Origin of the sequence: Blautia caccae (genome assembly GCF_040095955.1) — a bacterium.
Lineage (GTDB): Bacteria > Bacillota > Clostridia > Lachnospirales > Lachnospiraceae > Blautia > Blautia celeris.
The window spans coordinates 230686-288356 of the sequence record NZ_JBBMFP010000005.1 but is presented as its reverse complement, the minus strand read 5'-3'; the positions used below and the strand labels follow the sequence as shown (position 1 = coordinate 288356).

Annotated in this window: 47 protein-coding genes, 3 pseudogenes and 1 riboswitch (2 of these 51 only partly in view); of the genes and pseudogenes, 11 read left to right on the top strand and 39 right to left on the bottom strand. The window is 48.5% G+C overall.

Annotated elements, in window-relative coordinates; all coding sequences use genetic code 11:
* Positions 1-640: pseudogene (locus WMO65_RS07990) on the bottom strand (IS1182 family transposase) (it extends 789 nt beyond the left edge of the window).
* 146 nt (positions 641-786) lie between these two features.
* Positions 787-942, bottom strand: a complete 156-nt coding sequence (locus WMO65_RS07985; protein ID WP_158587307.1) for a hypothetical protein — start codon at positions 940-942, stop codon at positions 787-789.
* A 232-nt stretch (positions 943-1174) separates the two neighbouring features.
* Here WMO65_RS07985 and WMO65_RS07980 point away from each other — a divergent pair.
* Positions 1175-1267, top strand: a pseudogene (locus WMO65_RS07980) (Uma2 family endonuclease); the annotation flags it as partial.
* A 63-nt stretch (positions 1268-1330) separates the two neighbouring features.
* Entirely contained in the window at positions 1331-2824 is a 1494-nt protein-coding gene (locus WMO65_RS07975) for a recombinase family protein (protein WP_103731179.1), read from the top strand.
* Here WMO65_RS07975 and WMO65_RS07970 read toward each other — a convergent pair.
* On the bottom strand, positions 2819-2959 hold the full coding sequence (locus tag WMO65_RS07970; RefSeq protein WP_306800705.1) for a DUF6783 domain-containing protein: 141 nt from the start codon (positions 2957-2959) through the stop codon (positions 2819-2821). The genes WMO65_RS07975 and WMO65_RS07970 overlap by 6 nt on opposite strands.
* Here WMO65_RS07970 and WMO65_RS26530 point away from each other — a divergent pair.
* A complete protein-coding gene (locus WMO65_RS26530) occupies positions 2909-3046 on the top strand; it encodes a DUF6783 domain-containing protein (RefSeq protein WP_317430407.1) in 138 nt (45 codons plus the stop codon). The genes WMO65_RS07970 and WMO65_RS26530 overlap by 51 nt on opposite strands.
* Positions 2991-3380, top strand: a pseudogene (locus tag WMO65_RS07965) (peptidoglycan-binding domain-containing protein); the annotation flags it as partial. The gene WMO65_RS26530 and the pseudogene WMO65_RS07965, both read left to right, overlap by 56 nt.
* 66 nt (positions 3381-3446) lie before the next feature.
* On the opposite strand, the gene rseP reads toward WMO65_RS07965, so the two are convergent.
* The 9 genes from rseP to WMO65_RS07920 all read right to left on the bottom strand — a co-directional run bounded on the left by rseP (position 3447) and on the right by WMO65_RS07920 (position 11773).
* Complete coding sequence (rseP, locus tag WMO65_RS07960) at positions 3447-4763, bottom strand: RIP metalloprotease RseP (RefSeq protein ID WP_305145664.1); 1317 nt, start codon at positions 4761-4763, stop codon at positions 3447-3449.
* The gene (gene dxr / locus WMO65_RS07955; RefSeq protein WP_148392908.1) at positions 4747-5889 is read right to left on the bottom strand and encodes a 1-deoxy-D-xylulose-5-phosphate reductoisomerase; all 1143 of its coding nucleotides are present in this window, start codon (positions 5887-5889) and stop codon (positions 4747-4749) included. The genes rseP and dxr overlap by 17 nt, the downstream gene beginning before the upstream one ends.
* Positions 5890-5905: 16 nt before the next feature.
* A complete protein-coding gene (locus WMO65_RS07950) occupies positions 5906-6715 on the bottom strand; it encodes a phosphatidate cytidylyltransferase (protein WP_033143420.1) in 810 nt (269 codons plus the stop codon).
* Position 6716: 1 nt separating this feature from the next.
* Entirely contained in the window at positions 6717-7424 is a 708-nt protein-coding gene (uppS, locus tag WMO65_RS07945) for an undecaprenyl pyrophosphate synthase (protein WP_103731173.1), read from the bottom strand.
* A gap of 69 nt (positions 7425-7493) precedes the next feature.
* Entirely contained in the window at positions 7494-8051 is a 558-nt protein-coding gene (frr, locus tag WMO65_RS07940; protein WP_033143422.1) for a ribosome recycling factor, read from the bottom strand.
* Between the two features lie 18 nt (positions 8052-8069).
* Positions 8070-8765, bottom strand: a complete 696-nt coding sequence (gene pyrH, locus WMO65_RS07935) for a UMP kinase (protein WP_033143423.1) — start codon at positions 8763-8765, stop codon at positions 8070-8072.
* A 16-nt stretch (positions 8766-8781) separates the two neighbouring features.
* The gene (locus tag WMO65_RS07930; protein WP_033143424.1) at positions 8782-9135 is read right to left on the bottom strand and encodes an Hpt domain-containing protein; all 354 of its coding nucleotides are present in this window, start codon (positions 9133-9135) and stop codon (positions 8782-8784) included.
* A gap of 154 nt (positions 9136-9289) precedes the next feature.
* Positions 9290-10657, bottom strand: a complete 1368-nt coding sequence (locus tag WMO65_RS07925; RefSeq protein ID WP_033143425.1) for a sodium-dependent transporter — start codon at positions 10655-10657, stop codon at positions 9290-9292.
* A gap of 90 nt (positions 10658-10747) precedes the next feature.
* Positions 10748-11773, bottom strand: coding sequence for a nucleoid-associated protein (locus WMO65_RS07920; RefSeq protein ID WP_033143426.1), 1026 nt, complete (start codon positions 11771-11773; stop codon positions 10748-10750).
* A 238-nt stretch (positions 11774-12011) separates the two neighbouring features.
* Between WMO65_RS07920 and carB the strand changes: the two genes are divergently transcribed.
* Together carB and WMO65_RS07910 are read left to right on the top strand one after the other, a co-directional pair.
* Positions 12012-15233, top strand: a complete 3222-nt coding sequence (gene carB / locus WMO65_RS07915; RefSeq protein WP_349063957.1) for a carbamoyl-phosphate synthase large subunit — start codon at positions 12012-12014, stop codon at positions 15231-15233.
* A gap of 15 nt (positions 15234-15248) precedes the next feature.
* Positions 15249-16193 carry a DMT family transporter gene (locus WMO65_RS07910; RefSeq protein WP_103731174.1) on the top strand — a complete coding sequence of 315 codons (945 nt, stop codon included), beginning with the start codon at positions 15249-15251 and terminating at the stop codon, positions 16191-16193.
* 37 nt (positions 16194-16230) lie between these two features.
* On the opposite strand, the gene WMO65_RS07905 is transcribed toward WMO65_RS07910, so the two are convergent.
* Together WMO65_RS07905 and WMO65_RS07900 are read right to left on the bottom strand one after the other, a co-directional pair.
* Positions 16231-16812: a cyclase family protein gene (locus WMO65_RS07905; RefSeq protein ID WP_158587308.1), complete on the bottom strand. Its 582-nt coding sequence runs from the start codon at positions 16810-16812 to the stop codon at positions 16231-16233.
* A 27-nt stretch (positions 16813-16839) separates the two neighbouring features.
* Positions 16840-17493: an HAD-IA family hydrolase gene (locus WMO65_RS07900; RefSeq protein ID WP_103731176.1), complete on the bottom strand. Its 654-nt coding sequence runs from the start codon at positions 17491-17493 to the stop codon at positions 16840-16842.
* Positions 17494-17680: 187 nt separating this feature from the next.
* On the opposite strand from WMO65_RS07900, the gene WMO65_RS07895 reads away from it, so the two are divergent.
* Positions 17681-19039, top strand: coding sequence for an MATE family efflux transporter (locus WMO65_RS07895; RefSeq protein ID WP_033143430.1), 1359 nt, complete (start codon positions 17681-17683; stop codon positions 19037-19039).
* A 55-nt stretch (positions 19040-19094) separates the two neighbouring features.
* On the opposite strand, the gene yaaA is transcribed toward WMO65_RS07895, so the two are convergent.
* Positions 19095-19835 (bottom strand): peroxide stress protein YaaA, encoded by a 741-nt coding sequence (gene yaaA, locus WMO65_RS07890; protein ID WP_054352413.1) that lies wholly within the window; start codon positions 19833-19835, stop codon positions 19095-19097.
* 104 nt (positions 19836-19939) lie between these two features.
* On the opposite strand from yaaA, the gene WMO65_RS07885 reads away from it, so the two are divergent.
* On the top strand, positions 19940-20614 hold the full coding sequence (locus WMO65_RS07885) for an HAD family hydrolase (protein WP_033143432.1): 675 nt from the start codon (positions 19940-19942) through the stop codon (positions 20612-20614).
* Here the strand turns inward: WMO65_RS07885 and WMO65_RS07880 are convergent.
* The 4 genes from WMO65_RS07880 to WMO65_RS07865 form a co-directional block, all read right to left on the bottom strand.
* Positions 20568-20870 (bottom strand): cysteine-rich small domain-containing protein, encoded by a 303-nt coding sequence (locus WMO65_RS07880; protein ID WP_033143504.1) that lies wholly within the window; start codon positions 20868-20870, stop codon positions 20568-20570. The genes WMO65_RS07885 and WMO65_RS07880 overlap by 47 nt on opposite strands.
* 72 nt (positions 20871-20942) lie before the next feature.
* Positions 20943-21365 (bottom strand): bacteriohemerythrin, encoded by a 423-nt coding sequence (locus WMO65_RS07875; RefSeq protein ID WP_033143433.1) that lies wholly within the window; start codon positions 21363-21365, stop codon positions 20943-20945.
* A 72-nt stretch (positions 21366-21437) separates the two neighbouring features.
* Positions 21438-25370, bottom strand: a complete 3933-nt coding sequence (locus WMO65_RS07870) for an ATP-binding protein (RefSeq protein WP_148392909.1) — start codon at positions 25368-25370, stop codon at positions 21438-21440.
* 13 nt (positions 25371-25383) lie between these two features.
* Positions 25384-26952, bottom strand: a complete 1569-nt coding sequence (locus tag WMO65_RS07865; RefSeq protein WP_181014396.1) for an extracellular solute-binding protein — start codon at positions 26950-26952, stop codon at positions 25384-25386.
* A gap of 157 nt (positions 26953-27109) precedes the next feature.
* On the opposite strand from WMO65_RS07865, the gene WMO65_RS07860 reads away from it, so the two are divergent.
* The gene (locus WMO65_RS07860) at positions 27110-28276 is read left to right on the top strand and encodes a cation diffusion facilitator family transporter (protein ID WP_033143436.1); all 1167 of its coding nucleotides are present in this window, start codon (positions 27110-27112) and stop codon (positions 28274-28276) included.
* Between the two features lie 38 nt (positions 28277-28314).
* On the opposite strand, the gene WMO65_RS07855 is transcribed toward WMO65_RS07860, so the two are convergent.
* The 3 genes from WMO65_RS07855 to WMO65_RS07845 all read right to left on the bottom strand — a co-directional run bounded on the left by WMO65_RS07855 (position 28315) and on the right by WMO65_RS07845 (position 30831).
* Complete coding sequence (locus WMO65_RS07855; RefSeq protein WP_033143437.1) at positions 28315-28971, bottom strand: lysoplasmalogenase family protein; 657 nt, start codon at positions 28969-28971, stop codon at positions 28315-28317.
* 92 nt (positions 28972-29063) lie between these two features.
* Positions 29064-30401 (bottom strand): MATE family efflux transporter, encoded by a 1338-nt coding sequence (locus tag WMO65_RS07850; RefSeq protein WP_187370616.1) that lies wholly within the window; start codon positions 30399-30401, stop codon positions 29064-29066.
* Positions 30394-30831 (bottom strand): MarR family winged helix-turn-helix transcriptional regulator, encoded by a 438-nt coding sequence (locus WMO65_RS07845; protein ID WP_033143438.1) that lies wholly within the window; start codon positions 30829-30831, stop codon positions 30394-30396. Before WMO65_RS07845 ends, WMO65_RS07850 begins: the two co-directional genes overlap by 8 nt.
* A 330-nt stretch (positions 30832-31161) precedes the next feature.
* On the opposite strand from WMO65_RS07845, the gene WMO65_RS07840 reads away from it, so the two are divergent.
* Positions 31162-31854: an iron-sulfur cluster assembly scaffold protein gene (locus WMO65_RS07840; RefSeq protein ID WP_033143439.1), complete on the top strand. Its 693-nt coding sequence runs from the start codon at positions 31162-31164 to the stop codon at positions 31852-31854.
* Between the two features lie 50 nt (positions 31855-31904).
* A complete protein-coding gene (locus WMO65_RS07835; protein ID WP_033143440.1) occupies positions 31905-32915 on the top strand; it encodes a GGGtGRT protein in 1011 nt (336 codons plus the stop codon).
* 526 nt (positions 32916-33441) lie between these two features.
* On the opposite strand, the gene WMO65_RS07830 is transcribed toward WMO65_RS07835, so the two are convergent.
* The 17 genes from WMO65_RS07830 to WMO65_RS07750 form a co-directional block, all read right to left on the bottom strand.
* Entirely contained in the window at positions 33442-34179 is a 738-nt protein-coding gene (locus WMO65_RS07830; RefSeq protein ID WP_148392910.1) for an SIR2 family NAD-dependent protein deacylase, read from the bottom strand.
* Between the two features lie 133 nt (positions 34180-34312).
* Positions 34313-34963: an ABC-2 transporter permease gene (locus tag WMO65_RS07825; RefSeq protein WP_148392911.1), complete on the bottom strand. Its 651-nt coding sequence runs from the start codon at positions 34961-34963 to the stop codon at positions 34313-34315.
* Positions 34960-35823, bottom strand: a complete 864-nt coding sequence (locus WMO65_RS07820; RefSeq protein WP_033143443.1) for an ABC transporter ATP-binding protein — start codon at positions 35821-35823, stop codon at positions 34960-34962. The genes WMO65_RS07825 and WMO65_RS07820 overlap by 4 nt, the downstream gene beginning before the upstream one ends.
* Positions 35824-35825: 2 nt before the next feature.
* On the bottom strand, positions 35826-36200 hold the full coding sequence (locus WMO65_RS07815) for a GntR family transcriptional regulator (protein ID WP_033143444.1): 375 nt from the start codon (positions 36198-36200) through the stop codon (positions 35826-35828).
* 161 nt (positions 36201-36361) lie between these two features.
* Positions 36362-37828 (bottom strand): hypothetical protein, encoded by a 1467-nt coding sequence (locus WMO65_RS07810; RefSeq protein WP_187370617.1) that lies wholly within the window; start codon positions 37826-37828, stop codon positions 36362-36364.
* Entirely contained in the window at positions 37825-43377 is a 5553-nt protein-coding gene (locus WMO65_RS07805; RefSeq protein WP_243128830.1) for a fibronectin type III domain-containing protein, read from the bottom strand. Before WMO65_RS07805 ends, WMO65_RS07810 begins: the two co-directional genes overlap by 4 nt.
* 106 nt (positions 43378-43483) lie before the next feature.
* Positions 43484-43561, bottom strand: a riboswitch (cyclic di-GMP riboswitch).
* 90 nt (positions 43562-43651) lie between these two features.
* The gene (gene mobB / locus WMO65_RS07800) at positions 43652-44782 is read right to left on the bottom strand and encodes a molybdopterin-guanine dinucleotide biosynthesis protein B (protein ID WP_052099694.1); all 1131 of its coding nucleotides are present in this window, start codon (positions 44780-44782) and stop codon (positions 43652-43654) included.
* A 3-nt stretch (positions 44783-44785) separates the two neighbouring features.
* Complete coding sequence (locus WMO65_RS07795; protein WP_033143445.1) at positions 44786-45097, bottom strand: hypothetical protein; 312 nt, start codon at positions 45095-45097, stop codon at positions 44786-44788.
* Positions 45094-46368 (bottom strand): NTP transferase domain-containing protein, encoded by a 1275-nt coding sequence (locus tag WMO65_RS07790; RefSeq protein ID WP_148392913.1) that lies wholly within the window; start codon positions 46366-46368, stop codon positions 45094-45096. The genes WMO65_RS07795 and WMO65_RS07790 overlap by 4 nt, the downstream gene beginning before the upstream one ends.
* Positions 46369-46371: 3 nt before the next feature.
* Entirely contained in the window at positions 46372-47607 is a 1236-nt protein-coding gene (locus tag WMO65_RS07785) for a molybdopterin molybdotransferase MoeA (protein ID WP_033143446.1), read from the bottom strand.
* Positions 47608-47779: 172 nt separating this feature from the next.
* Positions 47780-50476, bottom strand: a complete 2697-nt coding sequence (fdhF, locus tag WMO65_RS07780; protein WP_033143447.1) for a formate dehydrogenase subunit alpha — start codon at positions 50474-50476, stop codon at positions 47780-47782.
* 11 nt (positions 50477-50487) lie between these two features.
* Positions 50488-52368, bottom strand: coding sequence for an NADH-ubiquinone oxidoreductase-F iron-sulfur binding region domain-containing protein (locus tag WMO65_RS07775; protein WP_148392915.1), 1881 nt, complete (start codon positions 52366-52368; stop codon positions 50488-50490).
* Positions 52365-52844 carry a complex I 24 kDa subunit family protein gene (locus WMO65_RS07770; RefSeq protein WP_033143449.1) on the bottom strand — a complete coding sequence of 160 codons (480 nt, stop codon included), beginning with the start codon at positions 52842-52844 and terminating at the stop codon, positions 52365-52367. Before WMO65_RS07770 ends, WMO65_RS07775 begins: the two co-directional genes overlap by 4 nt.
* 115 nt (positions 52845-52959) lie before the next feature.
* Complete coding sequence (locus tag WMO65_RS07765) at positions 52960-54132, bottom strand: PP2C family protein-serine/threonine phosphatase (RefSeq protein ID WP_033143450.1); 1173 nt, start codon at positions 54130-54132, stop codon at positions 52960-52962.
* Positions 54129-55856 (bottom strand): [Fe-Fe] hydrogenase large subunit C-terminal domain-containing protein, encoded by a 1728-nt coding sequence (locus WMO65_RS07760; RefSeq protein WP_187370618.1) that lies wholly within the window; start codon positions 55854-55856, stop codon positions 54129-54131. The genes WMO65_RS07765 and WMO65_RS07760 overlap by 4 nt, the downstream gene beginning before the upstream one ends.
* 261 nt (positions 55857-56117) lie before the next feature.
* Positions 56118-56711 (bottom strand): TVP38/TMEM64 family protein, encoded by a 594-nt coding sequence (locus tag WMO65_RS07755; protein ID WP_148392917.1) that lies wholly within the window; start codon positions 56709-56711, stop codon positions 56118-56120.
* Positions 56681-57671: the 3' portion of a glycosyltransferase family 4 protein gene (locus WMO65_RS07750; RefSeq protein ID WP_033143453.1), read on the bottom strand. The gene runs 101 nt beyond the window's last position; 991 of the gene's 1092 nt are visible here — the last part of the coding sequence; its start codon lies beyond the right edge, outside the window; the stop codon is at positions 56681-56683. Before WMO65_RS07750 ends, WMO65_RS07755 begins: the two co-directional genes overlap by 31 nt.

Genomic DNA, 57671 nt, shown 5'->3' with positions numbered 1-57671 from the left:
AGCCGCTGTCAGGGTCAGTGGTGCTGACCTTCTGTGTGATCATTTCCGGTTCCTTTTCTTTTTCTTTCAGTGGCTTCTTTCCGTGTTCCTGACGATCCCTTTTGATTTCTTCCTGCAGTTCCTTCTCATAACTGCGTGCTTCTTTTCGGATAACCTCATTTTGATATTTATGAGAATTGGCACTGGCTTTGATGTGAGTGCCGTCAATAAACAAGCTTTCTGTATCAAGAAAACCATTTGCTGCAACCTCGGACAGTATCTTTGAGAAGATTTTCTCAAACAAATCCGTGTCTTTGAAACGTCTGGAATAGTTTTTGCCAAAGGTGGAGAAATGAGGGATTTCCTCATGCATTCCATAGCCCAGATACCACCTGTAAGCAAAATTTACTTCAATTTCACGAATTGTTTTGCGCATGGAAGGGATTCCGAAAATGTACTGGATCATGGCAATTTTAATCAATACAACCGGATCGATACTTTCACGTCCAAAATCACTGTATAAATCTTTCACTTCCTCATATATAAAACTCATGTCAATAGCTTCATCCAGCTTCCGTACCAGATGGTTTCTAGGTACAAGATCCTCCAGACTTGCGATTTCCATCTGTGTTCTTTCTGCGTTATCTTTTTTCCCCATCATAAAGAAAAACCTGCCTTTCCTGATGATCCTATTATACCATCTGGAAAGGGCAGGTTAAACTGAAAATAGACAACCGCCTCCAAAAAGAGGGTGATTGTCTACAGTCTGAAAGGTGCCAGTAATGGCACCTTTATACAAGAGGGCTCTTAACAAATCTTCTTTGGTGATTTAACCTCCTGATATCCTATTGCATTTGCCGCTCTCCTGTTCCAAAATTCTGCAAGGCATTTCCTCTCTTCTTCCGTAAGTTCTTTTATATCTACTTCTTTGTCGTTAATTATTACAATATTTCTATATGTCATAATCAACACTCCCCTATTTCTTTTATTCAATGGTATGACCTATGGGTTGTACAACTTGCATACCGTTATTCATCATGCCGTTTTAGTATCCTTGATATACAGACAAACAGCTGAAGAATTTTTTATTAAGATATGATATAAATAAAGGTAATAAATAATAATATCTCCTGATATATTTTAAAATGAAAGGAGCTATCTTTATGCCATTATTTAAAGAAAAGAGTTATACTCATTTGCAGTCAATTTGACTGCAGATGATAAAACTTACGTTGAGCCGGATATCAGCATTATCTGTGACAAAAACAGACTCACAGACAAGGGCTGCAGCTACAGTATAAAGTTCGGGGCGTTTTACATAAAACATTGAGGGTGATTACATTTGAAAGAAATGAATGATAAAAAGATAAGCCAGGCAAAATTTGGAGCTGCATATATAAGAGTATCAACACATATGCAGGATGAGCTGTCTCCAGACGCGCAAAAAAGGCTAATTATGGATCATGCAAAAACCGATGGTGTTATAATTTCAAATGACTATGTATTCGTTGAGAAAGGAATCTCTGGAAAAAAGGCGGATAAACGGCCGGAATTTTTACGAATGATTTCTTTGGCTAAGCAAAAGCCTGCACCTTTCAAAGTGATTTATGTATGGAAATTTTCTCGATTTGCCCGAAACCAGGAAGAGTCTATACTTTATAAATCTTTACTTAGAAAGCAATGCAATATAGAAGTTATTAGTGTTTCAGAACCTATCATAGAAGGCCCTTTTGGCAGCCTGATTGAAAGAATTATAGAATGGATGGACGAATATTATTCTATTCGCCTTTCCGGGGAAGTTTCACGTGGAATGATGGAAAAAGCGCTTCGAGGAGGATACCAAGCTCGACCTCCTCTCGGATATAAAATAGATAGAAAAGGAGAGCCTCCTGTTATAGTTCCTGAAGAAGCTGAAGTTGTTAAAATGATTTTTAACAAGTATGTTAATGCAGGAATGGGATTATTCGAGATTGCTCGTGCCCTAAACGCATTAGGTTATAAAACAAGTCATAATAAACCCTTTGAGCGACGCAGCATAGAATATATTTTACAAAATCCTACTTATTGCGGTATGATCCGCTGGAATCGCACCGTAAATGAAACTAATGAAATTCGGCCAAAAGAAGAGTGGGTTATTACTAAAGGATATCACGAGGCTATAATAAGCGAAGAATTATTCAATAAAGCCCAAGAACGATATAACACCACCTATAAGCCCAAGGGAAAAAGACCGACATCCAGTTACCGCCATTGGTTGAGTGGGCTATTAAAATGCCCCGTCTGTGGCCGAACTATGGTTTGTAAAAATCACTACAAAAAGAATGGAACGGTTGATACTTTTTACTATTCCTGTTATGGATATTCAAAAGGAAAATGTCTATCAAGCCTTACTTTGAGCACCCACAAAATAGAACCTGTCTTTTTCGAGGCACTCAAAGATGCAACACGTAGTAAAAATTTATATTTTGAAATCAAAAGAAAATCGAACCAAAATCACAGTGAAGCAGATATTTTAAAAAAGCTGTATGATAAAGTAGATATGAAAGAAAAGCGAATCAAAACTGCCTATCAAAATGGCATTGATAGTTTAGAAGAATACCGCGAAAACAAGCTGTTGCTTCAAAAAGAGCGCGAGAGTATTGCGCAAAAAATAGCCGAGCTTGATCAACCGGATTCCAAAGACTACACTCCTTTAATGAAAGAACTGATAAAAACCACATATGATATCGTCACATCTTCTAATTTTACCATAGAGCAAAAAAGTACATCTTTACAATCAATCATATCAAAAATAGTATATAATAGAGACAACGACAGCCTAGATATACAGTATTACTATTCATAGATAAATTTGAAGCCGCCTTGCAGACTGAAAATTTATTCTGCGTGAAACATAAAGGCATTTAGCGTAGCGGGCTACGCTGACTGAATAGGGGGCAAATATGCCGCAGAGTGGGGCGTACAGATTGTCGGAATGCATTTTCAAACACGCTCTAGGGGCTATTGCAATTTGGATGACACAGTGGGGGTCCAAGTATCTGGGCGACCAGGGCTACACCGCCATTGAGATCCTCCGGAATTTCTACGGTGACAACATGTATATCAATACGGCTGAGGAGATTGCCGGCATCCCCATCTCATGGCCGGGAAGCAATCTGGATATCGGCAGCTCCGGCGACAAGGTGGAGCAGCTACAGGAACAGCTAAATGCCATCCGCCAGGGCTATCCCGCACTGCCGGCCGTAACCGTGGACGGCATCTACGGGGAGGGCACACAGCGGGCTGTACGGGATTTTCAGCGGATCTTCAGCCTGCCTGTCACGGGCATTGTGGATTATCCCACCTGGTACAAAATACAGGAGATCTACGTGGGCGTCACAAGAATCGCGGAACTTGTATAACCATCACCAAAAAATCCGGAAAGGCCGGGTACAGATTCTTTGTACCCAACCCTCCCGGATTTTCTTTTACAGCCTCTTGATATCATTAAACAGGACAAACACCATGAGCAGCATCAAAAGAACAAACCCCGCAAAGTGTATCATACCCTCCACATTCCGGTTCACCTCTTTGCCGCGTATGGCCTCTATGATGAGGAATACCAGACGACCTCCGTCCAGTGCCGGAATGGGCAGCAGGTTCATAACGCCCAGATTGGCAGACAGAAGGATCACCCAGTAGAGCATCTGCATGCTCAATATCACGCTGCCCTCGGATTTTGCCTCCTGGACAGAATCTCCGATGGCGTCCACAATCCCCACCGGGCCGGACAGGTCATTTACGGAAAATGTCCCCTTGATGAGAAGTCCCAGGCTCTGAACCGTACTGGTGATCCAGTAGCGGACCTCCACGGCGCTGTATTTGAGCACGCCTAAAAATCCGGTCTTCTCTCTGTACAGGTTATAGTCAAACCCGCTGCTGACCACAGTCCGCATCTGAGGTTTTGCCGTAACTTCCCGCTCCTTGCCGTTACGCTCCACTGTCAGAGTGATCTCATCCCCGGTGAGCGGATGCGCCTCCATATAATCCTGAAGCTCTTTTCCGTCTGTGATCTTCGTGCCCGCAATGCCTGTGATCACATCCCCGGCCTGCAGACCTGCTTTCATCATGGGACTGTCAATATAGATCTCCATGATCTGCGCAGGCCCTTCACTGCTGTAGGTAAATCCCAGCATCTTCTTCTCTATGCTGTCAGCAGTAAAGGAAATGTCCTCTGTCTTCCCTTCCCGCTTCACTTTCATATCAATGGTTTTATCCTGATACCCGTGCAGTGTCTGGTAAAGACTCAAATCCCTGCCTATGGAAATATGCTTTCCGTTGAATTCCGTGATCAGGTCGCCTTCCTTAAGTCCCGCCGCTTCCGCCGCGGACCCTTCCTGCACAACGGTCACTCTGGCCGGGTCATACCCCACCACGCTGGTGATGATCATGGCGCAGACAAAGGCCATGATAAAGTTAAACACAGGACCTGCCGCCACCACGGAGATTCTGGCCCACACAGAGGCATTGTTAAAGGAACCTGCGCTGTCGTCATCGTCATCCTCACCTACCATCAGGCAGGAACCGCCGATGGGAAACAGCTTCAGGGAATATCTGGTGCCGCCCTTCTCTGTGGAAATCAGCCTCGGTCCCATACCCAGTGAAAATTCCGTCACCGCAATGCCGTTCCTCTTTGCCAGCAGAAAATGTCCCAGCTCATGAAAAATAACGATCAGGGAAAAGATAATAACTGCAATCAAAATATTTATAATACCGGAAAAACTCAATCTACCACCTGCCTTCAATCCATCTGTAAGTCTCCTGTTCGATGCCTGTAATTTCATCTACGTCCGGATTCTCAATCACTTTATGTCTTTCCATAGCTTCTTCAATTATTGAATAAATATCCAGGAAACCGATTTTTCTGTTCAAAAACATACCTACTGCCTTTTCATTTGCAGCGTTGAATACCGTGGGCATGGAACCACCCCTTTTGGATGCCTCCATAGCCAGCGGCAGCCCTTTAAAGGTGTCCATATCCGGCTCCTCAAAAGTGATAGATCCAAGTGCCGCAAAATCCAGACGCTCTCCGGGAAGAAAACGTCTCTCGCCCCCATACAGGGCATACTGAATGGGAAGCCGCATATCCGGAGTTCCAAGCTGGGCAATGATGCCCCCGTCCACAAACTCCACCATGGAGTGAATGACACTCTGAGGCTGCACCACAACCTGTATCCGGTCCAGATCCATATGGAACAGCCACTTTGCCTCCATAACCTCCAGTCCCTTGTTCACCAGGGTAGCGGAGTCAATGGTAATCTTCTGCCCCATGGCCCAGTTGGGATGCTTCAGAGCGTCCTCCACACGGATATTCGTAAGCTCCTCCCGCTTCTTTCCCCGGAAAGGCCCGCCGGAAGCTGTGATCAGCAGTTTGTGGATCCTGGAAGGGTCCTCCCCGTTCAGAGCCTGGAAGATGGCACTGTGTTCACTGTCCACAGGCAGGATACGCACACCGTACTCTTTGGCAAGGGGCATGATAATATGCCCGGCTGTCACCAGTGTCTCCTTATTGGCAAGAGCAATATCCTTACCGGCCCGGATACCCTCCACAGTAGGGCGGATGCCGATCATGCCCACAATGGCTGTGACCAGTATATCCGACTCCGGCATGGCAGCCAGGGCGAGAAGCCCTTCCATGCCTCCTGTCACCGTACAATCCGTATCTGCGACCCTTTTTCTTAGCTCAGCCGCCTTTTTTTCATCCCCCACAGCCGCCAGCTTTGGATGAAAGCGCCGAATCTGTTCTTCCAGCATCCGGATATTGCTGCCTGCGGCAATTCCCACCACCTGCAGGTCATCATTTCTCCCCACCACATCCAAAGTCTGTGTGCCGATGGAACCTGTGGAACCTAATATCGCAATTTTCTTCATATCATCACAACCTCATTTACAGCAGTACATTTGCCAGGAAATAGATGAACGGTGCCGTAAATATGACACTGTCAAAACGGTCCAGAATACCGCCGTGGCCCGGGATCAGTCTGCCGTAATCCTTTATCTCTTTGTTTCTCTTGATCGCGGATGCCGCCAGATCTCCAACCATGGAGATCAATGCACCCACCGCGCAGATCAGGGCATACATAAGGGCCGTATGGCCGGAAGCAGGGTTCCATTTTGCAATCACCACTGCATACAGGGCGCCCAGAAGCGCGGCCCCCACAACGCCGCCCACACCGCCTTCCACGGATTTTTTCGGGCTTAACACAGGCGCCATTTTGTGCTTGCCGATGAGCATTCCCACACAGTAGGCACAGGTATCGCTGCCCCAGGAGCTTATAAAGATAAGGCCCACAAGCCATGCACCGCCTTCCAGATTCCTGGTTTTATAGATATAAGAAAGCATGACAGCCACGTAAATAACACCGAACATGGCAGCCATGATCTGGTCTGCATGGTATTTTGGGTATGTAAACACATACACGGACATAATGAGGACCAATGCAAATAAAATGGCAATAAGGGAAAATTCTTCCCTGTCCAGCAGAAGGGTCAGGTAGTAAACCATGGCCCCCGCATACCCCATGATCTCCAGGCTGCCGGCCTGATTTTCATGTACTCTCATGGCTTTGTACAGTTCCTGCATACCGATGAGGGAGATGGCAGCCAGCGTGGCAAAGAGCACGATTCCTCCCGGAATAATGGTGGCAAGGGCAATGATGACCAGCACAATTCCGCTTAACAGCCTTGTCTTGAACATGTTACTCCTCCTTCACGCCGCCGTATCTGCGGTCTCTCTGATTAAATTTCCAAATGGCCTTTTCAAACTCAGCCTTGTTAAAATCCGGCCATGCCACATCGGTAAAATAAAACTCCGTGTAGGCAAGCTGCCACATGAGAAAGTTGGAAAGGCGCTCCTCCCCGCTGGTACGGATCAACAGGTCAGGGTCCGGAAGTCCCTTGGTATCCAGATATCCGGATATGGTATCCTCTGTGATCTGCGCAGGGTCCAGCACGCCTTTTTTCACATCCCCGGCAAGATCCTGCACCGCTCTTTTGATCTCATCCCTGCTGCCGTAATTCAGCGCGATCTGGAAATGCAGCTCATCAAACTGGCTGGAATACTCCTCCAGTTCTCTGATCCTTGCCTGCAGGTCCTCGTCAAAGACAGAGGGCTCCCCGATCACGCGGACGCGCATCTTATTGTCCCTTGCGATTTTCAGGCATTTTTTCATATAATTGCGGAACAGCTTCATCAGGCCGTCCACTTCATCTTTGGAACGTTTCCAGTTTTCAGTGGAAAAGGCATAGACCGTGAGATATTTTACCCCCAGCCCCTTGGCTATGGAGCATATTTTTTCCAGGTTCTCGCAGCCTTTCACATGCCCGTATGTCCTCGGCATTCCTTTGGCTTTGGCCCAGCGGCCGTTTCCGTCCAGAATGATTGCCACATGATTTGGAATCACCATGTTTTTCTCCTCCTACGCGTAAAAGAGGCACAATACCTTTTTCTTGTATGTGCCCCTCTTGATTATAAATTATACGGTTAAGATTTCTTTGGATTTCTCTTCCACTGTCTTATCAATGTTCTTGCCGAACTTATCTGTCAGTTTCTGGATCACATCTTCCAGCTCCTTGATCTCATCCTCAGATACATCCTGTTTTGCCAGTTTTTTGAATGCCTCATTGGCATCGCGGCGGATATTGCGGATAGCTACCTTGGCAGCCTCCCCTTTCTTCTTCACGTCTTTCACCAGCTCTTTTCTGCGCTCCTCAGTGAGCTCAGGCAGCACCAGACGAATCGATTTGCCGTCATTATTGGGGTTGATCCCCAAGTCAGATGTCAGGATCGCTTTCTGGATGTCTTTGATCAGAGAAGCCTCCCATGGCTGGATCTGAATCATTCTGGGTTCCGGAACGGTTACATTTGCCACCTGCTGCAGAGGTGTAGGTGCTCCATAATAGTCTACGGTGATTTTATCCAGAATATGCGGATTTGCACGTCCGGCACGGATGGTTCCCAGTTCTTTTACCAGGGCATCCATGGTCTTGTTCATCTTGTCTTCATATTTTGCGATTCTCTCATCAGTTGCCATACTCGTTTTCCTCCCAGATTATACTAATACTTTTGTTCCCGTGAATTTACCGTGCGCGGTATTCACAATACTGTCTTTCTCATTCAGCCCGAACACCAGCATGGGCATCTTATTTTCCATACAGAGGATGGAGGCGGTCATATCCACAACAGCCAGCTTTTTGTCAATGACTTCCTGGATGCTCACCTCATCATACTTCTTGGCATCCGGATTGCTCTTGGGATCACTGTCATACACGCCGTCCACTGCTTTTGCCAGGAAAATCATATCCGCTTCAATCTCCACTGCGCGCAGTACCGTTGCCGTATCCGTTGAGAAATAAGGATGGCCGGTGCCGCCTGCCATAAAGACTACCATGCCGCGGTCGAAATATTTATTGACACGGTCCTTGGAAAATAATTTTGTAAAGGAGCCGCATTCAAACGGGGTCAGGACGCTGGTTCTCATGCCTGCTGTGCGGAAGATCTCAGATACATAGATACAGTTCATGACTGTGGCAAGCATTCCGATCTGGTCAGCTTTGGTCCTGTCAATATTCTCACTGGTACGGCCTCTCCAGAAATTGCCGCCGCCGATGACAATACCCACCTGGATTCCCTCGTCCACCAGAACTTTTACCTGGCGGGCAACCTCCATGACTGTCGCCTCATCAAAACCTGTCTTCTTTGGACCTGCCAGTGCTTCTCCGCTCAGTTTCAGTAAAATTCTCTTCATCTGTTATTCCTCTTCATTATTCATTTTCTGTAATGATCTTTATTATCTGGTCATACTGCTTTTTGATTTCATCCATATCCTCCCGGGAGGGAAGTTCACCTCTTCTGCCCTTCTCCACCGCAGGCTGCATCTCATCATAAAGGCAGCTAAGCCCCAAATTGCCGGATACTCCCTTCATGGTATGGGCAGCTTTAAAAAACTCTTCCGCATCTCCCTGCGCAAAGGCCTTCTGCATCTCCCCAAAGGTGGTATCCTCCGGAAATTTTCTTAAAAACTTCATGCACAGCATTTCATTGTTCATAAAACGCTCCAGTGTGCCGTCCATGTCACACCCCGCTTCACGCAGTTTTGTCAGCATTACATGTTCCATATACATTCTCCTTATACCGGAAAATATGCTTCCCCGGCACAGCATCCGCTGTTTCGGCAGTTACCTGTCAGACACGCTTCGCCATAAACGGTAACTTAGATTTTCATTCTATCCCTAGTATACCTGTAAAATTTACTGATTTCAAGGGAATTTTCTATAAACTCTGAAACAGACTCCAATATCCCTGCACGAAGATATAAAGGACAATGACAGGCAGGATAAATGTGAGATAAACCTTTATTTTTCTGGGGAAAGAGATGCCTTCCCCCGTGTTGGCTTCCTTCAGGAAATTTTCCCATCCCCAGCCGTATCTTGTCACACAGAACAAAAGATACACAAGGGAACCCAGAGGAAGCAGGTTGTTGCTCACCAGGAAATCCTCAAATCCCATGATATCCTTGCCCAGAATGGTAAAGTCACTTAATATGGTCATACCGAAAATACAGGGCAGGGACAATAGAAATATGGCAATACCGTTTATGAGCGCTGCCTTTTTCACGCTCCAGTTCCACAGATCCTGCGCAAAGGATATGATATTCTGGAACACGGCGATAATGGTAGAAAGCGCGGCAAAGGACATGAACAGGAAGAACAGCGCTCCCCAGAACCTTCCGCCCTTCATGGCATTAAACACATTGGGCAGGGTCACGAACACAAGACCCGGGCCCTCTCCCGGATTAACGTTGAAAGCGGAGCATGCCGGGAAAATGATAAGCCCTGCAATGAGCGCCACCATGGTATCCAGGATCGTAATGCTGACAGCCTCCCCGGTGAGCTTATGTTCCTTGCCTATATAGCTTCCGAAAATAGCCAGGGCGCCGATTCCAAGGCTCAGGGTAAAGAACGCCTGTCCCATGGCCGCAAAGATAACCTCCTGGATCTTATACTCGGAGAGCTTGCCGAAATCCGGCAGCAGATAGAATTTCAGTCCCTCAGACGCACCCTCCAGCGTACAGGAGCGCACAGCCAGAAGCACCATCAGCGCCAGCAGCACCACCATCATGATCTTGGTGATCTTTTCCACACCCTTCTGCAGACCCATGGAGCACACTGCGAAACCGATGACTACGATCAGGACCATCCAGAAGATCATCTGGGTCATGTCCGTGGAAAGGCTTCCGAATGCCGCACTGACTCCTTCCGTGTCAAGGCCCGTAAAGTCGCCTTTCACCATTTTAACAAAATAAGCCAGCATCCAGCCGCCGATGGTGGTGTAGAACATCATCAGCAGATAATTGCCTGCCATACCGAAATATCGGTAGATATGCCATTTACTGCCCTTCTTTTCCAGTACATTGAAGGACGTGGCAATACTCTTCTGGCTGGCTCTGCCAACTGCAAATTCCATGACCATGATCGGCAGCCCCAGAACGATCAGAAAGAACAGATAGATCAGAACGAACGCCGCACCGCCGTACTTTCCCGTTATGTAGGGAAAACGCCATACATTTCCAAGACCGATGGCACAACCTGCAGATATCAGGATAAAGCCCAGTCTGGAAGAAAATTTTTCTCTTTCCATTTCCTCAACCTCATTATTTTTTTATCCCGGATTTTTTCTCCTCCGGCTGAAATATTGTATCACAATGTCTGATAAAACGCCACAATTTTATTAACGACTCTCAATGCTCCCGATGTTTTTTATGAGAACGGATATGGTTCCGTCCGGATTGGTGATAAATTCCACTTTATCCTTATTATTGTACTCCTCCATGGGGATTTTAAGCTCAATTCCCGTGTCGGTGAGCAGGTGTTGTTTTGTGAACTTTTTGGTGGTGGTGGGATTCTGTGGTTCCACCCGGGTCTCGGCCAGATTGTATTTCTCCAGCTTCTCCTGCACCTCCTCCTTCATCTGGGGATGCTCCTTAAAGATCTTCTCTATAACCACAGGCACATCCAGTGCCCCTTCACTTGAGAGCTCCTGATTGATGATGCTCTTGGTCTCCATCTGCACCTCAAACTGCTCGGACTCATTGTAATACTTTTTCTGTACATCCGTCACCGCTTTATTCACAATGGAAAGCCGCGTCTTGGCAGACAGGGAGCCCTGACATTTTAAAAACAGTTTTGAGAAATAATTGGTCTTTACGCCGTTCACATCATACTTTTTCTCCACCAGGCGCACATACTTAGGTGCTCCCAGGTCAAGCAGGGCCGCCTCAGAAAGCTTCTGTGTCTCTCCCGGCAGGATGGCCTTCTGCATGATAATGTCATTGTTGTTGCCCCAGGGGTCCGCACTTGTCATATGGGTGTAGGATGTGCGGTAATTCATTTTTAAAAGTGCCAGATATTTATGACGGTCCACCTGATATTCCGCCACCAGAAGGTCCGCGGGCGGAATCTCAATATTCTGGTTCATGATGGTGAAAAGCTCCTGGGCTGTTTTCTTGGAAATCTCAACAAAATTCTCAGAGTCATATTCTTCCATGTACTTGTAAATAGTGGACTCCTCCTCGGAAAAGCTGCAGCTTCGTATCTCGTCACTTGTGTCGATCCTGAATATATGGGCTTTCAGAAAATCCGCAAAATCAGAACCGTAATCAAGTACCTTGTCGGACAGTACCGGCATGCCCACTGTGGAATCCAGAATATGTACTATGACCTGTCCGATATGGATTTCTTCCTTATCTGCTATCATGTGTGTTTCACTCCTGTTCTTCTGTTCTTTGCCTGCCTTTGGGCGATAGGATTCCCCTTCCTTATGCAGGTTACCTGAAGAGTATACCGCAAACCGCAAATTTTATCTACTTTTTTCGACCTATTTACTCTTGCGGCAAAATATATGACTATGCTATAATTGTCCCTGACCGAAGGCGTGATATACAGGCCTTCTATTATCATGTTTCTATAGCATAAAGAAAAAATGGAGGATAGCTATGCCAAAGAGAAATGACATTCACAAAATTCTGATTATCGGTTCCGGACCTATCATCATCGGACAGGCATGCGAATTTGACTACTCCGGAACACAGGCATGTAAAGCATTGAAAAGCCTGGGTTACGAGATCGTACTGGTCAATTCCAACCCGGCAACCATTATGACAGACCCGGCAACAGCTGACGTCACTTACATTGAACCGCTGAACGTAGACCGGCTCACAGAGATCATAGAAAAAGAAAGACCGGACGCCCTGCTCCCAAACCTGGGCGGACAGTCAGGACTGAACCTCTGCGAAGAGCTGTACAACGCAGGTGTTTTAGAAAAATATAAGGTAGAAGTCATCGGCGTTCAGGTTGACGCCATCAACCGCGGCGAAGACCGTATCGCTTTCAAACAAGCCATGAACGAACTGGGCATTGAGATGGCTAAGAGCGCACCGGCTTACACCGTTGAGGAGGCAGTGAAGATTGCATCCGAGCTTGGATATCCCTGTGTCATCCGTCCTGCCTACACCATGGGCGGTACCGGCGGCGGTATTGTATATAATGAGGAAGAGCTCAGAAAAGTGGCAGCCCGCGGTATTGCGGCATCCATGGTGAACCAGATTCTCATTGAAGAGTCTGTTATCGGATGGGAAGAGCTGGAAGTGGAAGTTGTCCGCGATGCAACAGGCAAAAAAATCTCCATTTGTTTCATAGAAAATATTGATCCCATGGGTGTACATACAGGTGATTCCTTCTGTTCCGCTCCTATGCTGACGATTTCCCAGGAGGTACAGGACCGTCTGGAAAAACAGGCACACGCCATTGTGGAATCCATCGGTGTCATCGGCGGAACCAACGTACAGTTTGCCCATGATCCCAAGACAGACCGTATCATCATCATTGAGATCAATCCGAGAACCTCCCGCTCCTCAGCGCTGGCCTCCAAGGCGACCGGATTCCCCATTGCCTATGTGTCCGCACTGCTGGCTGCAGGACTCACACTGGCAGAGATTCCTTATTATAAGGGAGGCTCCCTGGCAGACTACAAGCCCTCCGGCGATTATGTGGTTGTGAAATTCGCGCGCTGGGCCTTTGAGAAATTCAAAAAAGCAGAGGACAAGCTGGGCACACAGATGAAAGCTGTGGGTGAGGTTATGTCCATCGGCAAGAACTATAAGGAAGCCCTCCAGAAAGCTATCCGTTCCCTGGAAAAAGGCCGCTACGGTCTGGGATTCGCCAAGGATTTTCATGAGCTTACTCTGGATGAGCTGTATGTGAAACTGGCAGAGCCTACCAGCGAGAGACAGTTTATCATCTACGAAGCTATCCGCAAGGGCGCTCCGCTTGCCAAACTGCATGAGATGACACGCATCAAAATGTGGTTCCTGGAACAGATGAAAGAGCTGGTTGACCTGGAAGAAAAGATTCTGGCCTGCCGCGGCAGCAGCCTGCCCGATGAACTGCTGATTCAGGCTAAAAAGGACGGCTTCTCCGACAAATATCTGGCAGAGCTTCTGGACGTGGATGAATGGGAACTGTTCAGGAAAAGAGAAGCGCTGGGTATGAATGAGCGCTGGGATGCAGTTCCGGTAAGCGGTGTGGAAGAACCTGCTGCCTACTATTACTCCACCTACAACGGGGAGGACAAAGCACCCGTATCAGACGGACGAAAAGTCATGGTACTGGGCGGCGGTCCAAACAGGATCGGACAGGGTATTGAATTTGACTACTGCTGTGTACACGCTGCCTTTACCCTGAGAGACTTAGGCTTCGAGACCATCATGGTCAACTGCAACCCTGAGACCGTATCCACAGACTACGACACTTCCGACAAGCTGTACTTTGAGCCTCTGACCGTAGAAGATGTCATGTCTATCTATAATAAGGAAAAACCGCTGGGTGTCATTGTACAGTTCGGCGGCCAGACACCGCTCAACATCGCGGCGGAACTGGAGAGACGCGGCGCCCACATCCTGGGTACTTCCCCGGCTGTCATTGATATGGCTGAGGACCGTGACCTGTTCAATGCCATGATGAAGAAGCTGAATATCCCCATGCCGGAATCAGGAATGGCTGTCAATGTGGATGAGGCACTGGAAATCGCACACCGCATCGGCTATCCTATGATGGTTCGTCCTTCCTATGTACTGGGCGGCCGCGGAATGGAAGTGGTATATGATGACAATATGCTCCGTGACTACATGGCAGCAGCCATTGATGTGACACCGGAACGTCCCATCCTCATGGACAAATTCCTGCAGAACGCGCTGGAATGTGAGACAGATGCCATCTCTGACGGCTCCCACGCTTTTGTTCCTACCGTTATGCAGCACATTGAACAGGCCGGTGTCCACTCCGGAGACTCTGCCTGCGTGATTCCGTCTGTGGAGATCTCCGAGGAGAACAAAAAGCTCATCCGTGAGTACACCACAGCCATCGCCTGTGAGATGGGCGTTGTAGGTCTTATGAACATGCAGTATGCCATCTGCGAGGGAAAAGTTTACGTTCTGGAAGCCAATCCGCGTGCATCCCGTACTGTGCCTCTTGTTTCCAAGGTCTGCAACATCAACATGGCCAATATCGCCACAAAGCTCATGACATATGAACTGACAGGGGAACGCCCGGACGTGACATCCTTCTCCGAAAAGGCACATCCGTACTACGGTGTCAAGGAAGCTGTATTCCCGTTCAACATGTTCCCGGAAGTTGACCCTCTTCTGGGACCGGAAATGCGTTCCACAGGCGAGGTTCTGGGCCTGAGCGAGTCCTTCGGCCTGGCATACTACAAAGCCCAGGAGGCAGCAGGCGCCAAGCTTCCGCTGTCCGGCAACGCACTGGTAAGTGTCAACAAGGGAGACCGGGTTCAGGCTCTGGAGGTTGCAAAACAGCTTCAGGAGCTGGGCTTCACCATTGTATCCACAGAGGGCTGCGGACAGTATTTTACAGAAAACGGAGTTCCCTGCAAGATTCTCAAGAAGCTGCAGGAAGGCCGTCCCAACATCTACGATGCCATGGTAAACGGGGAAGTGGATCTGATCGTAAACTCTCCGGCCGGAAAACAGAGCAAATACGATGACTCCTACCTGAGAAAAACAGCGATCAATAAAAAAATACCTTACCTGACCACCATGTCTGCTGCCCTGGCAAGTGCCAAAGGCATCGCAGCAGTGATCCGTAAGGAACACGGCTCTTTGAAATCCCTGCAGGAGTACCATAAGAGCCTGGAACAGTAAGAAGGAGCTTTCTACATGACAGCAAAACAATCCAAGAATTTTCTGCTGCTGTTCACCGCCGCAGTTATCTGGGGAGTGGCTTTTGTGGCACAGAGCGTAGGCATGGACTATGTGGGTCCTTATACCTTTAATATGGTAAGGACCCTGCTGGGCGGCCTGGTCCTCATCCCCTGCATCTTCCTTCTGGGCAGAAAAAATGTCCGGAAGGACCATGACGGCAGCCGGTCCTCACAGACCTTTGACCGCCCCCGTGATCTATTCATAGGCGGCGGTCTCTGCGGCCTGATGCTTTTTATTTCCACCTCTCTTCAGCAGGTGGGCATTCAGTACACCACGGTGGGCAAGGCAGGATTTATCACAGCTTTGTATATCATCCTTGTGCCCATACTGGGAATCTTTCTGAAAAGGAAGCCCGGGCTGCGCATCTGGATCAGCGTGGTGATCGCGCTGGTGGGTCTGTATCTTCTGTGTATGACAGGAAGCTTTTCCCTGAGCAAAGGAGACTTTCTTATCTTGATCTGCTCCTTCTGTTTTTCCATCCACATTATGATCGTGGATCACTTTTCTGTGAAAGTCAGCGGAACCAAGCTGTCCTGCATCCAGTTTTTTATATCTGCCGCTCTGTCGGCAATTCCCATGTTTCTGCTGGAAACACCGCGCATGAGCAATATCCTGCAGGCATGGCTGCCCATTCTCTATGCGGGAATCCTCTCCTGCGGAGTGGCTTATACCTTCCAGATCATCGGGCAGAAGGGCTGTGATCCCACCATCGCTTCCCTGATCCTGAGCCTGGAATCTGTGGTATCGGTTCTGGCGGGATGGGTGATTCTCCACCAGAGTCTCTCTGCCAAGGAGATCACCGGCTGTGTACTTATGTTTGCTGCCATCATCCTTGCCCAGGTCAACCCAAAAAAGCAGGGCGCAGGGGCAGAATCCCTTAACGGGGAAACCGTATCCTGAATATTTTAAAAGGTGCCGGCAATTGCCGACACCTTTTTTATATCTCGATCAGAACCGGACGCACCGGTGAGCCATCCAGATCCGCCATTTTCATTGGCTGGGCTGCCAGGAAATATTCCCCCTGCGGTACCTCCTTAAGCACAAGTCCCTCCACGATTACGATCTCTGCTCCCAAAAGTATTCTGTGTATCTCCTTCTGGGTCTCCGAATCTCCCACGGTCTGGTCCTCCACGCCGATCAGATCCAGCTCTGCCCGGGCGCACACAGCGGCAGCTTCCGGCGTCAGCAGAATATCCCCCTTCACCAGCAGCTTTTTTGTGCCGTCCGCCAGCATCCGTTCCATATCCTCCGCCTGTACTGTGCCTGCAGATTCCGCGACTCTGCACACTCCCATGCATTTTTCCAGTGGGATTTTGTCCACTCCGTGCTTTCCTGCACAGAAGTGCTTCGGCGCATCTAAGTGGGTGCCGTTATGGCTTCCCATGGTGAGCACGGTCAGATTACAGTCATCTCCCTTTTCTATCTCATAATAGGGTGTCTTTCCCGGCACCGGGTCCCCGGGATAAGCCGGGGTGGAGAACAGTTCTTTTCCTATATCGTACATTTTCTTTCCATTCATATCTGATTCCTCTTTTCTCTTGACCATTCAGCCATTCAGCAGGTACTCCTCCAGTTCCTTTACACTCCGGACAATCTTGTCTGCTCCCGCCTGTGAAAGTTCCTCATAGCTGCCGTATCCGTATGTGACTCCTATGCAGGCAACTTCAGCCTTAGCCGCGCCGTTTACATCCTGGTCCCTGTCCCCGATCATGACCGCTTCCCCTCTTCTGTCCCGGTATCCCAGTCTCTCAAGGATAATTTCGATCACATCCGCCTTGGACATTTTCATCTTCTCCGGGTCGCTTCCCACGATTTCATGGAAATACTCTGAAAGCTCAAAGTGTTCCAGGATGCGTTTTACCATGCCGTCCGGCTTAGAGGATGCCACGCCCAGTATAAATCCTCTGGCTCTCAGCGTCTCCAGCATCTCCCTGACGCCGTCATAGGGACTGTTTTCAAACAGGCCGGTCACATTGTACCGTTCCCGGTAGAAACGGACAGCCTGCACCGCCTCCTCCTCTGACATGCCGCAGTATCGCATAAACTGCTCCAGAAGCGGAGGGCCCACAAACACCTCCAGCGCCTTCAAATCCTCCGCCTCTCTCCCCATCTTATGCAGGGCGTACTGAACGGACTTGGTTATCCCTTCCCCGGATGCGGTCAGTGTGCCGTCCAGGTCAAATAGCAATACTCGATACATGGCTTCTCTCTCCCTTATATAAATTCACATTATTTTTTCCATTATAGACAAAAACCCTCTTAAAAACAAGAACAAGTCAAAATATTATAGATTTTTCACCAATTATTGTATGACATTTCCGGGAAAATCTATTATACTAGAGGATAGACTGCAAAAATACTATTTGGATCAGGAGAGGTTCTACATAATGGAAATCGCTGCAACAAGACAATCCACCTTTTACAAAGATATGTTCCGGCTGGCACTGCCCATTGTCATCCAGAATCTGATCACCACCGCGGTAAGCTCCGCTGATGTGATCATGCTGGGCTGGGTCAGCCAGACCGCCCTGTCTGCCGGTTCCCTGGCAAGCCAGATCATGTTCATCCTGAATCTGGTCTACTCCGGCATAGCATCCGGTGTCATCATGCTGGCTGCACAATACTGGGGCAAACAGGATACTGAGACCATTGAGCGGATCATGGGAATCGGCATGCGCCTGTCGATCCTCATATCCTCCCTGTTCTTTGTACTGGCCTGTTTCTTCCCCAGACTGCTCATGGTGATCTTCACCTCTGACCAGGAGCTGATCACCGCAGGTATCCCCTATCTCAGGATCGTGGGTATCTCTTACCTGTTCATGAGCATCTCACAGGTCTATCTGTGCACCATGCGCTCCATAGAGCGGGTGATCTTCGCCACAGCCACCAATGCATCTGCGCTGGGGCTGAATATTGTTCTGAATGCTGTTTTTATTTTCGGACTGTTCGGGCTTCCCAAAATGGGCATTGTGGGAGTCGCTATGGCAACCACCATTGCAAGGGGCGTGGAGCTTGCCATCTGTCTGCTGGATGCCTGCCGTTTTAAGACCATACGGTTCCGGCCAAAAACCATTATTGAGCGCCACAAGCTGCTGTTTCAGGATTTTATACGCTACTCCCTGCCGGCCTTCGGAAATGAGGTCTCCTGGGGTGTGGCCTTCTCCATGTACTCTGTGATCATGGGACACCTGGGAAGTGACATGGTGGCCGCCAACGCCGTGGTGATCGTAGCCAGGAATCTGGGCACAGTGGTATGCTTCGGCCTTGCCAACGCAGGCGCCATCCTTCTGGGCAAATCCATTGGCGCCGGGTTTATGGACACGGTGAAGGAGGATTCCACACGGTTCTGCAAGATCACATTTTTAAGCGGAATCGCGGGGGGAATCATTATTTTCCTTCTGCGCCCCCTGTTTATGAACATGGCTGACCTGACCCCAACGGCGCAGGGATATCTGAGCACCATGCTCTATATCAATATGTACTATGTACTGGGACAGGCCATGAATACCACCGTGATCTGCGGTATCTTCCGCTCCGGCGGGGATTCCAGGTGGGGATTCCTCTGTGACTTTATTGATATGTGGCTGTTCGCTGTTCCCCTGGGCTTTATCAGCGCCTTCCTGCTGAAGCTTCCCCCTATGTGGGTCTATTTCCTCATCTGCCTGGATGAATTTGTGAAAATGCCCTTTATTTACCGGCATTACAAGAGCTACAAATGGCTGCAGAATATTACCAGGGATTTCTGACACGCAGTAACCCCCTTATCCCTTTGCCGGGATTCGGGGGCTTTCTTTTATCACATTATTTTAAAAAGACCAGCTCATTCTCTGTGGAACGGCCCTCGTCGTATCCATAAGACAAACCGCTAAACGCTTTGATCTCTTCCGGCTCCGTGATATTCTTTTCTGAGAGCCAGCGCACCATCTCACCCCTGGCCATCTTCGCCATAGTTCCCTTTACCTTCACCTTCCCGTCCAGAAGCTCTCCGAAGATACAGGTGACAAAGCGCGTTTCTCTGCCTGCGTATTTTTCTGCTGCCCTGCTGTATTCTTTTGAGGCCAGGTTCAGTATAAAATCCTCTCCTTTCGACAGCTCCCTGTAAATCCTGTCGCTCCAGAAGGCATACAGGTCTTTTGCATCCCCTGTCCTTAATTTTGCCTGCATTTCCAGGCGGTAAGGAATCACGCCATCCATGGGCTTCAGCACACCGTAAAGTCCTGACAGGATCCTCAGGTGCTCTTTTACATACGCCCACTGTCTCTCTGAAAACACCTGAGGTGCCATATACTGATACTGGATGCCCTCATAGGACAGCACAGCCGGTGTCAAATGCGTATCCAGCTCCAGCTCCTTTAGCCTCATAAAATTTTCTTCTGCAATTTTGTCATTGCACTGCCACAGCTTTTTCAGTTCCCCATACTCCATTTCCCGCAGTCTTCCTCTCAGGACCCGGGCATCCTTTAAAAAGACAGGCGTGGTGGTCTCAAAGGGTTCATCTGTATTTATATTCATTTTCTTAGCCGGTGAAATTATGATCTTCATATGTAATCGAATCTCCTCTCCCGAAAAGTTTAGCATATTCCCGGATTCTATGCTATAATGGATTTGCTTTTTTGTCTGAGAAAATTTTACAGGAGATATGGAAAATGAAAATAAACGCAGTGATTTTTGATATGGACGGTCTGATGTTCGACACAGAGCGCCTGATGAAGGCAGGCTGGGAAAAAGCCAGCCGGGAAATGGGCTTTACCCTGACAGAATACCATCTGAGCCAGATGCGGGGAGGCACAAGGGAACGAAGCAGCAAACTTTTTGAAAAGTGGTTTGACGGAGCTGTGGACTATGACCGGGGCCGTGCCATCCGGACACAGTATCAGAGAGAATATATAGAAAAGCATGGGGTTCCCCTCAAGAAAGGACTGATGGAGCTTCTTACATATCTGAAGGATCACAGGATCCCGGCTGCAGTTGCCACCTCCACTGCCAGAAGTGAGGCTTCCCGTTACTGGGACATGGCAGGTGTCACACCTTATATCACCGCCTCGGTCTGCGGAGATGAGGTGACAAAGGGAAAACCGGACCCGGAGATCTTTCTGACTGCCGCAGAAAAACTACAGACACCGCCCAAGCAGTGCCTGATTCTGGAGGACAGTCTAAACGGCATCCGTGCCGCCAAAGCCGCAGGTGCCTGGTCCTGTATGGTACCGGACCTGACACCTGCTGTGGATGAGATCCGTCCCTTTTGTGATCTCATATGTGAAGATTTGTCACGGGTCATTCCTTATCTGGATTCCTGCGGTTCTTCTTTGCAATCTCCATGATCTCATTGTATTTGCCTGTGATGTACCCAAAATTGTCCCGCTTGTGGGGAAGGCCGCATTTGCTGCAGTCTTTTATGCCCTCTTTTGTATAGCGGAAATTTCCGCCGCACTGGTCGCCCAGGGCATACAGAGGACAGTAGCAGAACAGGCAGTTGAAATTTTCCGGGTCATTTGTCTTATGGCAGGGGAAGTATTCGCAGTCCTTATGGCTGAAAAATGCGTACTGCTTTCCCTCCCAGTATTTTTCTTCGCTCATCATTCTTACCCTTTCTATAAATTTAACAGAAAAGGAGCGGGACAGCCTGAAGCCTCCCGCCCCCTATGTTTTTTACAGCCTCTCCGGATTGGAGCGCATAAATTTGTATTCAGCCACGGAGCGGTCAAATCCCTTGATATGGTCATATAACCAGTCCACAACATTTTTTTCCACCTGTTTTACAAAGTTCTCTGTGGGACCTTCCTCTTCCTCCAGCATCTCCTGGAGCTCTTTCACTGCCTGGCGGAATTCGTTATGTTTTTCCCTGTGCTTTTCCAGTCCCGGATATTCAATCTCCTCCTGGAGCTTTTCCTCTGCACTGAAATGAAATTCTGTGTAGTCAAGCAGGTAATCCAGCATCTTAACTGCCTTTACCTTCCCCTGTCCATCCTCACAGCTCTCCAGAAGCTGGTTGATCTTGCCGATCAGCTCCTTGTGCTGGGAATCGATCATGTCATTGCCGGTTACCAGTGTCTCATCAAATTCTGCTCTCATAAATCAATACCTCCTGTACAATTATATTAACCATTATCTGCCCGGCAGATAAGAGTTACCAAAATAAAAGGGTCAATTCCTGCTGCCTATGACTCTCAGCAGCGTCTGCATCAGTTCCTTAAAGTCAATGGGCTTTGCCAGATGGCCGTTCATACCGCTCTCAATGGACTTTTTCATATCCTCATCAAACGCATTGGCCGTCATGGCAATGATCGGGATGGTCCTGGCATCTTCTCTGGGCAGCTTCCGTATCTCCTTAGTGGCCTCCAAACCGTCCATGACCGGCATGCGGATATCCATGAGAATCGCGTCGTAATATCCCGGCTCCTTCTCAGAAAATGCCTTCACGCCCAAAAGCCCGTTGACCGCCCGCTCTGCCTCAATGCCGTGAAGGTTCAGAATAGAACCGGCAATCTCCGCGTTCAGTTCATTGTCCTCCACCACCAGGATCCGTCTGCCCTGCAGGGCATCCAGCTCTCCGGGAACCGCCTCTTCCTCCGCCTGCTTTGTGCCGTCCTTCAGGACAATGGCAAAGGAGAATCTGCTGCCCTTGTCAGGCTCACTTTCCAGACTGATCTCCCCATCCATCATCTGCACAAGCTGGCTGCTGATGGCAAGCCCCAGGCCGGTTCCGCCAAACTTGCGGGCCGTGCTCTCGCCTGCCTGTTCAAAGGAATGGAAAATGCGTTTCTGGTCCTCCGCTTCGATTCCGATTCCGGTATCTTCCACAGAGAAGGAAATCTCTGTCCTGTCCGGTGCCGTCCGGCGCTGGCTTACAACAAAGAGGATATGTCCGTCTTTTCCTGTAAACTTCAGGGCATTTCCCAGAAGATTGATCAGCACCTGTTTCAGATGCATGGCATCTCCCATCACCCACTTCTGTATCAAATGGGTCTTCGTTGTATAGAAGATTCCCTTCTGCGCAGCCTGCGGCCCGATCAGATCATCTATGTTCCTCACCCACTGCTCCAGGTCAAAATCCAGCATCTCCAGCTTCATCTTGCCGCTCTCAATCTTGGACATATCCAGTATATCATTAATCAGCGAAAGAAGATAGTCTGAAGAGCTGCTGATTTTTTCCAGATAGGTCTGTACCTTTGGCGGCACCTCCTTATCCTGCATGGCGATTTCCGTCATACCTATGATCGCGTTCATAGGGGTCCGGATCTCATGGGACATTCTGGATAGGAATTCGCTCTTGGCCCTGCTCGCCTGGTCGTAACGTACTTTGTTCAGATTGTTCTCAATGATCTTGGCAGCCTCCTGGATATTGCTCTGCTCTTTTTTATCCCACAGAACCGCGTCTGCCTCTGCTGTCAGCGTGATGGAACCTATATATTTTCCTCCGTCTGTCATGGGAACACTGAATCCCCGTTTCGTCTTTGGCATCATAAGGAATTTCCGCTGGCGCTCCGTCATTTTTCTTCCGTCCAGCAGGAAAGGTTCAGAGCCATACTGCTCCGTCAGCGCTTTAAACTCCTCTGCCGTAAAACGCTTCATGTCCTTTTCCTGATGATCCGACGGGTCTCTGTGCCACTGGTGGGAAATATACGCGGTATGGAAATCCCGGTCCACGGAAGTCATGAGAATATCCGTTGCCCCGTAATAGCGGCCCATCTTCACAAAAAGCACAGCCAGAATGGATGCCATGTCTCCCCCCTTATCAAAGAAATTCAGGGTAAGAGAAACCATATTGAGCTGAGGTCCGCTGGTGATGCTGGCTATATCGTTGATCTCCGTCAGGATATTCTCTTTGGTCTGGCTTGGAATCTCCCGGTAGAAATACACCTTTCCGTCTTTTTTCTGCTTGGCAAAGGTCAGCGCACAGCGCACCCTGCGAAGAAGCTGGACATATCCCAGATTGGAGTTATTCCTCATACAGGCACCGATTGATACATGGACGCGGAATTCCGCTCCCTGGTAAAGCTGTGAGATTTCTTCCCTCACTTCCTCCATAAACTGCACGGTCTGTTCCCCGGTAAAATCCGGAAGCCAGATAAGGATCTCATCCCCGCCCTGGCGCACCAGCAGGATTTCCTGCTCCCGGGTCTGCATGAACCGCTCCTTTTTAGCAAGCAGCAGCGTGCCGATTTCCTCCAGGATCACATCCCCGAAGATAAGGCCGTAGGTCTCATTGAGAATGCGGAATCCATCCAGATCCAGAAGCACCATGCAGCCGCTGTCGCCCCGTGTGAGTACCTCCGTCAGATACCGGCGTCCCTCTCTCTGGGTATGCAGCTTTGTTATGGGGTCACGCTTCGCAGACTCAATCTCCCTGAGTTCCTGTATCTTCTGTTCGTGGATATCACGGATACTGCCGATGATCTTAGTCTTCCTGCCATTTTCGTCCTTGATCACCTCACCCTTTAACAGCCTCCAGCGGTAATCCTCCGTGCTGTCGCGTTTTCCCCGGAACTCCACATAGATCACATCCTCATCTCCCGAGAATGCCTGTTCCAGCTTCCTGCTGTCCTCCGGATATGTACGGGTTTCCAGCCGATCCATTTCTTCTGTTATTCTGTATCTGACTGCCTGCCCGTCCCGTTCGGGGTAGTTGAACAGCTCAATCTCCCCTCCGCTCAGATCATAAGTAAAGAAAATATCATCACTGCTCTGCAGGGCGATCCGGTAGCGCTCCTTCTCCTCTGTAAGCCCCCTCTCAGCCTGCTCCTGCCGGCTGGTCAGGTTTTTCACCACATCGTAAAGCTCATCCACCTCGGATACTCCGGAGGTCTTAAACTGCTCCAGGTTCTTACCGGCGCTGCTGCGTATACATTCTGCCAGGCGCCGGATGGGGTCTGTCACGTGGCTTGCCACCAGATATGTACAGATTATGCCGAATACCAGGGCCACCAGAATAGCTGCCAGCACCTTCCACAGAATCTGCCGTCCGATCCCGAATATGGCATCATCCTTCTGCACGCCTACCAGAAACCATTCCTCATCCTCAAAGGGGGTGTTTGTGTTATAGAGATGCAGCTTTTTGGCTGACGCGTAGAGTTCCCCGTCGGCCTTATCCTCATTGAGGACATAGACCTGATCAAACTTACTCTCCTCCACACGCAGGACCGTTCCCGCTGCTTTGAGCCGTTCCCCCAGAATACCGGAAGCCACAAGGGGCGCCCACCGGTCCTTCTCGGTGCTCTTTACCAGCATATAGCCGCTCTGTTCATTTTTATTCAGTTCACTGGACGGCAGCATATCCTGAATATGGCTGGCGGATATCTCCACTCCCATAACCCCGTACACCACACCGTCACTGATCAGGGGCACGGAATACGTGACAGCCGGGTATTCTCCGCCGCTCTTTCCCTCATTTAAGGAAAAAGGGTCGCTCCAGTATCCAAGATTAGCATAGCTGGCATCCGGATTTTTCTCTGCCGCTTCAAAGGGCTTATAAAAAAAATCATCCCTGGAGTTCTGCCCTGAGGGTCCAAATGTAAAATCTGTAGTCCAGTAGCTGTCCAGAGCAACCCCGGTCTGATGGACAATATCCCTGCCTCCCCGCTCAATGAGCACATCAGAGTAATCCAGAGAATTTGCAGATGGGTCAGCATCCCTGAAATAATAGCCCTTACAGGTCATGCTGCCCTCCTCATTTATCCCGTCCTTATTTGCCAGGATCATAAAACTGCCTGTCACCTCATTTTTCCTGAGCTGGTACAGGCTGGACATGGCTGTATTCTGCAGAAGCTTTTTCTGGAGGACACTGTCCCCCAGAAAGTCTTCCACGGAAGTCCTGTTGGATGAGAGCAGACTGTTAAGCTCTCTGGTGATCTTCTCTTCAAATTCACTGACTTCCATCCAGTGCTGGACCATATTGTTTTCCAAGGTGATCTTCCTGTTCTCCACTGTCTGCTCCATCATTCCCACAGCATAGGAGTCCAGCAGCCGCATGGTACCGCCGATCAGGACTGTTCCGTATGAAAGAAGGCTTTGTATCACAAGTACCGCAATCAGAGGGATACAAAACAGAGCCAATATCGTCCACTTTCTTTTCCTCATTATCTATTCCGCCTCATTCTGCTTTATTCATGGTATTCTGCAAAGCTGCCACAAAGTCGTTATACCAGTTCTGGAAGGATTCCTCCGATATATATGAGGCACAGGCTTCCTCAAGCGTCTGCCCCTGGGCGATCAGCTCCTGTACAGCTGCTCTGTCCTCTGCCGCCTTGTCAGCCAGATTGTATTCCAGAACTTTCCTGGCCTCGGTTCCGTGCTCAAACGCCTTGGTGGTATAAGGCACTGCTGTCTCAAGCGTGCCGAACAGGCTATCCAGGACATCATAGGTCTTATCCGGGATTTCCAGTCCCTGTTCTTTCACTACCTTGTCAACCGCCCCCAGACTGTTTGCCTCTTTCTTCACCGGAAGATAGCCGGAAGCGCAGCTGAAACGGATGTTGTTCTCTGACTCTGTGAACCATTTTAAAAACAATACGGAGGCGTATTCCTCTTCCTTTGTGGTCTCTGTGACCACCATTCCGGCTCCCTGCTGCACAATATAATTCTCTCCCTCTGCAAAGGAGGGCGCAGGCAGGACCACATAATCTATAGGGTAGGCACTGTCTTCCTGCTCCACCTCGTCCGGAAAATACATGGACGCCGTGGAGGAGCCTGTAAATGCCAGGATCTCGCCGATCTTCACATCGTCTGAACGGAATTTTCCGTACGCCGTAAAATATCCCTTCACAAAGGGCACATAGAAGTTATCCCAGATTCTTTTCATGGTTTCCCGGTCCGCCGAAACGGAAGCTTTGCCGTCCTCCACCCGGAAGATATCCTGGCCGAACTGCTTGGAACCGATGACAAAGAGGTTGGCAACCGAATCCCTTCCATAGAAAGCCTTGCCGTCCTCCGGCACGTCAGGGGTCAGGGAATCTGTCCACTCGTAATATTTCTGCGCCGTCTCCGTCACCCCTTCCAGGGTGGAGAGGTCATCCAGGGAGGCGCCGGATGCCTCCGCAAATTTGTCCCAGTCTGTCTTATTCATCATAAAGATCTCACTGGATTTCGCTGTGGGGAAAATGCGGAGCGTATTGCCTTTCCCGATTCTTCCCTCCTCTATATAAGAATCCACATAGGAATCCAGCTCCTCCTCTGACATGTAGGCTGAGATATCCGCAAGCTTTCCCCTTTTGTCCACCGTATAGGCGGCATCCGCATAGGCTGAGAAAATATTGGGCATTTCCTCAGACCCCACCTCCTCGTTCATGGAGGCCATCACTGCGTCTTCCAGTTCATTCACATTTCCCTGGCTGTAGCCTTTCACAAAAATGCCCTTTTCTTTTCCAACCGTCTCGTTGAATTCATTGACAAGCTCGTCAAACGCCACCTGCTGGGCACCGTTATAATAATGCCAGATCGTGATGGAGAGCGGTTTGTCGGGATTCAGCTTCACTGCATCCTCTTGCTCCCCTTCTCCGGTTTTCTCCTGGCTGTCCTGTTCCTTTTCTTTTGTCTGCGCTTTATCCTCTGTTGTGCTTTTATCCTTCGTACCGGCCGTATCATTTCCGCATCCTGCCAGAAGTCCGGCAGTCAAGGAAGCTGCCAGCATCAGGCAGCAGATATATCTCATTCTCTTTTTCATATGTATTTCCCCCCTGTGTTATCTGCAATTTTATTCCTTTTTATCATATCATTCGCACCCGAGAATGTAAATCTTTTTCCTGCTTTCTTGCGTCTTTCCAAACTTTCGTATAAAATAAACAGAGAATTTCACAAAACCAATATTTGGAGGGAGCTATATGATTCAGTTATTATCACGTCTGTTTATCAAGGATTATAAAAACACTGCCATGCCCCGGGTGCGCCAGGCATATGGTATTTTAAGCGGTGCGGTGGGGATTTTTCTCAACCTTGTACTGTTTGCCGGAAAATTTGCAGCCGGTATGCTCAGCGGTTCCATTGCCATCACGGCCGATGCCTTCAACAACCTCTCGGACGCCGGTTCCTCTGTCATCACCCTGATTGGTTTTAAGATGTCAGGCCAGAAGCCGGACCCGGAACACCCCTTCGGACACGGCAGGATTGAGTATATATCCGGCCTTTTTGTGTCAATCGCTGTGCTGATCATGGCCTTTGAGCTGGTGAAGTCATCCTTTGAGAAGCTCAGAAACCCCGCCCCGGTGGACAGCAGTCCTCTGGTCCTTGCCATCCTCTGCGCCTCTATCCTGGTAAAAATGTACATGGCATACTATAATAAGGCCCTGAGCAGAAAACTGGACAGCGCGGCCATGTCCGCCACGGCTGCGGATTCCCTCAGTGATACCGTATCCACGGCCGTTGTCCTGGCAGCCACACTGGTGGGGCGGTATACGGGTATCCTCATTGACGGATGGTGCGGTATTCTGGTTGGACTCTTTATCTTCTACACCGGCATCCAGGCTCTGAGAGAGACCATGAACCCGCTTCTGGGACAACCGCCCAAGGAAGACTTTGTAAAAAGCATAGAATCTCTTGTCACAGCCCATCCCACAGTCCAGGGCATCCATGACCTGATCGTCCACGACTACGGACCGGGCAGACTGATGATATCCCTGCACGCGGAGGTGCCCGCAAGCGGTGACATTTTACAGATTCACGACGAGATAGACAACATTGAGAAGGAGCTTCAGGAAAAGCTGCACTGTTCCGCCACCATACATATGGACCCGGTAGTCACAGACAATGTCCATATCAATCAACTGAAGGCGGAGGTGAACCGCATCCTCGCCGAAATCTCACCCCGGCTGAATATGCATGATTTCCGTGTGGTGGAAGGCCCCACCCATTCCAATCTGATCTTCGACCTGGTCATTCCCCATGATTTCTCAATGACTGAAGTGGACGTGGTAAACAAGGTCAAAGACCAGATCCGCGGGCTCCGGGGCTGCTACTACGCAGTGATCCAGGTGGACCACAGTTACAGCTGAAAAAAGGAGGAAAGCTGCACACAGCCTTCCTCCTTTTTTCATCCCGGTAAATATCTGCACACAGCCAGCAGGTAAACCGCGCTGTAATACAAAACCAGAAGTATTTTATCTAATTTTCTGCTGTTCTTTTCCCCTATGAGATTCACAGCCAGTATGGTATCCGATGCGACAAACGCGGCCCCGCCAAGAGCCGCAGCCCCGCCGGACAGCCCCGGATCTTCAAAAAACACAGTCCCCGCCATGGAAAACATGGCACAGAGAAACGCCACATACAGCGCCCCCAAAACCGCCAGCTTCCCAAGTTTTCTGATATACGGCCTGAGTATGGCAAAGAGTACTGCGTACACACAGGCAAACAATACCAGCGTAAACAGGCCCGGTGATACCAGGCACAGCATCCCTGCGATAAAGAACAGATGAGCCGCAGCAAACACGGCGGCACCTGTCACAAACTGTACCTCCAAAAGCGCATCGGCAGCCATGCAGCAGAGCGTTCCCGCTGCTATGAGCAGGGAGACTCGGTTCTGCTCCCGAATTGCCAGGTAAAGCGCCGGAAGCACAGCCATCAGTGTGGCAGAGACTTTGTATCCAATCTCCTTTCTGCCTGTTTCATGTTTTTTTCTCACATATGTGGTTCCCAAAAAAACCATCAGCACTGCCGCTGCCGGCAGAAGAAGCATTTCCCATCCCTTCAAGCACGCACCGCCTTCCCCGGTCTCTTCACGGACTCCGGAATTTTCGTATCTTCATTATACTATATTCGCGTATCCGCGTCCATCATTCCCGCTCAGGGAAGGTAGTGATATACGGATCTTTTTTTAACGGTATAGAACACAGCCAGGGCAAATGCCATAAGCTCTGCCGCCACGGACGCACTCCAGACTCCGCTCACACCGAACAGTACGGAAAATCCGATCAAAAAGATGACAAGAAACACCAGCGTCCGCATAAAAGACAGGACTGCCGAAACCTTCCCATCCCCAAAGGCGGTAAACATAGCTGAGCTGAAGATATTAAATCCCTTGAACAGATACCCAAACGCATAAACCAAAAGTCCCGCAGTGGCAAGTTCATAGACCTGACTGCCGCGCCGGGCAAAAACAGCGGCCAGATTTCCGGAAAACAGCAGGGTTCCCACTGTCATCACCGCACCCACACCCATACAGAATCCGATGCTGATCTTATATAATTTTCGTAGTTTCGCCACATTTCCCCCGCCGTAATTATAACTGAACAGCGGTGCCACTCCCATGGAATACCCAAGGCTTATGGCGATCAGCACAAAGTCCAGATACAGCAGAATGGATATTGCCGCGACACCTTCATTTCCCACAAGACGCATCATGATTATGTTGAACAGGAAGGTTGTGATACTTCCTGACAGATTGCTCACCATCTCTGAGGAGCCGTTTGTCATGGATGTAAGCAGTACCCTCCAGTCTGCCTTTGGCTTTACAAAATGAAGCTGCGCCTTCCGGTTAAATGTAAAGTAAAAAACACTGAAAAATGCAGGAATGCAGTAGCCGATTCCCGTAGCCACCGCTGCACCGGCAATTCCCATGTGGAACACACCGATGAAGACATAATCCAGTATCACATTGGCCAGTCCGCCCGCCACTGTGACGGTAAGGCCGATATGTGGTTTTCCGTTTGCCACAAAGAGGCTCTGGAACTCCAGCTGCAGTATATTGGCCGGCTGAAAGAAAAGCAGGGGAAAGGCATAGGCATAGCAGTATGCGTAGATATCCTCATCCGCACCCAGCATGTAAATGAGCCTTTCCAGGAATATAAAGGAGAGAACCGTGATCACAATGCCCAGCCCCACGGCAAACAGAGTGATAAACGTTACGTTTTCATTGGCCTCCCGCTGCTTTCCCTCTCCCAGCTTTCTTGACACAATGGCAGTGATGCCGGTGCCGAACATGGTCCCCAGAGCGATCACAAAGCTGAGCAGAGGATATACGATATTCACGGCAGAGAAAGCGTCCGTGCCCACAAGCCTTGACACAAACATACCGTCCACCACGGTATACAGGGACATAACGACCATCATGACCATGGAGGGAAGAGCGAATTTCAGGATAGAGGGAACCGTTATTTTTCTTTCCAGTCCCTGATCAATCATCCTGCATATCCCTCCACTGGTATCCGCTGATGGTCTTCAGCACATCCCCGAACATCTCTAACTGCTCCTGCGGATATTTCTCTTTTAATTCCCTCTCTATTTTATAAAATACCTGGTCATATACTCCCACGATCTGCTCCATATGGGGGCTTAACTCCAGAAAATAGACCCGCTTGTCTTTTTCGCTCTGTTTTTTTACCACCACGCCCTGTTTTACCAGTTCATTGATCTTCAGGGTCACGGCGGATTTTGTGATCTTCAGCACATCGGCCATCTTGCTGACTGTGCACTCCTCCATCTGTTCCATCACATTGATGTACAAAAGGCTGTTGTAGGAAAGCCCGTTATAATAATCATTTCCATTCATCACCTGCAGCTCGTACAGAGCCATGTGATAGTAGAAATCATTGATTTCTTTTACAAGATCCATATGCATCCTCCCGCTTATTAGTTTTGCTAATTTAATTAAATTTACTTAACTATATTAACAGGAGCAATTGGCTTTGTCAACCGAAACAACAAATGTTTGGATTTCCGTGTAAATAATCAACCTTAAATGAATCGAAAAGAACATATTTTTGATTTGTGAAAAACTGTGTCCCGCCATATTTTACCATTTACAGGGACAGACCGCTTTTAATTTTACTTTTTTAAAAAATAACTCTGGATTTTTTTGTCACTTTGTGAGAAAATGAATTGGAATAGGACGTTAAATTTCTAACGCACTTGAAGTAAATATATTCTTGAAAGGAGTTTTAAAATGATTTATTCACACGAAGTAGAAACAATGTGTCAGGTACATCAGGGTGTTAACCACGGCGCAGCTCCAATCCCGGAAGAAGCAAAATGGGTACAGGCAAAAGAAATTAAGGACATCTCCGGTTTAACACACGGTATTGGCTGGTGTGCACCGCAGCAGGGTACCTGTAAATTAACATTGAATGTAAAGGATGGTGTAATCCAGGAGGCACTGGTTGAGACGATCGGATGTTCCGGAATGACTCACTCTGCAGCTATGGCATCTGAGATTTTACCAGGAAGAACCATTTTGGAAGCTCTGAATACTGACCTTGTATGTGATGCTATCAATACTGCTATGAGAGAATTATTCTTACAGATTGTATACGGAAGAACCCAGAGTGCATTCTCTGAAGACGGACTTCCTATCGGTGCAGGTCTGGAGGATTTAGGAAAAGGTCTTCGTTCTCAGATCGGTACTATGTACGGTACCCTGAAAAAAGGACCTCGTTATCTGGAAATGACAGACGGTTACGTTACTGGTATCGCTTTAAATGAAGAGGATGAGATCATCGGCTACAAATTCATCAGCTTCGGAAAAATGATGGACTTCATCAAAGCAGGCGATGATGTAAACACAGCATATGAAAAAGCTCAGGGACAGTACGGCCGCGTTGACGATGCAGTGAAGATCATTGACCCGAGAAAAGAATAATTATACATACACTGCAACATCTGTCATAGAAAGAATAGGAGGATAAATTAATGGCTTTATTTGAATCATATGAAAGAAGAGAAAAACAAGTTCTTGCTGCTCTGAATAAATACGGCATTAACACCATCGAAGAAGCTGCAGAAGTAACAAAAGCTGCAGGTCTCGATGTTTACAAAATGGTAGAAGGCATCCAGCCGATCTGCTTTGAGAATGCAAAATGGGCATACACCGTAGGTGCTGCCATTGCGATCAAAAAAGGCTGCAAAAAAGCTTCTGACGCTGCTGCTGCTATCGGTGAAGGACTTCAGGCTTTCTGTATCCCGGGTTCTGTTGCTGACCAGCGTAAAGTAGGTCTCGGACACGGAAACTTAGGAAAAATGCTTCTGGAAGAGGATACTCAGTGCTTCGCATTCCTGGCCGGCCACGAATCCTTTGCTGCTGCTGAGGGTGCTATCGGTATCGCTGAGAAAGCAAACAAAGTCCGCAAAGAGCCTCTGCGCGTTATCTTAAACGGTCTTGGAAAAGACGCTGCACAGATCATCGCACGTATCAACGGATTTACATATGTAGAGACAGAATACGACTATGCTACAGGCGAATTAAAAGAAGTATTCAGAAAATCTTACTCTGAGGGACTTCGTGCAAAAGTTAACTGCTACGGCGCTAACGATGTACGTGAAGGTGTTGCTATCATGTGGAAGGAAGACGTTGACGTTTCCATCACAGGTAACTCCACCAACCCGACCAGATTCCAGCACCCGGTTGCAGGTACCTACAAAAAAGAGCGTATCGAAGCCGGCAAAAAATACTTCTCCGTTGCTTCCGGCGGCGGTACAGGACGTACCCTGCATCCGGACAACATGGCAGCAGGTCCTGCATCCTACGGCATGACTGATACTTTAGGACGTATGCACTCTGACGCACAGTTCGCCGGTTCTTCTTCTGTTCCGGCTCACGTTGAGATGATGGGCCTGATCGGCGCAGGTAACAACCCGATGGTTGGTATGACTGTGGCTGTGGCTGTGGCTGTTGAGGAAGCGGCTAAAGAAGGTAAATTCTAAGAAAACCTTTATAAGCAAGATTTTGCAAAGTCAAACCCCATTTTATGGTTTTGCCAAAAAACATTATATGTATTTCTTGACATTTAAGTTATTCTAGTTTAATATAAAAATAACAGAAAATGAATCTATGTGTGTTATGTCACAAAAGCGAAACCCCAGGAAGCGCTATCTTCCTGGGGTTTCTTTTTCCTTTATAGGGTAGGATAACCCAGGCTAGCTGTTGTTATTTTTTTCTGTCTAACCATTTACTAATATAGTAACAAACTATACCCGCCATGACAAAAATAAAAAATGAATCTATGTAGTGCATTATGCCACCTCCTTCCTGCTGGAAAGAGTCAACAGCAATCTAATTATATCTTCTTAACAACTTGCTGTCCACCGTTTCTCACCCCATTCCTGAAAATTCAGCAATATTACATATGGCAAAATAATATTTATTGTATATTTCCATTAAAAAAAGACCCCCGGCTGCCAGCCGGGGGTCTACAGTATGAAAGGCCTGCATATGCAAGCCTTTTCTCTTTTACAATCCCAATTTGCTCATAATATCCATGGCCTTACCATCAATTACAAGATCGGCTGCCGTATCCGCATAGTGATCCTGGTCGTTGATGAGGATTACCTTATCCCCCTCAAAATATTTTACATATGTCTTTGCAAGCTGCGAATGCATGCTGCATCCCAGAAGCAGCAGGGTATCTGCCATTCCCACCTCGTCAACCGCACGGGTCAGAAGTGCGTTATTCACCATTTCTCCCCGCAGGCATACCTCCGGGCGGATGGTTGTGCCGCATTTGGTACATTTGGGAGTTCCTGCACACTCTGCCACTGCTTTCATGGGGTATTTCGTTCTGCATTTCGGACATACATTCCGGTAAATGCTTCCGTGGATCTCCAGGACCTTTTTGCATCCTGCCCTTTTCGGCAGGGAGTAGATATCACGGGTAATGACAGCCTGCAGGATTCCCCTGTCCTCCAAACGCTTCAGAATCTTCATACCTTCATTGATTCTTCCTCTTTTGCTGAGGATTTCCCGTTTGTAAAAGTCATAAAACTGCGTCACTCTCGTATTATAGAACTCAGCACTGAACATTTCCTCAGGGGAACATCCGTATCTGGTTTCAATATCATACGCATCCTGGTCTGATCTCCAGTTTGTGCATCCGCACTGGCTGCTCACCCGCATTCCCAGCAGACATACCAGATACCTGCTGTTTTCAATCACTTTTTTTGCCCGCAGCAGCTTTTCTTCCTGTGACATTTTCCCACTCTCCGTACTTTTACTTATCCAGTTTTTTACACTAAGAATAATGTATCACTGTATAATTTTAAAGTCAAGAAAACAATTATCACGTCTGTATGACAATGCAGGGCAAACCAGGTTCTTTTCTGAATCAGAATTCCTTATTGCTGTATATCCTGATTGAAATCATGTAAGATACTGCTAAAACCAGAATACTTACTGCTAAAAGTATACCTGCGATTATTACTTGTCCGTTAGGATTCTGCTGAAGGTTAACCAGAAGTTTTTCCACAGCTGTCCCTTGTATCAAATCCTTTAAAAGCGTCAGTGCTAAAAACGGGATCATGAAAAGCATCATGAAAACTATCCTGCCTTTCTCCACACCCAGTTTATAGATTACAGGTATGACAATACCTGTAAAAATAGGGATAGCCATGCAGCCGGAAACAGTACTGAGTACCTGGTCTGCTACAGACATACCCAAAAGTGCTGCCGTTACTCCGGATATTACTATTGAAAATAAAGCAATCGCTAAAGTCATAATAATAACCAGCATATATCTTGCCTGTACAATCATCTTTTTTCCCAGAGGAAATGAAGCAGCATAGGTGTCCCAATGATAATACTGATCCGAATTGAACAGACTGAGCATCGTCGTTAAGAATACCACAATGCACATAACACCCACGTATCCTGGACTCTTCATCACGTAGCCAAACACACATAAAAATAAAAATAATAGTACATATGTTTTCTGCCTGATTCTGATACTGTATATATCTTTGAGTATAAGCCCTTTCATGATACCACCTCACCTTTCTCCAGCAGCAGAAGAACATCCTCAATATCCGGAGCATCCACTACCATATCCGGATATCTGCGCATAAACGCCTGTCTGTCCTGCACCAAAAATTCGTAGCCTAAAACGCCTCTTTTCAACCGCAGGATTCCTTCTTTATCCAGTGTGCTGTAATCCTCTTTGGAACATTTTCCCACACCGTAACGGTAAAGGATCTCGTCTTTATTCTCCACAAAAAGCAGCCTGCCGTTCTGGATAAATGCTATATAGTCGGATACCTTCTCCAAATCACTGATAATATGCGAGGACAGGAGCACTGTATGTGCCTCATCCTGAATGTATTCCAGCAGGATATCCAGCAGATCATCGCGAACCAGAGGATCAAGGCCGCTGGTTGCCTCGTCAAATATAAGAATCTTGGCTCTGTGAGAGAGCGCTACTGCGATCTGCAGCTTCATTTTCATTCCTCTGGAGTAATCTTTAATCAGCTTTTTATGTTCCAGCTTAAAGTCATTCAGATATGTTTCGTACAGTCCTGCATCCCACTGGCTGAAAATGTTCTCCATGATCCTGCCAATCTGTACAGCGTTCATGGTCTCATGGAAGTTTGCTTCTGCCAGAACCATACCCACCTGGTTTTTCCAGTTGTCATTCTTTTCTTCCAGTTTCTCGCCGTCCACATAGATTTCACCGGCATCTCTTTTTATGATTCCGAGAATACACTTGATCAGGGTGGTCTTACCGGCTCCGTTTGCTCCAACCAGCCCTACAATACTTCCTTTTGGAATTTCTAAATTAATGTGGTCCAGTGAGAATTTTTCATAGTTTTTCACCAGACCTTCAATTCTGATCGCTGCTTCCATTTTTATTCCTCCTCATAGAGCATTCTAAGCATCTCTGTCAATTCTTCCAGTTCTACTCCATTGATCTTGCTTTTTTCTACAGCTTTTTCCAATAAACCTTCTATTTCCTTTAACTGCTCCTCTCTCACAAGCTCATGGTTTGTATCCGCTACGAAACTGCCTTTGCCGACCTGAGAACAAATAAATCCATCCCTCTCTAATTCCTCATATGCTCTCTTCGTGGTGATCACACTGATGCGGAGTTCTTTTGCCAGAAGGCGCATGGATGGAAGTGACTCCCCCGGCTTTAGCTGGCCTCTCATGATTGCCTGCTTTATCTGCTCCGTGATCTGTTCGTATATGGGCTTCCCGCTTGTATTGCTGATTATAATATTCATCCTTACTTCTCAACTTTCTGTGCGCGCGTGTATATATATCGTTTATTGTATATACTCATTATACACATTAGATACACACCTGTCAACACCTATCCTAAAAAAAATTTCCGCACGCAAAAACAGCATCGGCCCAGGAATTGATATGCCGATGCTGTTTTTTCTTAAATATTCTTTTTTCTGCTCCTCCGGCTAATAATCATGACTGCCGCAGAGAGTCCTGCCAGCAGGATCATTGCTTCCACTGGGGAGGAATCTCCTGTTTTAGCTGTTTTGGCTGCTGTCTTTGCTGCCGGTTTCGCAGGTGTCTTTTTCGTGTTATCCGTTTTATCCACAATCACTGCAGGGAACTGCTCACTTTTGCGGATCTGCTTTGTGGTGAGAACATAGGTGGAGCAGTGTTTTATCTGCACTGTCACATATCCGTTCACAACCTTAATATTCTTCTGTACCGGTTCCATTGCATTCTTCTCGGTATTGTAATAATACAGGTAAAGATTCTGTCCATCTTTAAAACTGCTGCCTGCATAAATTTCAATTTCAGCCAGTCCCGGAAGCTCTCCTTCATGGGCAAATTCCAGATATAAATTCTCTGATCCCTTGGCCATAAGGCTGCCGGCCTTTTTATTTTCTTTCTCTTGGGCAATGGTAAAATCCATGGCAATATCCGGATCTGCAATTCCCGTTCCGGTAAATTTCCAGGAATACAAAAGCCTGTTGTCCTCTTCTGCCATAACGGTGAGGGTTCTTTCTGTCCCTTTCAGGCTTTTGAACACGGTCTTCTGCTGTTCCCCGGTTAAACCGTTTCCGTCTTTGCTCTTGTAGATCAGGCTTGTAACACTGGTATCCGCCAGACCTTTTTCCAGTTCCTCGTATGTGAAAGCTGTGCATATTCCATCTGGATAATCTGGGTTATTCGGGTTGTCTGGATTGTCCGGGTTATTCGGGTTGTCCGGATCTGGATTGTCTGGGTTGTCTGGATTGTCTGGGTTATCCGGATTATCCGGATCTGGATTGTCCGGGTTATCTGGATTATCCGGGTTGTCCGGATCTGGATTATCTGGGTTGTCTGGATTGTCCGGGTTATCCGGGTTGTCTGGGTAATCCGGGTTGTCCGGTACTTTTTCCCCTACTGCCCATTCATAAGATATCCCCTGCAGCACTCCCTCATCCACATATCTCATCTGATGGCTCTGGTCCACAAACGTTATGCTCTCAGGCATTACAAAAGCCCGGAACATTTCATTGCTGGGAGTCCCTGAAATTGTACCGATTGTCACATCCCGGGCCTGTTCAAACAAAGCGCCTGATGATGACAGATAAATGTCCAGAATACCGTTTTCATAAATAGCCTCCCGGATTCTGCAATCATTCTGTAAATCCTCTGAGAAAGCAAACCGGACATCACGGATACTCCCGCTTTCCGTCTCCTTTATCTGCATCTGAATCCTGAGTGTTGTTGCGTGGTTCTTTATCATATCTGCATTGGGGTACAGAGCCAGCTCCACCTGGCTCGTATCCTTCTGCTGCATTTTGATCATTGTATCATCCTGCTCTGCGGCGCGCACGGGTATATAAGTCACGAACAGGGCCAAAATCAGGACCATACATAAGCTCTTCATTCTTTTCATCCGTTCCCCTCCTCATGATTGTCCTTCAAATGAATGGGCGGCAGCGGGTCAGGCACTTCCATAGGCAGTGTATCACTCACAAGACGCTCCCCTTCATTTGTATGCGCATCGTCCACTCTGTATAATTCCGCTCTGACACTTGTCACACCGGATGGAATCTGATCCGGTTCCATATAGTAGATCCAGGTACCGGAGGAGACCTCACCTAATTCCCCTTCTGCCGGAACCTCTGCAAAGATCAACTGGGAACCATCCAGGATATTTCCATTCTGATCATACAGTTTTACCACATTATAGGAAGGATTTCCTTTATATTCCCCTGTAAAGATCAGGGAACCTGCCGGTATTCTGCCGCCCTCAGCATCATAGCTGTAATCTTCATCCAGGATGCCGATTCCCTTATCCAGCAGCTCTACATTGTCTCCCGTAGGTCCTAAAATATCTATCTCTGACAGGGAGACCGCACTCTGGCCCTTGATTTTCAGCTTCAGATAAGCCGCGTCGTAGGTATACAGCCAGGAATCCCCCTCTTTGTTAAAATAGGAAACAGCCGTATCCCGTGAATAGGACAGTGTTCCTGTTTTTACAGGGGTCCACTGGTTTCCGTCCTGGCTTACATAGGCTTCAAATTTCCTGACTGCTGTTTTATCGTCAGCGGCTGTCACCTTAAAGGCAGCGGCCTGAAGGGTTCTGCCGAAGCTGATGACGATCTCCGGGTTTTTTGCCTCTCCGGTATATACATCTGCATAGTCATTGTTACAAATACTGCTGATTCCGGAAATGGTGATTCCTTCCGGATCTTCCTCATTTCCTTCCTCCTGACGGTCGCTTGATGAGGTCATGTTTGTAGTTATCTTCCATCCATCCTTCGCCACACTTCCGTCATTGGAAATCTTCACAGAGTCTATGGCAGCCCTCTCTGTCTGCTGCAGCAGCTTGTCATATCCCACTGCCTCATAAGTAAACACTCTGTTGTTCATGGACGCAATGGTATCCGTAAATGTCACGGTACCGTCTTTCGCCTCCACAAACCCGATGACCTGGCCGTTTCTGTATATTTCATATCCCAGCATGGAGTTCTGGTCAGCCGCATTATTGGAAAGCGTGATCGTAACCTGGTTGGAATTCGGAACATATGAAAGATCCGCACTTACTGCAGTCTGTGCTGCCGTGCTTTCTCCGCCCTCAATACGGTATGCTCTTGCCTCATCTGAAATATAGCTGATCCTTCTTGTCTCCTCCTCAAACTGTGATGCGTACGCCATAGTATCTGAATCCGGCGTCATACCCCACTGCTCAAAGAATGCAAGCAGGTTCTTTTCCGCTGCCGCACAGGAAAGACGCATCAGAGTGTTGTCCACATCTTTTGGAATTGTGAGAGCGACACCTCCGGGCGCCGGCGCAATGGCCGTATTTCTGGCGTATGCATCCACTCTTGCAAAGAACAGATTATTAAACTGCTCCTCATAGTTATCATAAGTCCTGAAATTATATCCCTCATCATAGGCCAGATGGAGCTGCCAATACATGGCAAGGCTTGTAAATACGCTCTCTGCGCGGCCCTTTGTCCCTGAAGTGACCTTTTTATATACATCTGCATATTGATAACGGACAGAATCATTCGTCTCCTTGGCCTGTGCCAGAATGGAGTAATAGTTGTTGGTTATTTCCGCAATGGCATAGGATGGCTGATTGATGATATGGCCAATCTCATGGGCGATTCCCCAGCCAAATAGCTGTCCGCTCACATATCTGCCGTTGTCACTCTGTACCGGTACACTGTTTGCCAGTCCTGCTGCGCTGCCCCACTCGATACCGATATGGAGCCCGCCGGCATACATAAATGCCCCTGAAAACATTCTCATGTAACGGATATTCAGACGGCTGGATGGCAGATTGTTCTTGCCGCCGTACCGGGCTGCCAGTGTCTTGTCACCATTATAATCGCCAAGTCCTTTGTGCTGGTAAAACAGTGTCACCATCTGTTCCATGGCCTGACAGGATTCGTATAATACTTCTGTCTGGTTGTCCAGGCTGTTTTCTTTTCCCTGGTTTTTCAGCTTGTTGTTGATACCGTTTAAGATCTGTTCCGCGGATACGGAATACATCATCTGATGCAGTACAATGTCCGTTGCTCCCAAAATGCAGTTCTTTTTGTCATAGCTGTAGTCACAGCCGCTTTCCTTATTCCCCTCATGAAACTTTTTGTGAAGATCCGAAATTTCCGGAACATATGCATTTAATTTCTCCACATACGCCCTGACCGCTTCTTTTGCTTCCGCCTCATCTGCCGCGTTTGAAATGTCAAGCTTTGGTATCTCCTGCCCTCCGCTTACACGCACGCTCATATTCAACGCGTCATTATTTCCTGTAAATTCCACATACAAACTGCCCCCGTGTTCTGCACTCAGACTTCCAATCTGGGGAATGGTAACTTCATTTTTTCCGTTTTTCAGATTCTGGACCACAACCTTGCTCCAGTTTCCTGATTCCGCGTGATACTGTGTGGCGATGAGATTCAGGTTCGTGTTGGCCCCCAGTTCCGCGTCATCTCTGCCCACATACACAACCAGTTCTTCTCCGGCGTGAGCACTGATGCCGAGAGGCTGCCACGCGTTCAGGCCGCCGGAAAAGCCCAGGGCGCCGTCCTTTTTCTTTGTCACGGCTGTGTCCACTTTCATTACTCTGCGGGCATTTTTATCGTTGAGAAGTTCTTTCGCGTAGGCCAGATCCGACAGCAGCCGATCCCGCTTCGGATGATAATCACCTGTCGCCTCATCCGGAGTATCTGCCCTTTTCTCCAGCTCTTCGATGGTCTTTAAGGTCACATCCTCCCGCAGCTCCAAATGCATGGTATCCGCAAACAGTCCGTCGACCTCTTTTTCCAGACTGTCATAATAATAAAACTTCATCTCTGCTATGGAGATTCTTCCGTCTGCAGGTGCCCAAGCCATGGCAAAGTTTATCTGTATCCGATTTGTCTTAAATGGCTGGGAATACTGAAATTCATAATATACTTTGCCGTTCACACTCTTCTTCTGTGTAAAATGGCCGTCTATCATTTTCTCATTGCCGTCTTCATCCCAATATTTTGTCTTGGCATATCCATATGTATACTGCTGCTTCTCATCCGGTACTACCACCAGCCTGTCCATCTCATAGCTCTGATCAAAGGTAATGACAGGAGAAGGCTTTCCGGCATTGTATCCGCCTGCATCCCAGGATGCCAGACTCCAGGAGGTGGTATAATCATTGTCTGCCACTGCTGCATCTGTCTCCGGTTTTGAGGAGGGATATTCAATGGATTTAATATGCGCGGTCAGTCCTCCGCCCTCCTTTGGCGTATTGATCAGCCTGTAATTGGAAGTGACTGCCGGATTGATATCCGTTGTCTCTCCTGCGTATATTTTTGACTTGCCGCTGGTTCCCATTTCATTTGTTCCCGTAAGGCATATCTCATAGGTTGTGCCGTCTTTTAAGTCTGTAAGCTGATATTTGTTCTGTTTGATATTCTCTTTCTTTTCAAATTCTTCTGTGCCCTGCTCCCTGTAGTAGAGGGTGTAGAAATCTGTGTCCTCCATCATCTTCCAGGTGATGTCCAGTTTTCTGTATCCTCCGGAAATGTTCACATTCTCCGGAGCGTCAGGCGCCTTTGAGGGCTTGGGTACCACGGTCACCGGCTCTGAATAGGCACTGCTCCAGTCGCCGTTCACTGAACGTACCAGAACTGTGTACTCCTCATTGTTTTTCATCTTCTCTGTGCCAAAGCTTGTGATAAGGATACTGTTCTCAGCGGTTGGATATACTTTGCTCTTCCCGTCCTTTTTCACCATAACTTCATAGCCGGCTACATTTGTCTGCGCGTTCCAGGTCACTGTGAATTTCTTATCGCCCGGCTCTGTACTTACATTGTCGGGAATATTCATCACGGGGGCAGGAATCCTGTCCTCCATTCCGTTTAAAAATTCCACCCTGGAGATATCTGCCAGACTGCTTCCTCCGGCATCTGTCACCTTGATGACTACCTTCTTGATCGCAACCTGTTTTCCCAGATTGATGATTATGGTACCGTCCGGTTCCATGACCGCCTGTGCCGCTGTGAGGGCAAACATGGACACTCCGCTTATGGGAACCTCCATGGTCTGCCGCTGCCCGTTTTCATCATCGTATTCCACGGTCACGGACCCTGCCCGGATGATATTGGCGGAATCTCTCGGCGGTGTCAGAACCAGCGCGCCTGCTGTTATATCGGAACGTTTTTCCAGATCAAGCTGCAGTTCCACCGGATTTTCCTCTGATATCTCCCCGCCGTCTGCAGGCTCCAGGGAAACGCTTCCCCCGTCGCCCAAAATACTCTCAATACTGCCATCCGACACCCGGGTGGACGCTCCCACATCTGCTGTGATTTCATCCATCAGATAACTTCTTGACACATAAGCTTCCGTTTTCTCAAATCCGTAGCTGTATGAAAGCCACTGCAGATCCACAAGGTCAACACTCTGATCCTGATTCAGATCATAGATACTGTCCGTACTTTCCTGATGAACTGCCAAGACCAATCCCGATTTGTCCTGCTCATCAATCACGCCGTCCCTGTTCACGTCACCGTATCCCATAACACCGGGATGTTTTTCCATATCAGAAAAATCCATTCCTGTATAGACATCCAGAAACTGCATCTTCTGCTCCATGGCCTGTATCTCCACATCCTGGTCATACGAGGCAAAGCTGTCTCCGCTTATACTGAGATGGTACTGCCCGGGTTCCAAATCTGTAAAAGATGCCTCCGCCTTTTTAGAAACGCCCTCACCCTCCTGCATGGAAAAGGATGCTGTAAGCTGCCGGCCGCCACCTGTTAAAACTGCCTGCAGTCCTCTGTTCAGCGCTTCCGGGGCACTGTATGGGAGTGTGTAAAGCAGGCTTAGATGCAGCCGGCCTTTCTGTACCACCGCTCCGGTCTCAGAGAGCAGTGCTCCTTCTCCTTTCTGCGCATCCGGATCACCTGCCATCTGTTCTCCTGCAGCCCCTTCTTTTCCGGACGCTTCCGTCTGTTCCTCTGCGGTCCCTGCTTTTCCGGACTCTTCCGTCTGTTTCTCTGCGGTCCCTGCTTTTCCGGACTCTCCCGTCTGTTCCTCTGCGGTCTCTTTTTTCCCGGATTCTCCTGCCAGTATCCCTGTAGTATCCTCTTTCCCGGATTCTCCCGACAGTATTCCTGTAGTACCTTCTTTTCCGGATTCTCCCATCTGTTCCTCTGCAGCCTCTGCGTTCTTTGGCGCTCCCGCCTGTTCACCCTGCATTTTCATCTGGCCCTCAGGCACTTCTGCAGGTTGCTGCAGGCTCCTGTTCCTCAGCGTTTCCGCCTGCCATCCGGGCGTCTCGCTCTGCTTCCCGGCATCCATCTTCTGGCTGCTGTCCACATCCACGGATGCTGCCTGCGCACCGGATTTAAAAGACTCCACATCCTGCCCCTGAATAGCGGCAGATGCAGTAGTCCCCGGTGTCTGCAGGAGCATACCGGATACAAGAAGCCAGGCGCATAACTTTTTCATTTTCAATTTTTATTCTCCTTCCCCTTTCAGGGCCAAAAAAAACGATACCCAGGGATATCGTTTTTCTTAAAGACAACAGACGGACAGAATATCCCTGTCCATCACTGTCTGCAGCCCGGCTATCCCTCCCTTGGGACCCGTGGCTTTGCGTCACTGCCTTACGACAGTTTTGCCCCTTTATTTTTTTTATATTTCCGTTTTCTGACTCTGTTCATGTATTAAACAGGATCACTATATTAAGAATATCAATTTTGACAATTTTAGTCAAGTCTTTTCATTCCATATTTTTGATTTTTTTACAGATTTCTTCCAGAAGACCGTCTCTGTTCTTTTCTGTAACTTCAATCACTTCCACGTCGGGGCGTTCTGCCACTGCCTGTGTAAACGCACCTGTATTCTTCTGCAGGACACCGATGACAAGACTCTGGGTATCCAGACAGGAGAACAATGCTTCCTGAAAGGCGGGGGCATCTGCCTCAGCCTTTCCGAGTTCATCTATCACGGCTGTTTTTTCAGGCATTTCCTTCACCTTTTTCATCACGGCTGCGCCCAGTGTCTCAAAGGTTTCCGGTATGGATATCTTCTTTCCCTTACCGGCCCGTATTAGGATCGGACTGTCATTTTCGTATTCTCCCACAGGTACCAGGCTGTGCAGGTAAAATCCCTTCTGGACACCGCCGATCTCATAGGGCAGTGTTCTGTAACCCACCGGCTCTGTTCCCAGTTCTTCCACAATACGGTTTAAAAGTGTGCTCTTGCCAGCCCCTTTTTCCCCTGTCAGGAAGATATGTTTTCTATGTGCTTCTGAGGGATGGGCCGTGAGTTTTTTCTTTCCGGCCAGCTTTTTCTCTGCCTTATGGCAGCCACACTGGCAAAAAGCCGCTGCCTTTTGGAGCATGGGACGCTTTTTTAAAGGAAATTCCGCATCCGGAAGTGTTTCCAGCAGATCTGCCAGAGCGGATATCTCTTCCACAGAGTGATAGACTCTGAACTCCCCATAGGTTTTTTTATCCCCGGCAAGTCTCCCTGCTATGGCAATCGTCTCCTCTGTCAAACGTTCCGAAACCTCCGCATCCTTATGTGCACAGATGATTCTGGGCACACAAAGTTCATACTCTCCTTCCAGTATGAGGTAATCCACAGGCAGTTTCTCATAGAAATCCCCGCTTACGTCCGCCGGAAGTAAAATATCGGTCTCTTTTTTCCCTTTTACACAGACAAGATCAGCGCCCGCCTCCCTGTGTCTCCACGTATTACTGTCAGAAGTGTCCAGGGTAAATTCGGGACAGAACACACTCTTTACGGTTCCCACCCGGTATCCCCGTTTTTTCAGTTCTTTGATGAGTCCGGTAACCGTTGTGGTCTTGCCGGACTTTCTCACACCTACGATCGTACAGATTTTCAACTGTCACCCTCCCTGCTCACTCTCTATTTCTGTTATATGTTTACACCAGCGCCTTCGGTGTGTATCCTTTGGAATCACGAGACGGTATGTCTCTCCATCCTGCGCAAGGTATACATCCCCCGCGAGGATTTCTTCACCGGAAACAAGCGTATCCCTGCCGTCCCAGCTCACAAACTCCACGAGGCTGTCCGCAGTCACACTGCCCAGTACCTCACTCACCGAAAAAGCCTGATAGGAATATTCAGCTCCGTCAGCACACTTCCCCTTGAGTTTCACAGGGGTCATGCCTTCAAACAAACCATCTTCTATCTTCATATATGCTCACCCCAGACTGCCAGCATATCCTCTATGTTATAGGAGTACACGCCATTGGAACACGGATTCTCCCCATGGTTCCCTCCGTCACCGGTCTCATGCACGCCATGATCGCTGATCAACAGGATCTCTCCCTTAAAAATCCCGGAGAGCGCTTCTATATATCCGTCTGTCTCTTTTAATTTTTCCATACACGCAGAGCTAAAGGGGCCGTCTGCATGGGCCGCATCATCAATCTCATGAAAATGGGCAAAAATAAATTCTTTTTCCTCCGAAGCCGCTTTGCACGCATCCCGGTAAATCCAATAATCGCAGCCTTTTCCCTTTGCCGCAGCATGAAGCCTGGGCAGAAGTTCTGTCTTCAAAATCCTGGTATCCCCCTCTAAAAATGCTGTATTTTCCCCACTCCTGCCGGCAAACAGGGTGGGGACCAGAACTTCCCTGTCCTTTCTGGAGTGTATCCCGTGCACATACGGCAGTTCCCCTGTTATCATGGTAGCCATAGCCGGATTCGTCACCGGCGGCTCCACAGTCCTCACAGGGAGCACGGAAAAATTGCGGCTGATAAAAGGCACACTGCCATTGTCCGCCGCATTTTTGTACATACGGTAACCCAATCCGTCCAGGTAACAGACCATTACCTTTCCGTGTGTCAGTTTTTCCCTGACACGGGGCGCAAATTCCTGCAGCTTTCTGCCGTAATGAAAACAGAGCTGTTCATATTCTTCAGGCGTATTTACATTTGCAATGACCGCCTCTCCGAATCCCAGCTCCTCCAAATCCAGATACCGTGTATTGACCCGCTGAAACAAAAGTCCGGGCTTGTGCTCCCGGTTTCTGCGCATATGCTCCACAACAGGCAGAATCCTTTTTGCATACACACTGCACAGCGGCTGAGGCCTGCCCTCTCTTCTGAGCACCAGGCAGTCCTCCTCACCGGTAATGTTTGACACCAGAGCCTTTAAAAATTCCCGGCTTATCATGGGCATGTCTGTGGCAAGCATCACCGCATACGGTGCATCCATCTGCTTTAATACCTGATAAATGCCCTCCAGCGGTCCGTATTCTTTTTCCTCATCCTCCACCAGTGTACAGGACAGATCCCGGTATTTTTCCCTGTCATCCACTGAGACATAGATTTCAGGGAAATCCCGGCAGGCATCTATAAGCGTATGCAGAAAGGTGTCACCGTTCCATGTAAGGGAAGCCTTGTTTTTTCCCATTCTGCTGCTCTTTCCTCCTGCCAGAATCCCTGCTGCTGTCTTCACCATATCCTAATCCTCCCCCAGATAAAGGGCATCAATGGTGCTGCCCGGCAAAAGTGCGTCCGAGCCTTTTGGAATCATGCCGATGAGATTACAGCCGCCCCAGGGGCTGACCATACCGTTTGCCTGATTCTTCCTGGTGTTTAAGCACACTCTTCCCTGATGGAATTCCAGAATACCGGGGATGATCCTTCCTCCCGGGCTTTTCTTTGGAAATCCCTCCGGCAGACATACCGGAATACTGGGCACTTTGTATTCTTTTTTACCGCACATTTTACGGAATGCGGGAAGCCCCAGCAAAAATAAAGCTGCCGCCGCTGCAGAAGGATTGCCGGAAAGGCCCAATAAAAGCCTGCCGTCCTTTACCGCTGCCAGAGTTGCCATTCCCGGCTTCATTCTCACCTGCCAGAAGAGCACCTCTGCTCCGATTCCCTCCATAGAGGAAAGGGCCAGGTCATAATCCCCCACAGATGCGCCTCCGGTTGTTATGACACAGTCCGCATCGGCCAGACACGCGGTGAGCGCATCCTTGATGGCGTCCTCGTCATCTCTGACAATTCCGTAGATATCTGCTGTGATTCCCCACTGCCGCAGAAACCCCTGCAGCATGTAGGCACTGCTGTTTCTTATTTTACCGGGTTTCAGCTCCTCCGACACGGGCAGAAGCTCATCCCCTGTGCTGATGATCCTGACTCTGGGTTTTTTGAAGACTTCCACCTCTCCATACCCGAGACCTGCAAGCAGTCCCACGGACGCAGGGCTTAAATGTCCGCCCTCCTCCATGACGACCTCTCCTGTCTTTACATCTTCCCCTGCTTTTACGATGTTGCTCCCCGAAGCAATGGGTGAAAAGAAACACACTTCCTTATCAGTAAAGGAAGTGTCTTCATATTTCACCACAGCATCGGCCCCCTGAGGGATAGGCGCTCCGGTCAGTATTTTTACTGCCTCCATAGGCCCTACCGCTTTTTCGGGCGCATGTCCCGCCGGTACCTCCTCAATAATTTTTAAAGTCACCGGCGTATCATGTCCCGCATCTGCAACATCCGCAGAGCGGATGGCATAACCGTCATAGGGGGAGCGGTCAAAGGGCGGAATATTTTCTTTGGCCAGTATCCGGCAGGCCAAAATCCTGCCGTAAGCCTGATCGATCTCCACCTTTTCCTTCCCCATTCTCTCTGTATGGGAGAGAAGCAGGTCTATGCCTTCCTGTATTTCAATTCTCTTTGGATAGTTTTGTGCCATATCTGTTGTCTCCGTTATACTTGTTACGACTCAGCCAGCTAAATCGTTACAGGTATTCGCCCATTAAAAATCGCTTTGCGATGGGGCGAATACCTGCTGTCACGTTACTATTCTTATACACGGTCAGCGCGGTAAATGCGCAGACCTGGCTGAACAGTTACAAAATCATTACTTATGCTTTTTCAATTTTTATCGCACATACCTTGTATTCCGGTATTCTTGCGTATTTGTCCAGTGCTGCATTGGTCAGCCAGTTTGCATTTCCATCCGGGAAGTGGAATGGCATCCAGGATTCGCCCTGGGAAACCTTGCGTCCTACTCTTGCGGTGGATTCAATCTGACCACGTCTGGAGGATACTTTTACCTTGTCACCGTTTTTGATACCCAGTGCCTCGGCATCCTTGTAGTTCATCTCTATATAGGAGGTACCCTGGATTTCCATAAGTCCCGGTGTTCTTCCGGTCATGGCCCTTGTTGTATAGTGATACAGCATACGGCCGGTCATCATGATGATCGGATATTCCTCATCCGGAAGCTCTGCGGACGGAACGTACTCTGCAGGATAGAACATGGCAAGTCCTCTTGAGAATTTGCCCACATGCAGAATCGGGGTTCCCGGGTGATCCTTGGTCGGGCACGGCCACTGCAGAGTTTCACCTGCGTCAAGCCTTGCATGGCTGATGCCGCCGTAGCTTGGTGTTACGGACGCGATCTCATCCATGATCTCAGCGGAGGTCAGATGCGGCTGCGGATAGCCCATACGGTTCATCAGGTCAATGATGATATCTGTATCCAGTCTCATATCCCCGTCCAGCTTCACAGCAGGGCGTACTCTCTGCACACGGCGTTCCGTGTTGGTAAAGGTACCCTCTTTTTCCGCGTAGCTGACACCCGGAAGGATAACATCCGCATACTGTGCGGTCTCTGTCATGAACAGCTCCTGGATCACAAAGAAGTCCAGATTTTCCAGTGCTTTGATAATGTGATGGGTATCCGGGTCTGTGACAATGGGGTCTTCACCGTAAATGTACAGGCCTTTTACCTTGCCTTCGATAGCTGCCGGGAATACTTCTGTGGAGTGCAGACCATTGTTGGGATTCAGCTTCACGCCCCAGGCTTTCTCGAATTTCTCACGTACTTCCGGATTCTCCACTTTCTGGTATCCCGGGTAATCCTTCGGGCCGGCACCCATATCACAGGCACCCTGTACGTTGTTCTGTCCGCGGATCGGGTTAACGCCGCAGCCCTCGCGTCCCAGCTTGCCTACCAGCAGAGCCATATTGGACATGGACATAACGCCCTCTGTACCGGTGGAATGCTCGGTAACGCCCAGACAGTAGATGATCGGCGCTTTGTCTGCTTTTGCATACATGATGGCAGCTTTTCTCAAATCATCCGGGTCAATGTGGCAGATCTCCGCAACTTTTTCCGGTGTGTAATCTTTTACGATCTCTTTGATCTTCTCATAGCCTTCGGTTCTCTCTTCGATGAACTTCATATCCTGAAGTCCTTCTTCAATGATCACATGCATAATGCCGTTGGCAAACGCAACGTTGGTACCCGGTCTTAATTTCAGATGAATGTCTGCTTTCTTGGACAGATCTATATCACGTGGGTCAACCACGATCAGTTTGCAGCCTCTCTGTACCGCCTGGCGGATCTGCATGCCAATAACAGGATGCGCTTCCTCCGGGTTGGAGCCTACCATCATGATCAGGTCCGGTTTCTGGGTGATGTCTGCAATGGGGTTGGTCATAGCGCCTGAACCAAGGGTCATGGCAAGACCTGCAACGGATGCGGAATGGCATACACGTGCACAGTTATCTGTATTATTGGTTCCAAAGCAGGTTCTCACCATCTTCTGAACCATGTAAATGTCCTCATTCGGGGAACGGGAACATGCAAAACCTGCCAGGGATTCAGAACCATACTGTTTCTTGATCTCCATAAATTTGGAAGCCACCAGATCCAGTGCCTCGTCCCAGCTTGCGCGCTCAAATTCACCGGTCTCTTTGTTCTTGATGAGCGGATATTTCACCCTGTCTGCAGAGTGTACAAAATCAAAGGAACCGCTGCGTCCTTTTACACAGAGCAGATTTTTGTTGGCCGGACCGTTGGCCGGCTCCACATCCACGATCTTATTGTCTTTGACTACCAGATAGAACTGGCATCCGGTACCACAGTGCGGACAGGTAGTCAGGACTTTCTTGTCGATCTGCCACGGACGGAAGGATTTTCTTCTCTTGGAGGAAAGTGCTCCGGTAGGACATGCCTCCACACAGTTTCCGCAGGACTCACAGGTACTCTTTCTGATAGGCACGCCGAAAGGTGTTCCGACGGAGGACTCAAATCCTCTCTCCATGGTGTCAATGGCACCACGGCCTACCACCTTATTACAAGTATTCACGCATCTGTGGCAGAGAATACACAGGTTCGGATCATAGGTAAAGAACGGGTTGGAGTCATCCACCGGGAACTCGGTCATCTCGCCCTCGTATGTGGTTCTCTCCACGCCGTATTCCACGCAGTAGTCCTGCAGCTTACATCTGCCGTTCTGTGCACAGGAGAAGCAGTCTGTCTTGTGATTGGACAAAAGCAGGTTCAGGATGGTCTTTCTGGCATCCACTACCTTCTCGCTCATGGTCTCGATCACATCGCCCTCGCTTACATGGCAGGAACATGCGGTATCCATTTTCTTTCTTCCCCTGTTTTCGATCTCCACCATACACATACGGCAGGAGCCATCCGGAAGCAGGTCTTTGATATAACATAATGTAGGGATTTTCACACCGGCTTTCTCTGCAGCCTGTAAGATGGTAGTCCCCTTCTCAACTTCTACAGGAATTCCGTCTATCGTAACATGAATCATTCTCTCTCCTCCTATCTTACCTCGATTGCATCGAAACTGCAGTTTTCTATACATGCGCCGCATTTGATACATTTTGCGGTATCGATGGTATGCGGTTCTTTCTTCTCACCGGTGATAGCACCAACCGGACAATTTCTTGCACACTTGGTACATCCCTTACATTTTTCCGGATTGATATAATAGTTCCGAAGCGCTGTACAGGTATGGGAAGCACATTTCTTATCCACGATATGCTCCATATATTCATCACGGAACATACGAATAGTGCTCAGTACAGGAAGCGGTGCACTCTTTCCGAGGCCGCACAGAGACAGATCTTTTACACTCTTTGCGATCTCCTCCAATTTGTCAAGGTCTTCCACTTCCCCTTTGCCTGCTACGATCTTCTCAAGGATTTCCAGCATTCTCTTGGTACCGATACGGCAGGGAACACATTTTCCGCAGGATTCTCTCTGGGTAAAACTCATGAAAAATCTTGCCACTTCCACCATACAGGTGTCCGTATTCATAACAACAAGTCCGCCGGAGCCTACAATGGCACCGAACTTCTTAACAGAATCAAAATCAAGAGGCTCATCCAGATGCTGGGTAGTCAGACATCCGCCGGACGGTCCGCCGATCTGTACAGCCTTGAATTCAGAACCTTCCTGAAGACCGCCGCCGATCTCATAAATGATCTCACGCAGGGTAGTTCCCATGGGAACTTCGATCAGGCCTGTATTTTCAATGGAGCCTGTCAGGGAGAAGGTCTTGGTACCCGGGCTTCCCTCTGTTCCGATGGTGCGGAACCACTCATGGCCTTTCAGGATGATCTTCGGAACATTGGCATATGTCTCCACATTGTTCAGAACCGTGGGTTTTGCCCACAGACCATGGTCAACGGTTCTCGGCGGTTTGGTACGCGGGAATCCTCTGTTGCCCTCAATGGAGGCTGTCAGAGCGGAACCCTCGCCGCAGACAAAGGCACCGGCGCCTCTGTTAATATGCATATGGAATGCAAATCCTGTTCCCAGAATGTCATCTCCCAGAAGATTTCTCTCCTCCATAACTGCAATGGCGTGTTTCAGCCTTGCCACAGAGTTGGGGTACTCGGCACGCACATAGATATATCCCTCAGAGGAACCTACCGCGTATCCGGCGATCATCATACCCTCAATGAGCTTGAAGGGGTCACCTTCCATAACGGAGCCGTCCATGAATGCTCCCGGATCACCCTCGTCACCGTTGCAGACTACATAGCGCTCTTTTTCTTCCTGGGCAGCAACCTGTTTCCATTTCCTTCCGGTGGGGAATCCGCCGCCGCCTCTGCCGCGCAGGCCGGACTGGTCCACTTCCTCCACAACATCCTCGGGCTTCATGTCAAACAGCACTTTTTCCAGAGCTTTGAATCCGCCCGCTGCAATATATTCATCAATGGATTCCGCGTCAAATCTGCCGCAGTTTTCCAGAACCACACGCGTCTGTTTTGCAATGAACGGAATCTCATCCGGCTGTACATAGGTATTCTCCGCTTTCTTGTAGAGCAGTCTGTCCACAAGGCCGTCACCCATAACCGTATTGTCAAAGATTTCCTGACAGTCATCCGGCTGAACCTTTATGTACTGCACCACTTTGTCACCCTTCTGGATACGCACCAGAGGACCGAATTCACAGAAGCCCTGGCAGCCTGTCCTTTTGACACCCACGTGTTCTTTCTCGTCATGGGGAGCAAATTCAATGGTGACATTGGGGGTGTTCCCCACGATTTCTATCATCTTCTGATAGATCTTCTCGGAACCTGTGGCAATACATCCTGTACCGGAACAGACAAGGATCCTGCATCCGTAAGACTGCAGCTCCTCTACCGCCGCTTCCCTGCACTTGTCGAGTTCTGCTTTGTTTGAAATCATCATGCGCCTTCACCTCTCAATTCCTGCACTAACGCAACTACTTTTTCCGGTGACATCTTGGGATGCACTTCCTCATTGACCATCAGCGTGGGAGCCAGGCCGCATGCACCCAGACAGGATACGGTTTCCACAGTAAAGATCATATCATCGGTGGTGTGTTTCTTCTTGCTCAGTCCCAGCTCTTTGTAGAGTGCCTCCAGGATCGGCATGGATTTCCTCACATGACATGCCGTGCCGTCACATACTTTAATGACATATTTTCCCTTTGGCTCAAAAGAGAAATTCTCATAAAAAGTTGCAACGCTGTAAGCTTTTGCCTCTGTCACCCCGATCTGCTGTGCAGTGTAAGTGAGCAGTTCCCCCGGCAGATAGCGGTATTCACCCTGAATATCCTGCATGATCGGAATCAGGGATGACGGTTTCTTTCCGTACCGCCCAATGATTTCATCTGCCTTTTCGTAGTAAGATTGGTCTAACATATATTACCCTCCTATATATAATATATTACCTCTGATGCCTTGAAAGGCGGCCTGCACATTTTGTTCAGATGCAGAACCTTCCTTATCCGGTTCAACCTGGCAAGGTATCAAATGACTACCATATTTTCATCTTCACTTTTTTCCCCGCCTTCTCCAGACAATCTTTTAAATGGTAGGTAAGACGCAGTTTTTCTCCTGCGTCTATGTGAAGTTCTGTGTTCGCCGGGTTTCTGGCATTCCCGAAAAATATGCGGATGTCTGTGGAGTTTTCAAAGAGCTCCTCCAGAAGCCTTGCGGCTGCATCCTTTTTCCTGCCGAAACCAAGCACTGCCAGACCGTCTTTTAAATAGCGGTTGGCATATATATTCAAACGCCGGATGGTCAGAAGTCCCTCCGTGACCAGATCCACACCTTTCAGGGCAGACATGGCCGGCACCTCATCGCATCTGGTGTCATCAAGCGAAACTAATTCCTCACCCAGATGGTCTGCCACGAACTTAGCTGTGGTTCCGCCGCACACAATGTGCTTTCCGGGTGATGCAAAAAACAGTTTTAAAAATGCCTCATCTTTTTCCATCTGGCTGGGCGGCCCGATCATGAGATTCGTAACTGCCCTCTCACATAATTTAATCACCAGAACCGTGATATCATCATCTGTCTCATCTAAATTCAGGTCTACACAGGCACTGGCGATATGGGCTGCCAGCTGCTGGGCTGACATCTCTTTTTTGTATTTTTGTTCGCAGAAGCGGACTACATCCTCCCGCCCCCATCCTCCGTTGGTGGTCTTTCCCATACCGGCATTGGTAACGCCGTCTGACATGAGGATGAGCACGTCGTCTTTTTGCAGGGTAAGCTCTGCCTCCCGGATTTCCTTCTCCTTGATGCTGTGTGAGGTCTCCGGATATTCCACAGACCTTCCATCCCTCAGAAGAATGGCACCCGGATTATCATACTGGGCCAGATAGGCCTGTCTGCCGCTTATCTTCAGGGCAGTAAAGGTGGAGTAGGCCATGTTCCGCACGCGGCACACGGGAAGTGTCTTGGCAATGGCCTCCACGGCATCGTCCAGAGGAAGCTTTTTTATCATCATGGTGCAGAGCATTTTTGCTGTGAGCGTTGCCAGAATGTTGGCTTTTACCCCGCTGCCGAGGCCATCCGAGAGAACCAGTACCGTGTCGGAACCCCGTTCCTCTGTAATGTAAAAGTCTCCGCAGAGGGATTCTTTCTTTTTATTCAGACTGACATGTCCGAAATCCGCAAAGAGGTTGTCAAAATGTATCTTCATAGCCATCCCTCCGGATTGTCAGTCCCGGACTTTTCCTGTTCTGTGAGGATGGTCTCCTTCAGCTTCTCCACAGCCACCTTTGTGTCGGCTGCCGTCTCACCTAAAAGCTCTGCGATCTGATGAACGATGCGAAGCTGTTCGTCCGCCAGCTTATCCGCCATCTGTGCCGCCATGATCCTGGTACGGCGCACCTCCTGCTGCTGTGCCACCTCTTTTGTGACATTTTTCATAATGCAGATGATCAGTCCGTTACTCTTATCATACGTGAGAACACGCTCCAGATAGACCTTGTATTCCTCCACAAAAATCTTGTCCTGGGTAAATCCCTTACCGAATGCCAGCATATTTACAAAGGCGTAATCATCCATAAGCTTTGACACCGGCTGGCCGATAATGGCCTTTTTCCTTCGGATATCGAATAAATCCATGGCTGCCCTGTTGAGCTGCACCACTTCCAGATCTGTATTCACTGTCACCAGCATACCCGGCATGGAATTGATGATCTTGTTGGCATAGCTGGCCTCACGCTCCCGCATATAGGGAATACACATGGAAATCTCCGCCTTGTTCTGGAAAATAGCGATGGCCTTCTCCCTGCAGGTGTTATATCCGCAGGCACCGCAGTTTAATTCCTTCTGGTGGGTGGCCTTTCCCATCTTTTTCAGGATTTCCTGAAGCTCAGCCTCTGTGGGCTTTGGATGGCTGACCTCTTTTTCAATAAATTCCCGCTCCAGGTTCATACCTGCAGGGAGATTGAAATCTGCTTCATCATCGGGACAAAACGGGTCTTTCATGGAAGCTTTCATCACATCCATGGAACCTTTCAATCTGCGTATCTTATCCTTCTGGAAAGAGGGGCCTCCGATACAGCCGCCCTCGCAGATATTCAGCTCCAGAAAGCATTTATGTATCTTTCCCTCCCGCAGTTCCTCCAGAATCTGCATACAGTTTTCCACACCATCAATGCTCAGATAGGTATAATCTTCATTTTTTCTGATAATCCGTGTGATGCCGCCGCTCATGGCACGCATTCTGGAGAGCATAGGCTCCGGTTCCTCCTGTTCTGCGTCAACCGTGATACTGTTTTCCTCCATCCAGGCATCCAGTTCCTCGAAGGTTATGACATAGGCGGAATAATTGTTTTTCTCGGAGATTTCCGCAACGGGCGAGATGCACGGGCTTATATATACCGGAATGCAGTCCCTGTTTTTCTCTTTCAGATATTTGGCATGGGTCTGCATGGGGGATAACACCGGAAGCAGGTATTTTGCCAGCTCCGGATATTTGCTGCGCACAAGACGCACAACTGCGGGGCATACAGAGGTGATCATCACATCCATCTGCCCTTCCTGCAGAATCCGTTCATATTCTCTTCGCACCAGATACGTGCCTTCCGCAGCTTCTCTGGCATCCGTAAATCCCAGTTTCCGCAGTGACTCCCTGAGCACCGGAAAACTGCCCGGCCCGTATTTTGCAGTATAGGCTGGATTCACACTTGCCACAAGCTGATATCCCTCCGCGATCATCCGCTTCAAACTGGGCACATCGTTCTTCTCCGCTTTTGCGTGCTGGGGACAGATGATCGTGCACTTCTCACAGAGGATACAGTCATCCTGCATGATCTGCGCCTGATGGTCCCTGATCCGGATGGCCTTCACCGGACAATGGCGGACACATTTATAACAATTTTTACAGTCTACCGGTTTAAATTTGAGAATCCACATAGTTTCCTTTTCCGTCATTCCGCACTGTATTGTGCAGATTCGTCAATATTGCTTAGAATTACCTATTTCATTATACATGAATCATCGGATTTATACAATATTCATTCCACAATTTTTCTTTTTATTTGTAATTTTCCTACAATAAATGCTGTTCTATCCTGCACACTGTATATTTGTAGCTGCTCTGACTCTACATAATATACATAGAAAAACGCCCTCTCTGCAGCCGCTTGGGGCTTCACGAAGAGGACGCTGTACGCATCAGAACATCATTTTCAATACTTCCATAATACCGGTCAGTCCAAGGCTGTATAAAAGGATGGAGCCCGGTTTTCCCAAAAGGATGATGGCTGTGAATTTCTTCAGAGTCATTTTTGTTAAGCCCGCAATGTAGCACAGCAGGTCATCCGGTGCCACAGGGAGAAAGATCGCCACTGCAAATGCCTTGTTAAATCCGTTTCCCTTGCTCAGCCATCCGATGTATTTGTCGTAATTCTTCTCCCCTATGATATTCCGCACAAAAGGTCTGCCGTACTGTTTGGAGAGAAGAAATGCCAGTATGGAACCAATGCTGATTCCAATGTAATTATATACAAATCCCCACACAGGGCCGAAGATCAGCACCCCGCCCAGGCACCCTATGGCACCCGGAAGAATGGGAATCACTACCTGTACGATCTGAATCAGAACAAACAGGGCAGGAGCCCACACACCGCAGTTGTGAAGGAAAAGTTCCAGAGCATCCCTGGATACAAAGATCCGGTTCTGCACTCCATAGAAAATGAAAAATCCCATTCCGATCAGTCCCGCGATGGTGCACAGGTTCATGAGAACTGCTGTTCTTTTTGTCTCCATACGTTTCCTCCTCTCCGGCGGGCAGGGACGGTACGTTTTCCCTCTGCCGCTGTCTTCTCATAAAACTCTTTCCACATCTGCCCCACATGCTCCCTGCTGTAAAATTCATGTCCCGCAAAAGAGGCGTGGGCACTTCTCTGGTAAAAATCAGGATCTTCCCTGAGCTGTTTTAAGGTACTTACAAATGCATCCATACCGTCTCCCCTGAGCGCGTAATCAAAAAGGATCGGGTCATATATAGGCAGGTTCCGTACCAGGACCGGTACTGCGCAGTTCATGGATTCCAATATGGTCATGGGGAACAGTTCCTCATAGGAGGGAAGGAACATCACATCAGCCATGTTGTAGATCTCATTCATTTTCTCCCTGTCCACGATTCCCAAAAACCGTACGTTCGGGGGAAGGTGCTTCATCATTTTCCTGATCTCCTCGTAGCCGTCGGATATCCTTCCAAAGGAGAATCCGCCTGCCCAGACAAACATGCAGTCCGGCATTCTTTTCGCTGCCTCCACAAAATCAACCACACCTTTTCGTTTCTGGAGCTGGCCTACACACAGAACGGTAAATGCGTCTTTGCTGATGCGGTATTCCCTGCGGATACGCGCCCTCTCCTCACGGGGAAGGGGATAAAAATCCTCCTCTGACACTACGTTTGGAATATAGGTCACCCGTTCTTTTGGAATCCCGTAGTGTGCCAGACGCTCAATAAAATACGGATTGACTGTCACCAGCTTATCCATTCTTTTATAGAAGGAGAGCATATAGCGGTAGAAAATCTTCTTCATAAACCGGGGAAGATGGATGCTGTTCTCTACTGTCTCCGGAAGGAAATGTACATATCCCACGGTCTTTCCCTGTCTTTTTCTGTGTCCTATCCCCAGGTAAAATTCCGGGTTGATGGAATGGTAGTGGGTGATCTCACAGGATTCTTTTGCATTGTTCAGCACCTCAAACTGTCCC

Excerpts from the sequence above, each read along its gene's own strand:
- WMO65_RS07930 (WP_033143424.1), bottom strand. The coding sequence starts at position 9,135 with ATGGAACATGTAATGCTGACAAAACTGCGTGAAGCGGGGTGTGACATG.
- WMO65_RS07870 (WP_148392909.1), bottom strand. The coding sequence starts at position 25,370 with ATGAGGAAAAGAAAGTGGACGATATTGGCTCTGTTTTGTATCCCTCTG.
- dxr (WP_148392908.1), bottom strand. The coding sequence starts at position 5,889 with ATGAAGAAAATTGCGATATTAGGTTCCACAGGTTCCATCGGCACACAG.
- WMO65_RS07865 (WP_181014396.1), bottom strand. The coding sequence starts at position 26,952 with ATGAAAAAGAGAATGAGATATATCTGCTGCCTGATGCTGGCAGCTTCC.
- WMO65_RS07885 (WP_033143432.1), top strand. The coding sequence starts at position 19,940 with ATGAAAATAAACGCAGTGATTTTTGATATGGACGGTCTGATGTTCGAC.
- WMO65_RS07820 (WP_033143443.1), bottom strand. The coding sequence starts at position 35,823 with ATGGAAGCAGCGATCAGAATTGAAGGTCTGGTGAAAAACTATGAAAAA.
- WMO65_RS07910 (WP_103731174.1), top strand. The coding sequence starts at position 15,249 with ATGACAGCAAAACAATCCAAGAATTTTCTGCTGCTGTTCACCGCCGCA.
- WMO65_RS07920 (WP_033143426.1), bottom strand. The coding sequence starts at position 11,773 with ATGATAGCAGATAAGGAAGAAATCCATATCGGACAGGTCATAGTACAT.
- WMO65_RS07860 (WP_033143436.1), top strand. The coding sequence starts at position 27,110 with ATGATTCAGTTATTATCACGTCTGTTTATCAAGGATTATAAAAACACT.
- WMO65_RS07775 (WP_148392915.1), bottom strand. The coding sequence starts at position 52,368 with ATGATGATTTCAAACAAAGCAGAACTCGACAAGTGCAGGGAAGCGGCG.
- WMO65_RS07975 (WP_103731179.1), top strand. The coding sequence starts at position 1,331 with ATGAATGATAAAAAGATAAGCCAGGCAAAATTTGGAGCTGCATATATA.
- pyrH (WP_033143423.1), bottom strand. The coding sequence starts at position 8,765 with ATGAAGAGAATTTTACTGAAACTGAGCGGAGAAGCACTGGCAGGTCCA.
- WMO65_RS07810 (WP_187370617.1), bottom strand. The coding sequence starts at position 37,828 with ATGAAAAGAATGAAGAGCTTATGTATGGTCCTGATTTTGGCCCTGTTC.
- carB (WP_349063957.1), top strand. The coding sequence starts at position 12,012 with ATGCCAAAGAGAAATGACATTCACAAAATTCTGATTATCGGTTCCGGA.
- WMO65_RS07835 (WP_033143440.1), top strand. The coding sequence starts at position 31,905 with ATGGCTTTATTTGAATCATATGAAAGAAGAGAAAAACAAGTTCTTGCT.
- WMO65_RS07760 (WP_187370618.1), bottom strand. The coding sequence starts at position 55,856 with ATGTGGATTCTCAAATTTAAACCGGTAGACTGTAAAAATTGTTATAAA.
- WMO65_RS07795 (WP_033143445.1), bottom strand. The coding sequence starts at position 45,097 with ATGAAGATAGAAGATGGTTTGTTTGAAGGCATGACCCCTGTGAAACTC.
- WMO65_RS07790 (WP_148392913.1), bottom strand. The coding sequence starts at position 46,368 with ATGGTGAAGACAGCAGCAGGGATTCTGGCAGGAGGAAAGAGCAGCAGA.
- WMO65_RS07770 (WP_033143449.1), bottom strand. The coding sequence starts at position 52,844 with ATGTTAGACCAATCTTACTACGAAAAGGCAGATGAAATCATTGGGCGG.
- WMO65_RS07815 (WP_033143444.1), bottom strand. The coding sequence starts at position 36,200 with ATGAATATTATAATCAGCAATACAAGCGGGAAGCCCATATACGAACAG.
- WMO65_RS07905 (WP_158587308.1), bottom strand. The coding sequence starts at position 16,812 with ATGAATGGAAAGAAAATGTACGATATAGGAAAAGAACTGTTCTCCACC.
- WMO65_RS07850 (WP_187370616.1), bottom strand. The coding sequence starts at position 30,401 with ATGATTGATCAGGGACTGGAAAGAAAAATAACGGTTCCCTCTATCCTG.
- yaaA (WP_054352413.1), bottom strand. The coding sequence starts at position 19,835 with ATGAAGATCATAATTTCACCGGCTAAGAAAATGAATATAAATACAGAT.
- WMO65_RS07845 (WP_033143438.1), bottom strand. The coding sequence starts at position 30,831 with ATGGATCTTGTAAAAGAAATCAATGATTTCTACTATCACATGGCTCTG.
- uppS (WP_103731173.1), bottom strand. The coding sequence starts at position 7,424 with ATGGTGATTCCAAATCATGTGGCAATCATTCTGGACGGAAACGGCCGC.
- WMO65_RS07900 (WP_103731176.1), bottom strand. The coding sequence starts at position 17,493 with ATGTATCGAGTATTGCTATTTGACCTGGACGGCACACTGACCGCATCC.
- WMO65_RS07925 (WP_033143425.1), bottom strand. The coding sequence starts at position 10,657 with ATGGAAAGAGAAAAATTTTCTTCCAGACTGGGCTTTATCCTGATATCT.
- WMO65_RS07985 (WP_158587307.1), bottom strand. The coding sequence starts at position 942 with ATGACATATAGAAATATTGTAATAATTAACGACAAAGAAGTAGATATA.
- WMO65_RS07830 (WP_148392910.1), bottom strand. The coding sequence starts at position 34,179 with ATGTCACAGGAAGAAAAGCTGCTGCGGGCAAAAAAAGTGATTGAAAAC.
- WMO65_RS07970 (WP_306800705.1), bottom strand. The coding sequence starts at position 2,959 with ATGCATTCCGACAATCTGTACGCCCCACTCTGCGGCATATTTGCCCCC.
- frr (WP_033143422.1), bottom strand. The coding sequence starts at position 8,051 with ATGGCAACTGATGAGAGAATCGCAAAATATGAAGACAAGATGAACAAG.
- WMO65_RS07785 (WP_033143446.1), bottom strand. The coding sequence starts at position 47,607 with ATGGCACAAAACTATCCAAAGAGAATTGAAATACAGGAAGGCATAGAC.
- WMO65_RS07755 (WP_148392917.1), bottom strand. The coding sequence starts at position 56,711 with ATGGAGACAAAAAGAACAGCAGTTCTCATGAACCTGTGCACCATCGCG.
- WMO65_RS07765 (WP_033143450.1), bottom strand. The coding sequence starts at position 54,132 with ATGAAGATACATTTTGACAACCTCTTTGCGGATTTCGGACATGTCAGT.
- WMO65_RS07950 (WP_033143420.1), bottom strand. The coding sequence starts at position 6,715 with ATGTTCAAGACAAGGCTGTTAAGCGGAATTGTGCTGGTCATCATTGCC.
- WMO65_RS07875 (WP_033143433.1), bottom strand. The coding sequence starts at position 21,365 with ATGAGAGCAGAATTTGATGAGACACTGGTAACCGGCAATGACATGATC.
- WMO65_RS07840 (WP_033143439.1), top strand. The coding sequence starts at position 31,162 with ATGATTTATTCACACGAAGTAGAAACAATGTGTCAGGTACATCAGGGT.
- fdhF (WP_033143447.1), bottom strand. The coding sequence starts at position 50,476 with ATGATTCATGTTACGATAGACGGAATTCCTGTAGAAGTTGAGAAGGGG.
- WMO65_RS07895 (WP_033143430.1), top strand. The coding sequence starts at position 17,681 with ATGGAAATCGCTGCAACAAGACAATCCACCTTTTACAAAGATATGTTC.
- WMO65_RS07805 (WP_243128830.1), bottom strand. The coding sequence starts at position 43,377 with ATGAAAAAGTTATGCGCCTGGCTTCTTGTATCCGGTATGCTCCTGCAG.
- WMO65_RS07825 (WP_148392911.1), bottom strand. The coding sequence starts at position 34,963 with ATGAAAGGGCTTATACTCAAAGATATATACAGTATCAGAATCAGGCAG.
- WMO65_RS07880 (WP_033143504.1), bottom strand. The coding sequence starts at position 20,870 with ATGAGCGAAGAAAAATACTGGGAGGGAAAGCAGTACGCATTTTTCAGC.